This window comes from uncultured Pseudoflavonifractor sp., from assembly GCA_904419835.1.
In the GTDB taxonomy this organism is placed as follows: domain Bacteria; phylum Bacillota; class Clostridia; order Oscillospirales; family Oscillospiraceae; genus Pseudoflavonifractor.
The window spans coordinates 1-56195 of record CAJFTA010000001.1 but is presented as its reverse complement, the minus strand read 5'-3'; the positions used below and the strand labels follow the sequence as shown (position 1 = coordinate 56195).

Genomic DNA, 56195 nt, shown 5'->3' with positions numbered 1-56195 from the left:
CGGAAGTCCGGGTTTACGTCCAGCATGTGGCCGCACTCCCGGAGGATCTGGGCGCAGAAGGCGTGGACCGTGGAGATCTGGGCCTTGTAGACCAGGGTCTGCTGCCGGCGGAGGTGGCGGTCGGCGGGATTGCGGGAGAGCCGCTGGGACAGCTCCTCCACAATGCGGGAGCGCAGCTCGGCGGCGGCGGCCTTGGTGTAGGTGATGACCAGGAAGCGGTCGATGTCCAGCCCCTCGTCCTCCACCCGGCCCAGCAGCCGCTCCACCAGCACCCGGGTCTTGCCCGAGCCGGCGGCGGCGGACACCAGCAGGGCCCCGCCCCGGTTGTGCACCACGGCGGCCTGCTGCTCCGTCAGCTGAAAGGCCATGAAGATTCCCCCTTTTACGTTTTCTCGGTCTGTCCGCCGCCCTCCTGCTCCTCCACTCTGGCCCAGAACGCCCCGGCGCTCACCGTGGGCAGCCAGCGGCGGCGGTCGGCGCCCCTGCCCTCCTCAAAGTGGCAGGCCGCGGCGTAGTCGCAGTATTGGCAGGCGTTTTTCTCCGGCCCCTTCCAGAAGGGGTCGGCGGCAATGTTTCCGGCGGCAATCTCCCCGCCGATGTCCCGGAGCACTCGCTGGATGTGCCGTTCCAGGCGGCCCAGCCGCTCGGCGGACACCAGGGCATCCCCGGTGATGGCCCCCGTGCGGGCGGACACCTTTACGGGCAGGAAGCGGATGCCCTCCGGGCCAGGGTGCTCCATGGCCTCCAGCACCTCCGGGTCGTCCAGCACCAGGCCCCGGCGGCGCAGCTCCCGGTCCACCGCCTGGCGGCGGGCCGCCTCGGTCATGGTGCGGCTGCCGGCGATGACCGCGTCCCGGGCGGGCAGGTAGAGCACGCCCGCCGGGTCGATCTCATGTCCGCCGAACAGGTCCTTCCCCTCCTTCCGGAGGGTGAAGAGGTAGAGCAGCATTTGAAGGCCCATGCCGTTCCACACGTCGGTCAGGTCAAAGGACTTGCGGCCGGTCTTGTAGTCCACCACCCGCAGATTGAGCCGGCCGTCCTTCACCCAGCCGTCCACCCGGTCCACAAAGCCGGAGATGCTGATGGTGACGCCGTCCACCTCCAGCTCCACCGGGGGCAGGTCCTTCCCTGAGCCAAAGCCCAGCTCAAAGGCGATGGGCCTGAAGTCGGAGGCGGACAGCTCCTCGGCCACGTTGCGCACCACCGCCCGCACCGGCCGGAGCAGCCGGTGGAACAGGTAGCGGAACCGGGGCGTCTCCTCGGCCAGGCCGCCCAGCTCCTCTCTGATATAGCGCGCCACAATCTCATCGGTGAGGGCGTCCAGCTTGTCGCCGTCCACGCCTCCCTCTTCATCCCGCCACTCCTCGCTCTGGAACACGTGCTCCAGCACGTAGTGGACGAAGGTGCCGTACTCGGGCGCCTGGAAGCCCGCCTTCTTCCGGGGCTCCGCCTTCAGGCCGTACTGCATGAAATAGGAGAAGTGGCAGGACTTGTACTTGTCCATCCGGGAGGCGGACATGGGCACCCGGTTGCCGTAGAGGGCGTCCACGGCGGCGCGGGACAATTTGCCCCGGGTGAGCCCGGCGGCCTGCTCCATCCGCTCCACCAGGGGGGCGTATTCCGGCATGGCCCGCAGAGCCTCCGCCGCCTCGGGGTACCGCCCCGCCAGCTCCAGCGCGGGCCGTGGGGCGGACAGCCGGAAGGCCCCATCCAGCTCGGCCTCGGTGACCGGCCGCAGAGCCGGGAACAGCCCCCGCAGCCGGGGAATCAGGAAGGCGGGCCGCTGCTCCTCCCCGCCGCTGCCCATGGCTGCCCAGCTCACCGACAGCCGCTCCCCCGCCAGGGCGCAGGTCTCGTAGACGATGGTCAGCTCACGGTTCAGCTTCTCGGTGAGAGTGGGGGCCAGCTCCAGGCCGTAGGAGGCCAGCAGGGAGCGGTCGTCGTCGTTGAGCAGGCCGGGGGACGGGGCGGCCTGAGGGATGGCCCCGTCGTCCGCCCCCAGGAGGAACACCGCTCTGCAGTGCTTGTGGGCCAGGCGGGGCATCTCACCGGCGGTAACCCGGTCCAGGGACACGGGGATGGCGCCCACGTCGTACTGGGAGAGCACCAGGGAGAAGAGCCGAGCGAATTCGTCGGCCTCCATGGGGGTGTCCCCTACAATCTGGGCGCACTGCTCCAGGGCGCTGCACAGGATGTCCCACAGCTGGCTGTACTCCTGAGCCAGAGCGGGCTCTCCCCGCTCCTGAAGGGCGGCGGTCCGCTCCTCCAGCCGCTCAGGCAGGCCGATGCGCTCCAGGAAGGCGTACAGGGCCTTGGTGTGGCCCAGACCGGTGTGGTCAGGGTTCTTCCGCAGCTCCTCCAGGGGTGCGACGACCTGCCGCCGGACGGCGTTGAGCCGTGCCAGCAGGGCCTCGTCCTCCGGCCTGACGGGCAGACCGTACCCCTTGGGGTGCATGGTCCAGTCCCCCTTCTGGGTCCAGCGGCTCCCCCGCAGGTCCCACTTGAGGGCGTAGTTCTCCAGCAGGTCCCGGTCCTCCTCGGCCAGGCCGGTGAGGCCGGTCTTGAGGTAGCGGAACAGATCGTCGTACTGGTAGTCCCCCGCGGCGGCGGCCAGGGCGGAAGTGATGAGGGCCAGGATGGGCTTCTGGAGAATGTCGCTCATCCTGGCCAGGAACACGGGTACGCCGTACCGGGCGAAGATGGTCTCGATGAGTTCGCCGTACCCCTCCATGCTGCGGGCGGTGACGGCGATGTCCCGGAACCGGTACCCCTCCTCCCGCACCAGCCGGAGAATCTCCCCGGCGGTGTACTCCACCTCGGCGTAGGGGCTGTTGGCTTTAAAGAGCGAGAGGCAGGCCGGTTTGTCCGTCCAAGGTACCTCCGGCGGGTCAAAGAGGTGGGCCTCCAGAAAGGCCAGCTCCTCCGGGCCCTCCTTGGCACGGTTCTCCTGCACCTCCGTCCGGGCGGGGACGCCGTTCTCACGGGCCAGACGCAGCAGGCTGCGGGCCGTGTGGCGGGCGGGCGCGAAGATACCCGCGCTGTCCCGTTCATCGTCCAGGCTGTCGCAGGTCAGGGCCACGGTCACCGAATTGGCCTGCTTGAGCAGGGCCTTGATGACCAGACTTTCCTGGGGCGTGAAGTCGGTGAAGCCGTCCAGGTACACGTCCATTCCCCTTGCCCAGCCGCTCTTCTCCAGCCCCTCGGCCAGACGGGTCACCCGGTCCCTGGGGTCGGCGGCACGGCGGGCGGTGAGGGCCTCATAGGCGCCGTAGATGAGGGACAGGTCCAGCAGCTTGTCCCCCTCGGGGCCGCCGGCCTCCTCCCCCGCCGTCCACAGGTGCTTGGGCGTGACGCAGCAGCTCTTCAGCTCGTCCACCGTGGCGATTAGCCCGGAGAGAAACTCCGGCTTCCGGGAGGGGCGGCCGTACACCTTCAGCTCCCCCGCCACGCCCTGAAGGGCGGCGTACATCAGCAGCAGCCGCCCCCCCGCGTCCAGGGTGGGCGCGGCCAGCCCGCCGGTGACCGCAAAGACCCGGCCCGCCATGCGGGTGAAGGAGAGCACCTCGGCGTACCGGGACACCCGGTTCCCTCCGATGGCGCACAGGCGGCGCTCCATGTCGTGGGAGTGCTGCTCCGGCACCACCAGCACCTGGGGCCGGACGCCTCCGCTCTCTCCGATGCGCCGGAGCATGGCCGTGGTCTTACCGCTCCCCGAGCGGCCCAGCAGCAGATTCAGCATATATCCCTCTCCTCTCGTCTCCGCTTGCGGAGATGATTATACCATTGTCCGCCCCCGCCCGCCAGTGACAGAACGCGGAAAATGCCGGCCAACAGTTCGGACTGCGTTAAATTTGGACATTCGTATGTTTTTGTCCCTTCTCACCGGAGCGTATCGATATTATGATAAAAGTAAGTATGACACATCTGTGCGGCTCAGGCCGCACGCAGAGGGAGGCGCTCTAATTGAAGCGCGAAGCAATCACCAGAACCATTCTGGACACCATTGTGGACCATGCGATCCGGGACATTGCGAAGGACCCCCAGCGCAGCCTGCGCAAGCTGGTGGATATGGGCCAGACCTTCGCCAAGGGCCCTTTTCAAAAGCGCTATATCGGCATAATCCAGCGGATGCTGGAAAACGGCGGCAGCCCCTATTATGACCTGGTGCAGGACACGGTACGGAACACCGACCGCGAAAATCTGCGGACCTTCGGCGTCAACATCGGCTGGCAGTGCTGGACCCTGGGCGCCAGGCAGATTCGGGATACGGAGGCCCGGGAAAACTTTGATATCCCCTGGTGTATCACCCTGCAGCTGGAGGGCGCCTCCCCCTCCGCCCGCACGGACTGCCTCCGCCTGCTGGACGAGGGGCGGGCACTGGGCATTTACGCCTATTTTCTCCACTGCGGCGCATCCGCCGAGGCCATAGGCCTGGCGCTGGAGCTGGCCCGGAAGGCCCCGGAGTGCGCGTTCCCTCTCTTTCTCTCCCCCGAGCTGGTGGAGCACTGGGTGGGCGAGCTCTCCTCCTGTCCCAACCTGCTGATACTGCTGGACTCCGGCAGTCCGGGCTGGCAGGCGGCGGCCGCCCTGCTGCGGGACGCGCGCCGCTTTTTCGGCTACTTTATCCGCTGCAGCAGTGAGGCCTGCGGCAGCGAGGTGCTCTCAGGCGCGTGGGTCCAGGCCCTGCTGGGCCATGGCGGCTCCATGGCCTTCTGCCTGCCGGAGGAGCACTGTCCGGCCGGTCTGGCCCTCCAGCTCTACAGCTATGTGGAGCAGGCCAGAAACAACCAGCAGTATCCGCTGCTCCTGATGGACTACTACCGGGACGTGCTGCTGGTGGACGAGGTTATCTCCGACAGCCCCCGTTATCTGGAGTTCCTGGCCGACGGACGGGCCGTCACATATGAAGACGGCAGAAAGCAGCCTCTGCCCGACGCTCTCCCCAACCTGTCTCTGGCGGCGTTTTTCCGCACCCGATTTTGCCGCAGACAAAAAAACAGCGCGGCCTGCGCCCGTGGGCGCAGGCCGCGTTTTCTGTTCAGCCGCCCTACTTCAGGTCCAGCCGGCTGAGTCCCTGCACCAGGTTTCTCAGCCTGGACTCATACTCCTCCGCCGGCATAGGCGTGCCCTTTGTGAGCCAGCGGACAATGGAGGCCAGAATCGCGTCGCTGAAAAAGATGGTAAAAAACTCCTCGTCCTCCCGGTCGGAGAACAGCTCCCGGGCGACGGAGTACATCAGCGGAGTAATGACCTCGGTAAAGTGGTCCCGGAAGGAATTCTGCCCCTCAATCTCCAGCGCGGAGCGGTAAAAGGCCTTCTCCTCATAGAAGTACCGGCACATGCCGCTCAAAATGGAGATGCCGCTGTCAAAGCCGCACTTCTGGATGCCCTCGAGAAACTCTGTATCAAAAATCCAGTTAACCAAATCATATTTGTCGCGGAAATGATAGTAGAAGCTCTTGCGGCTCATACCGCAGGCCTCACAGATCTCTCCCACGCTGATTTTGGAGAAGGGCTCCCTGGCCATCAGCCCCTTCATGGTCTGGGCCAGCGCCCGTTTGGTAAGACTGGAGTCCGGCATGTATTCTCCCTCCCAATGGCTCCCACGCATCCCCCAAAACAGAACATTTTAGAGAAACTATATCACTTTACTCGGGAAAATGCAAGTGTGGCCAGCAGCGGTGAAATATGAACTTTTTCCACCCATTTCCTGTGTAAAGCGCCCTCAACCAGGAAAATAGTATGGAAAAAGGAGCCCAAAAGGCTCCTTTTTCCATACGTCTCCGCCGCAGGGGCGGCAACCTGCGCCAGACGGCCTCTCCTCCGGCGTTTTCCTTTGCTTCACCTTACTCCAGGCCCAGGGGAATGATTTTGCAGTAGTCCTGAATGGTGCCCCGCTTCTTGAAGCACTCCAGGATCTCCTTGCCCACCGGGTGCAGCTCCTCCACGTCGTACACGGCCAGCTCCTTCTCGAAGAACTTATAGAGGATCTCGGCGCCTTTGTCGTAGGCCTCCTCGCCCAGCAGCTCCTGAGTCTCGGGCCGGAGGAACTTGCTGGAGATGCGCTGGCCGTCCACCTTCATCTCCTTCAGGTCATAGCCCAGGAGGGGACACCGGGCGGCCACCAGGCGGTCCATCTTCATGTTCACGCCGCCGCGGCGGGCCAGGTACTCACGGGCGATCCACTCGGCGGCAAAGCCGACCTTGTACACGCCGATGTGCTGGTTGGGGATAAGGACGTAGCGGGTGGCGCTGCAGGCCAGGATCTGCTCCAGCAGCAGGTTTGCCTGCCGCACCCGCAGGCCGGTGGCAAAGGGCCAGTAGGATCCCACACCCTCGCTGGCCAGGCCGGATCCGCTGGAGGCGATGCTGGGATTGTTGAAGCCCCGGGGCGCCACCAGACGCCACAGCCAGGCCAGGGCGGGCGGGATGATATGCATCAGGCCCATGATGCCGTAGGTGGGCTTCTTTGCGGTGCAGGGGGGCATGCGCACGCCGAAGGAGCGCACGTCTACCTCCACGGGGGACCAGACAATGTTGGGGATCATCCGGCGGGGGATGATGACCCGGGGATTGGGGCAGGTCTTGCCGTCGGAGTCCAGAGTGTGCTCCCACAGCAGGCAGGTGGCCCGGGGCACGCCGGCGATGTTGAAGAACACCAGGGGCTCCTTGCTGTGGATGGAGATCCCCTCATAGAGGGGGTCGCTGCCGTACTTGGTGATACCGTCCACCCGGACGAACCAGCCGTCCTCGCCGTCGGCCACGGCCAGCTTGCCGTTGCTCTTCTGGAACGAGGGGTGGCAGATGGCCATATCGTCGGTGACAGGCTCAATGGTACAGGTGTCGCTCATGCTGATGTACCGCTCGTCGCCGGTAATGGTGCTCACGCCCAGCAGCACGCGGCCGTCGGAGCCCCGCTGCACGTCCTGGAGCAGCTCGCTCTTGCCGCCGCCGGAGGCGCCCTCGTGCATCATGACCATCTCGTTCTCGTAGGGGGTGATGATGCGGGCGGTGCTGGCGTGGGCGGTGACCCAGCCCTCGCGCTCGCCGATGTCCAGCAGGACGCTGTAAATGCCCTTCTTGGCGGAGGGTCCGGGATAGAGGTTGTAGGAGAAGATCTCGTGCAGGTCCTCGTGGCGGCTGTGAACCACCACCTGCTTGCCCTTGAAGTGGGTGTGACGGAAGGGGGGTGCCACGTACACCACGGAGCGGGGCTTGAAGTGATCCACGTTCTTGATCTCCACAAAGGCCTGCAGCTGGGCCAGGGTAAAGGCGAAGAAGGCCGCGTTCCGGGGGCAGAGCAGCACGGAGTCATAGCCGTACTGGTAGCCGCCGGCCTTGAAGGGCACCAGGATCAGCTCCTGCCGGGTGAGCCAGCGGAAGGTCTCGGTGCGCAGCTCGGAAAAGTCATAGCCGTAGACGTCGGCAAAGCGGGGCTTGTCGGTGGGGCCATCATCCGCGATTCGCATGCAGTCCGGGTCACGGCGGCGCATATAGTCCTCCGTGAAGTTGACGGAAGCGCCGTTTTTGCAGCGCACAACTTCCGCTTCCTTCACGCTCTTGCCGTTGACGTCATAGAGCACCTCGATCTTGTCGGTGTACTCATTGCCGAAAATCAGCTCGAACAGTACTTCCTTGCTCTCCGGGATGATAACGCTGGGGCTGTTGTAAATAATACTCTGCAGCTCCTGCGGAAGCGTGAATTTCTCAAACAAAACGTTCATTAAGGGCTCCTCACTTTCTCCCGCCCGGCCCACCGGCCACGCGACGCGTATATGAATTACTTTACCGTGAAACAAGCGCTTTGTCAATATGCAAAATTGCGATAGTAAGAAAACTAACTTGCATTTTCCGCTCTGTAACCCCGGTCTTAACCTTTTGCCCGCATTCTCCGGTTTTTCCCCGTATCCAGCTGGAGGACAGAGGGCCGCGCCTCCGTCCTCCGCCGCGGTCCGGGCGGCCAACTCCCCTCTGTTCTTGCAGGGCAGAGCAGCTGAAATTTCAAAATTTTCTTGTTTCCAGGGGCTCCCGCCCCGCTCTTGCAGTTTCCTCCCCTTTCGTCTATAATAATATTCCGAAAGAGGCCGCAGCTCTATTGCAGCTTTGTTTCGCATGCTCTATAATAATAAATAATATACGCACTATCCTGTACGCAGAAAAATCCTCGTCAAACGTTTTCTGTCCGGTCCAGCCCGGGCAGCACAGAAAGGAAAGAACATGGACGATCTCAAACGCCGGCTCCTCAACGACGCTGAGGTTGGGGAGGGCAATATCATCCGGGTGGATATGTTCCTCAATCACTGCATGGACATGGACCTGATTGAGCACGTGGGCAACGCCCTGGCCAAGCGCTTTCGCGGCGAGAAGGTCACCAAGGTGCTCACCGCCGAGAGCTCCGGCATTGCGGTGGCCTGCTTTGTAGGCCGTGCGCTGGATGTGCCGGTTATCTACGCCAAGAAGTTTCAGACCGGGTATATCAACCCGGAGGTCTACTCCGCCGAAACCCACTCCTTCTCTCTGGATAAGTCCTACACCCTGCGGGTCTCCAGGCGCTACCTGGAGGAGGACGACCGGGTGCTGCTGGTGGACGATATTCTGGCCAACGGCCAGTCTCTCCTGGGCCTGGCGGAGATTGTCTCCAAGGCCCGGGCCGACGTGGCCGGCGTGGCGGTGGCCATTGAGAAGGCCATGCAGGACGGCGGCAAGGTTCTGCGCCGCATGGGCTTCCGGGTGGAGGCCCTGGCCTGCGTGGAGCGGGTGGAGAACGGCAGAATCATCCTGGCCGACGACTGAGCGCTCAATATATGTGAAAAACGGAGGACGCGCCTCGGCGCGTCCTCCGTTTTCTGTCTGTACAATGGGGTGCAGGGCAGCTTCCTTCAGTTCGCCGGGAACTGCTCCAGCAGCTCCTCCATGGCGCGGCAGAAGGTATCCATGTCCTCATCCGTGCCGATGGACACCCGCAGGCAGTTGGAGATGCGGGGCTTGTCCCACCAGCGCACCAGGATTCCCCGCTCCCGCAGCCCGTCCAGCAGGGCCTTGGCGGGGGCCCGCTCATGGGAGATGAAGAGGAAGTTGGCGGCCGAGTCGCAGACCCGGAAGCCCATCTGCTTCAGGCGGCCGGCGGTGACCTCCCTGGTGTTGCGCACCTTGGCCACCACACAGCGGAAGTAGGCGTCATCCCGGATGGCGGCCGCCGCCCCCGCCTGGGCCAGCCTGTCCACGGTGTAGGAGTTAAAGGAGTTCTTCACGCAGTTGAGGGCGGCCATCAGGTCGGCGCTGCCCATGGCGTAGCCCACCCGCAGGCCGGCCAGGGACCTGGACTTTGACATGGTGCGCACCACCACCAGGTTGGGGCAGCCGTCCAGCAGGGCCACCGCGGAGTGGGCGCCGAAGTCCACATAGGCCTCGTCCACCATCACCACCGCCTCCGGGTTGGCTTCTGCAATCTCCCGGATGGCGTGGAGGGGCAGGTCCCGGCCGGTGGGGGCGTTGGGGTTGGCGATGACCACGCCGCCGTTGCCCCCCAAAAACTGCTCCACCGGCACACCGAAATTCTCGTCCAGGGGAATCTCCCGGTAGTCCAGGCCGAAGAGCCGGGCGTAGACGGGGTAAAAGCTGTATGTAATGTCGGGGAACACCACAGCCTTCCCCGGGGTAAAGAAGGCGTAGAAGCACATGGCCAGCACCTCGTCGGAGCCGTTGCCCACAAAGATCTGCTCCGGGCTCAGGCCGTGGTAGGAGGCGATGGTCTCCCGCAGTTCGGTGCACTCCGGGTCGGGATAGAGCCGCAGGGGGCTGCCCGCCTCCTGCCGGATGGCCTCCGTCACCATGGCGGAGGGGGGGTAGGGGTTTTCATTGGTGTTCAGCTTGATAAACTTCCGGTCCCTGGGCTGCTCCCCCGGCGTATAGGGCACCAGTCCCCGGATCCGTTCGCTCCAGAGTTCCTTCATGTCTCTTCCTCCCCGGTACGCAGAATCTTTCTGATGTTTTTCTCCGCCTTGCTGCGGGGCAGCATGAGCTCATGGCCGCAGCCCTGACAGCGCAGCTTGAAGTCCATGCCCACCCGCAGCACCTGCCAGCGCCTGCTGCCGCAGGGGTGCTCCTTTTTCAGCTCCAGCACGTCGCCTACCCGCACATCCATGGAAATTCCTCCCCTCCGGCGCCACACCGCGCATCAAATACGGTTGATCATATTATAAGTTTCTTTCCCTTTCTCTGTCAATTCGCTCAGCCAAACCGCATATAGTGGTCTATCGGGAAAAATCTCCGCTGCGGCCGAAAGGATTTGGTGAAATTGACGACTCTGTTTCCGCCTGAAGGGCGGCTGCTGCATACCGAGGAGAATCAGGCCCTCTGCGCCACAAAGACAGGGCTTATCCGGGCCATGGAGGGCCGGCGGGTGCTGGAGGGAAAGGCCGTCCTGTGCGACGCCGGACATAACCTGACTGTATCGTTAGGCCCCTTTACAGGGTATATCCCGCGGGAGGAGGCGGCCCTGGGCATTGCCGAGGGGACGACCCGGGAGATTGCCATTCTCTCCCGAGTCGGAAAGCCGGTTTCCTTTACAGTAGAGGCTGTGGAACAGGAGGAGGGCCTGTTCCGCCCCCGGCTCTCCCGCCGGGCCGCCCAGGCCATGGCGCTGGAGCGGCTGATGGACACCCTGGAGCCCGGCATGGTCCTCCCCGCCACCGTGTCCCATCTGGAGCCCTTTGGGGCCTTTGTGGACATCGGCTGCGGGGTGCCGTCCATGATCAGCATTGAGCGCATCTCGGTCTCCCGAATCCCCCACCCGGACCGGCGCTTCACCGTGGGCCAGGAGATTTTCGCCGTGGTGCTGGAGACCTGCCCGGAGCTGGGACGGGTCATTCTCTCCCACCGGGAGCTGCTGGGCACCTGGCGGGAAAACGCCGCTCGGTTCTCCGCCGGCATGACCGTCCCCGGCTATGTGCGGGGCGTCAAGGACTACGGCGTCTTTGTGGAGCTCTCCCCCAACCTCTCCGGCCTGGCCGAGCCCAGAGGGGACCTGCGCGAGGGGGACCGGGTGTCGGTGTACATCAAGGCCATTTTCCCCGATCGGATGAAGATTAAGCTGCTGGTCATTGATAAGCTGCCGCCGGAGGGGCCCCAGCCCCTGACCTACTTCCTGCCTCCCAGCGGGCGGCTGGACCGCTGGCACTACGCGCCGGCGGGCTGCTGCAAGGCGGGGACCGAGACTGTGTTCCGATAAGAGCGAAAGGGAGGATGCCGCGGCATCCTCCCCTTCAGCGTGTCGAAAAAGCCTCGCAGAGTTCCGTCATCCGCAGATGACGGAATCAGATGAAAATCGGTCATTTCCGGGGACATGCGCCTCGGAAATGACACTTCGCATGAAATATTTCCCGACAATTTCGTCAGAAATCGAGGGGAACATTTCATGAAGCTCCCTCGAAAAAGGTGCTTCGCACCTTTTTCGACTATCTCAGATCAGCGCCAGCCGCCGCTCGGCCTGGTTGGGCAGGGCGCCCATCCGGTAGAGCACCGGGACCAGCGCCCCGAAGAGCACCACCAGCATGAGGGTCTGAACGGGGAGCATCAGGGTATTCTTGATCATGCTGTTGGTCATATAGTAGAGATAGCCCTTGCCGTACAGAATCGCGCTCCACAGGCTGCCCAGGAACACGTTCATTACGTTGGTGCACAGCTTGGCCAGGAAAATCCGCAGCACGGTCACTCGGGTACGGTAGAGAAACAGGGCGTAGATAAAGGTGCCCAGCATGGTGGTGAGCATATAGCCCGGGAAATAGGGGTCGCCGCTGGAGGAGAGGAAGAAGGACAGGGTGTCCTCCGCCGCGCCGAACACCAGGGCGGTCACCGGGCCGCACACCAGGGCGCACAGGGCCCGGGCCAGGAAGCCGAAGCTGATTTTCAGCCCCGCGTAGATGGGGATGGAGAACTTGGAGAGGACAATGCAGGCGGCGATCATCAGCGCGGCAAACACCAGGCTGCGCAGGCTGCGGAAGTCCTCCGCAGCGCAGCGCCAATAGGCGGCGGAGAAGGGCGTTTTGAACATGGTGCGTTTCTGGATAATGGGCATAAAAAAGCCTCCTTCTGTATTCGGCAGCCCGCACGGGGCGGGAATGCCGCACAGAGGAGGGCCGCGGTCTCCCGCGGCGCGCCAGATATGCGGCAGCGGGATGCGGAGAGCGCACTGCAAGCCTGCGGCTTTTCGTCCGGCGGACAACTCCCCGTCCCGCCGGCACTGGACCCCTTGCGGGGTGCTGCACACGCGCTCCTACTCTGCCTGATAGAGGCCATTATAGCCCTGCGGCGCAAAAAATGCAAGGAAAATTCCACTGGCCCGGGGAACGGCGGCGCACAGCTTTACGGCGCTGCGCCGCCGTTCCCTTTGCTGCATATTTCTCTGTCCGTCTCACATCCTTGCGCCGCCGGAGGGTTCTGGGGCGGAATCACTCCATCTGCAGCGCTCCGCAATGCCGTGTTTCTCCAGGTTGCGGAAGCACAGACGGGACACAGGCACCGTAAAAATCAGCAGGATGGGGGTGCCAGCGGCAGAGAGGTGAAGCGGAAGATTAAATCCGCCCTGCCATGTACTCGTTGGGCGTGATGGACAATTTCTCCGCCCCCACCCGCCGCAGGATCGTCACCCGCTGATTGGCAACGCCGTCCTTCTTGACCGCAGGATAAACCTCGATGTACTTGAATACGGCATACGCCGATTTTACCACCTGCAGTCCTTTTGCTGCCATGATTAAAGAATACAGAAGGACAGGTTTAATCTCATGAAGATAAGTTAGTATTTGAAAAACCGGATGAGGAAAGTCGCATATTTCGGCAAAGTTTCCTATTTTACAAACTCTTACGAAGCGCACTCATAATCGCTTTAAAGTGGACTGTGCAAATAAGCAAAAGACATAGGCGCATCGGAGCGCATCCTGCCCGCTATGTTGTCCGTCCCCATCCACGGTGACGACTCCGGCGTCTGACCAGCCCTGGGTAAGAAAGGTCAAAAAACCGACTTTCAATGCCTCGCCCTTCCCGCTGTTGTGCGACAAATGAATGACTTCGCATCCCAGCGGGGTCAATGCCTCAAAATACGGCTGGCAGTCTGTCCGGCTGCCGTCATCCACCACGATGATGTGATAGAACCCGGCCGCCCGAAGATCTTCCACGGTGGAGATCAGCCGTTCATCCGGATCGTAGGACGGGATCAGCGCGCAAACATTCATTTTTTTCACTCCATTTCCTGTGTGCTCGCTTTGGATGGTTTCATCATAGGCCGCAGAAATGAGAGGCACGTGAGAGTAAAATGAGTTTTTTTCATCTGTTTCTCATTTTTGACCGCTATGATAGGCACATCTGAAACAGGAGTGTGATGAGATATGAATTCTCGCGCCGGCAGGTGGAGCGCCGCTCTGCTCCTGGGAGTGCTCATGAGCCTGCTCTGTGCCCTCCCGTGTTTTGCGGCAGGCGGCGTCAGCCAGATCAACTTACACATTGGACAAACGCCGGACACGGTCTATCTGACCTATTCCGCCCCGGATGCGGCACAAGGTGCGGTTTCCGTCACAGGGCCGGAAGGAATGAGCGCCTATACCGCCACCCCTGTCTGGTCGGACTCGGCGGGAAAATACCTCTATTCTGCCAAACTGGATGGCCTGGTTCCCGGCAGTTCCTATACCTACGAGATTGCAGGCGCCTATTCCGGTGCGTTTCAATCGCCTGCAGACTCCGGCGCCTTCACATTCGCCTTTCTGGCAGACCCGCAGATCGGATTTGCATCTGACGCCAAGGCCACAGGGGCCCTGTTCTCGCTGCTGAACAAGCGGGATGATCTGGCCTTTACCTATATTGCGGGCAATTTGACAGACTCCTCCCGCAATGAGCGGCAATGGGAACTGTCGTTCCAAAGCGGCGGTGTCAATTCCTCTGCGGGGCAATCCTTTCTGGGCAGCCACCTGCTTGCTGTCGCCCAGGGGAATCATGACAACAGCAGTTTCAGCGGCCACATCACCGCCCCCTCTGCCGGCAGAGATGTGGGCCCGGCTGTCTACTCCTTTGATTACAGCAGCGTGAAATTTGTGGTCCTGAATATGAACAGTCCGGACACATGGGTGGCACAGGCGGACTTTCTGCGCCGGGGAGATGCCGCCCGTGGGGATCTGGCCGCAACATCTGATCAGGCACCAGATGAGGTTCCCTCTGCGGGGTATGCAGACGTGCCGGAAAATGCCTGGTATGCGGGTGCGGTCAACACTGTGTCGGCCCGCGGCCTGATGGATGTCCGTTCTGAAAGTCACTTTGCGCCAGGAGAGAGCCTGACACGGGCCGAGCTGGTCACGGCGCTTTACAGGCTGGCCGGAATGCCTGCGGCAAATGCAGGGACAGCCTTTCCGGATGTTCCCCGCTCCTCGGGCTGTTATGACGCGGTCTCCTGGGCGGCCGGCGCAGGACTGGTATCCGGTATGCCGGACGGCCGCTTTGCGCCGGAATCCGGGATCACCCGCGCACAGCTGGCGACAATCCTGTACCGCTATGCGGTTCATTCCGGGACAAGTGTTGCGACAGGCAGCGGCATCGGGACTTATGCCGACTGGCGGCAGGTGGGGCCATGGTGCCGTGAGCCTATCAGCTGGGCGGTGGAAACCGGTTTGATATGCGGGAAGCCGGGAAACCGTCTGGCTCCCAATGATGTTGTGACCCGTGCGGAAGGAGCGGTATTCCTTCAGAGGCTGTTATAAAAGCCGCATGATGAGTGGGCGAGGTGATTTGCATGGGAACCGCAGGAAAGGAGTCCTTTGGGCCGGGAAAAGCGGAAAAGCTACCGCCTGCATCGGGAAAGCGATGTGTCGCTGATCCCTTTGATCGCCCAATGTGACTACAACTATACGCAGTTCTCACCGGCCCAAACGATTTTTCAAATCTATTTGAAATTAGACTTTTTCTGTACAGAGATTTGTGTGGAACGTACGCAACGAATGAAAACATAGTCCAAAAAAGACGTCCCCGGCCCATATATGAGTTGGGGGCGTCTTTTGACAAGAACTAAACGATACTCTGCCTCATTTTCTCCGGTAATGGACAAAACAATTCATCCTCTGAATTTAAGAACTGTTTATCCCAATGATACTCTGTAGTTTAAGATTGACGATTATACTGGCCTCATCCTAAATCGTTGGAGGTCCTACTATGGACAATATCGTAGAATCAAAAGACCCATGTAAAAGCTTTGGCGGAAAGCTGGCCAAACGCCTGACCATTCTCTCCATCTGCGTGGTTCTGCTGGGTGGTACAGACTGCAGCCCAGGCGATCAATACTGCAGCCGCTGCGGATCGTCCCTGAAATCTACGGAAGATTCAGAAACCACCAATGAAACCAGGCGATAACTGTGCTCTCTTTTGAATTTGCCATTCTGGATTGGATACAGGTAAATCTGCGAAATCCCATCATGGACCTGCTGATGCCGGCCATCACCACACTGGGTAACAGTGGCTTGATCTGGATCATTCTCGCCGGTATCCTCATTATAATGCCAAAGTACCGAAAGGTCGGGGTGGCCGTGATGACCGGCCTTGTGCTGGAGGTCATCTGCTGTAATCTGGTTCTGAAGCCTCTGGTTGCGCGCATTCGTCCCTGTGATGTGAATACGGCTGTCCAGCTTCTCATCGCCCGGCCAGATGATTTCTCATTCCCATCCGGTCACACCGGCGCATCTTTCGCCGCCGTTTCCGCTTTTTATGCAAGTAGAAGCAGGCTCTGGATACCGCTTCTGATTCTGGCTGTCTTAATTGCGTTCTCCCGGCTCTATCTGTATGTCCACTATCCCTCTGACATCTTGGCCGGCGTTGTAATCGGGATTATGGCTGGCTGGATTGGTTCCAAACTCGTGAATCTTGTATGGAGGAAACGCAATGCAACATGACGGCCCGCTATACATACAGGTAAAAAGTCCCTGGACTTTTTCGGCAGCCTGAGTGGGCTTCCGGCTTCCGCCAGAGGCCCACTCAAGCCATGAAACTTCATGCGCCATTGGCGCACCACGATCAGAGGCAAACGCATCGGCGCATGAAGTTTTTGCACATCATTTCCGGCTGCCCCGAAGGGGCGGGGAAATGGCGCATCCTAAATTCTATGTTTTTTCATAACAAAAAATGTAGTTCAGCGCTTCAACTTCCAGCGATTACTTACCCCCGCCGTCAGCAGCGCCGCCCCCGCCGCCAACAGGACAACCTGAGTTGCGGCCGCCGCCCCCGGCAGTGAGAAGGCCGGGTCCAGCGTCTCCAGGGTCAGGGGATAAGCGGTGAAGAAACTGCCATTCCACAGCCCCAGAGCCTCGGGCAGCGGCAGGGCCGCCAGCAGGAAGGGCACCGCCATCCACACATACACCAGCCAGGGCCGGATTTGGCCTGCCAGCCAGCCGCTCCCCAGCGCGAATACCAGGGCCGGCAGAAGGGTCACCAGGGCCGGGAGCAGCAGGCTCCCCCAGCTGTACCAGTTAAACATGCGGCCGTAGAACACCGCCGCCTCCGCCATGCACAGCAGGGTCAGCAGTACGCCCCCCGTCAGGGCCGCGGCGCACCGGGCCAAAGCGTACTGCTCGGTGGGCATCGGCGCAGCGTCCATGAGGATCGCCGCCCGCCGGGCCTTGGGCGAAGTATAGAAGGTCAAAAAGAACAGCATCCCGATCCACAGCAGGGGTATCATCCGGGAGAGGAAATCCCCAAAACTCCAGGGGGAGAAGGGCGCGGTGTGGGACACCCCCAGAATGGTCACGACATGCAGCACAAACGCCCCGTAGAGGAGCAGCACTGCGGCCAATCCGATAAAAAACTTGTTCCACAGCAGCCTGCGGCACTCGTATCGAAAAATCTTACCCAAGGTTCAAATCCTCCTCTATCAGCCCGCAGGCATCCAAAAATTCTTGGTAGGTCAGATAGGGATACATGGGATCCAGCTCTCGGTTGAACAGGTCGTGGAGAATCTGATCCATGGCCTCCTCGCCGCCCACCAACTGTTCCGCCTTCAGGATTTTCAGCGGCATCTCATGATACTGCCGCACCTGGGACAGGCTGTTGGAAATGGCCAGCTGCTCGTTTTCCGGCAGCATCTCCAGATACTCAGGATGACGGACATAGAAGTCCAGGTAGTAGTCGTCCACCGCCTGCTGCCACTGATCCACATAGTGCTCCCGGGCGTAGGCCTCGCCGTACAGCTCCTTGACGATGCGGTAGGTGGTGTAGACCGTCAGGCCCTCGGCGGACCAGGGGCTGGTGGAATCAGATGTGTCAAACATGTTGCCCAGACCCCACCACTGGTGAACCAGTTCGTGGATCATCACCTCGCCGGCGCCGCCGCCCTTCTCCTCACTGCCCAGATTGGCGGCGGTGAAGTCCGCCTCGTCCAGCAGGCTGGCCCCGGTGGTGGCGTAGCCGCCGCCGGCCACCCGGCTCTGAATCAGTTTCAGGGTTTCGCCGGTGCCGAAAGACAGGGTTCCATAGTGTTCGGTGCAGTAGTCCACCACTGCCTTTACCGCGTCCGCCGCCCCGGCGGCCTCCATGACGGCCTGGTGCTTGCGGCCGTAATAGAACTCTATGGTCATGCCGCCAGCTTCAATATCCTCCCGGATATAGTCCCCGGCGTAGAGGATCCCGCCGGCGCCGTTGTGTTCGTACCGCCATGTTCTGGTACCGTCCTCATTCTCTGCTATCACCTCCGCCTCGCTGGAACCGAAGGGAATGGCGATCATGGAGGCGGGCAGGGTGATCTCGATCTCAGCGGGATAGCCCGCCTCTCCGGGCATGACATTCATCACCCGGGGTGAGAGGGCCGAGTTCTCCAGGCAGAGGTATTCACCGCTCAGCTCCTTGCCGCCCTGCATGGTAGGCAGGCTCTCCTGGGGGAACCCGCTGTACTCCATGGTCAGCTCCACCTCTTCCTCGGCTGGGATGGTGACTTCCAGCAGGGCCTCATTGTACTCCTGGTAGTCGCTCACCGTGAAGGGCACGTCCGCGCCGTTGGCCTGGATATTGGAGATGGTGTAGCCCGGGTTGATGCCGAAGGAGATGCTCTGCTCCTGGCCGGAAGTGTTCTGGAACTGGTAGGATGCCCGGCCCGTCACCGTGCCCGCAGCAGCATCCGGGAACACCTGGGCGCTGCGGCTGAGGAAGGTGACGCCTTCGGCGTAAGGGATCTCATAGAAGGACATGACCGTCAGGTCCGGGTTGCTCTGGTCGATGAAGGGCTGGGCGGCGTAGGCGGTGCCGGAGCAGGCCAGCAGGACCAGTGCGACGGCCGGGCGGTAGATCCGCCGGACGCTCCGGGCCAGAGAGCCGAAGAGCCCCTTTCCGTACTGCCGGATGCAGAGATAGGAGACCGTCCACACTCCGGCCAGGGCCGAGAGCCAGGTGAGACGCATCCAGGCCACAGACCGGAAGACGCGGAAGTTGGAGAAGTCGTCGGACAGGGCCCACACGCAGGGGTTCAGCCAGCACAGCTGCCAGTCGTACGCCCAGACAGTGAGGCTCAATGCGCAGAAGGCGATAAACAGGACAATGGACAGATCCGCCCGGCGGGTGAACTGGTAAGCGGCAGCCGCCGCCAGGATGCCCAGGGGCAGGGCCAGCCCCAGAAACAGCAGATAGGCCAGTGCATAGTTCATGCCGTTGAAGACGGAGCCAATGAGCCCCGCACTGATGGGGAGCCATACCAGCATGGTGAGGGCTGCGGTCAGCACCGCGGCGGTCAGCAGGGCCAGCAGGCGCGTCAGCGCCGTGGTCAGGGGGGACACCACTGCGTCGGTAAGGATGTCCACCCGGCTGCGGCAGGCCCGGTCCAGCTCAAAGATAGCCAGCAGGCCGAAGAGGATGGCGCCGGCCACGCCCCCTGTAATGGCGGGATTGGCTAGATACATGGAGAGCATGGTGGTGGATGTGGCGGGCTTGTAGAGCACCAGCCCCAACACCGGGGAAAGGCCCGTCAGCGCCATGGTCAGCCAGGTCAGACGGCTCTGAAGCAGCCGTCTCAGTTCCAGTGGAAAGAGCCGCAACATCCTCATTGCACTGCCTCCCGGGAGATGAGATAGAGGTAGGCGTCTTCCAGCGTAGGCTCCTCCGCCTGGGCATAGGGCGGCAGTTTGTCCGCCACCGCCCGGCATCGGACGCCCTGACTGGTATTCACCCGGGCGGTGATGTGGAGCCCCTGCTCCTGTTTCTCGTCCTTCTCCCAAAAGGCACCCACATGGCCGGCGGCAGATGTAATCAGCTGCTCCGGCGTGCCGGTGAACCGGATCTGCCCGTGGTGGATGACCACGATCCGGTCGCACACCGACTGCACATCCTCAATGATATGGGTGCTGAGCAGCACCAGCCGCTCTTGGGCGGTGCGGGAGAACAGGTTGCGGAAGTGGATGCGCTCCTCCGGATCCAGGCCCACTGTGGGCTCGTCAAAGATCAGGAAGGGTGGGTCCCCCAACAGCGCCTGGGCGATGCCCACCCGCTGCCGCTGGCCGCCGGAGAGGGTGCGGATCTTGGCCTTGGCCTTCTCCTCCAGATTGACCGCCCGGATCACATCCCGGATTGCCGCCTGCGGGCTGCGCAGGCCCTTGAGGGCGGCCATGTAGTCCAGAAACTGGGTGACGGTCAGCTCATCAAAGAGGCCGAAGTCCTGGGGCAGGTAGCCGAGGCTGGCCTTCAGTTTCCCCTCAACCTTGTTCAGAGGCGCCCCGTCCACCAGAATGCTCCCCTCCGTGGGCATCAGGGCTGCCACCAGTAGTTTCATCAGGGTGGATTTGCCCGCCCCGTTGGGGCCCAGCAGGCCGATGAGACTGGGGGATTTCAGGTCCAGGTTCAGCCCCTTCAGCGCCTCTTTTCCGCTGGGATAGGTCATACTGACGTTTTGGATCTTGAGTTCCATATTGTCTGATTCCTTTCTGCTTAGGATGGAACAAGGATACCAGGGCAATATGGAGGGAAGATGGAGGAAATATGTGATTTGTGTGGAGGCTGGCGCTGCGAAGGCAAGATATCAAAAGGGCCGGCGGATCCTTTCTGGATTCGCCGGCCCCTATTTGTCTGCCGATGGGATTTTGTCACTTCTAAACCAGTTATTTTTAGAGAATGCTCCTAATTGAGAGGCTTTGCAAAGAACACATATTCCTTCTTTTCTTCAAACCCGTTTCTTTGATAGAAACCATATGCCGGCACGTCTCTTTCCGTAAGCAGGACGATATGTGTGATGCCCCTTTTTATTAACGCCTTTTCGATTTCCCGCATAAATCGTGATCCGATTCCGTTTCGCTGCATTTGGGGAAGGATGCCGAACTCTTCGATCCAGTACTCCGTTCCCTCACACCAGCTTTTCATTCTTCCCAGTGAAACACCAATTAAACTCCCATGGAGATAGATCCCATAAGACAGAGAATGATGCTCCCCCATCAGCTGGGTAATATACGCATGCAGCTGGTCTTCTTCCCATACATCATTCCAGGGTTCGCCTGAAAAAACAGCAAGCATCAGCCTTTTGACATCTTCTATTTGCTCAATCGTTATTTCTTGTATATCCATCTTATCCCTTCCGCCGCGCACTGTTCCTTTTATATCTTTCTGACGGCCAGATTATACCATATCCTCTCTGCAAAGATCAATCGGCAGGGTCAATCTATAAAATGCACCGCAGCCCGCACGCCGTCCTTCGTATTCTCAATGGTACATTCCGCCCCATGCCGGTCCAGAATCATTTTCACAAGGTAAAGCCCCAGGCCGCTGCCGCCGGTGGCCCGGTTTCGGGAGCCCTCCTCCCTGTAAAATGCCTCAAAGAGATGGGGCAGGGCCTCCTCGCTGATATGAGCCCCGGTGTTCTCCACCGTCAGAACCGGGCGGCCCTCCCGCATCCCACACCACACACGGATCTCGGCGCCATCGGGAGAGTAGAGGGCTGCGTTGGAGAGCAGGTTCCCCACGGCCTTGCCGAGGAGAGACGGGTCGCCGGTGACGGTGACTCCCGGCATCAGCGTGGACACCAGCCGCTGGTCCCGCTGCTCCAGCAATCCGGCATCCAGCGTCAGCTGCCGCTCAATAAGCGCGGACAAATCCACGCTCTCCTGCTTGACAGCCACAGACCCCGTTTCCATCCGGGAGATGGCCAGCATCTCCCGCACCAGATTCTCCATCCGTCCCGTCACCTGGAGGGAGCGCAGCAGGTATTTGTCCCGGTCCTGGTAGATGCCCACGCCCTCCAACATACCGGACAGCTGTCCCTTCAGGATGGTCACCGGAGTTTTCAGTTCATGGGAAGCGGCGTTGAAAAATGCCATCCGCTGGCGGTCCAGTTCCCGCTCCTGCTCTACCTCTCCCCGAAGGGCTTGGTTAGCGCTCTCCAGATCCGTGAGGGCTGCATCCAACCTCTGGGCCAATTTGTCCAAGCTGCGGCCCAGTTTGCCAATCTCGTCCCGACGCTTTTCCCCGCATTCCCAATGGAAATCCAGCTCCGCCATCTTCCCGGCAATGCCGCTCATGCGCACGATGGGCCGGGTGATGTACCGAGAGTAGAAGAACGCGCACAGCAGGGAAAAGGCCAGCAGCACCAGCACCAGCCAGGGCGCCATCTGCGCCAGCGCCCGCACGGCCAGGTTTTCCGCCCTAATCCGGGGTGTGACATAGAGGGTATAGCTCTCTTCCCCACCGGAAAAGCGCACCTCGGCGGCAATGGTGGCCTGCTCCGACATGGTGATGGTCGTGGCGTCCTCTGTCGGCCCAACCGCCGTCCCGTAGCTGACCACAGCGTCCCCTTCAGACGCGGCGACAACTATATTCTGCTCCCCGTACACAGCCTGAACCGTCAGCTTTGCCCCAGTGTCCACCAGCCGTCCGTCCGGCCCCACCAGCATGGCGTTGGCCCCGGAGGAGAGCACGAACTCATCCAGAAGCTCCCCACATTCTGTCGGCGTACTATCCGCCAGTTTCTCCATCAGGACATCCACTTGAGCGGTAAGATCGTCATTTACTACGGCGGTGTAGGTGCTGGGGGTGGCCCAGGCGATAAAGCCGAAAGTGACGGCCCCGGCAAAGAGCAGAATGCCGGCGGTAATGAGAAAGATGCGGGCGGTCAGGCTCTCATCAACCCACTTTGGCAGCACGGTAGCCCACCCCCCTTACGGTCTCAATGTAGTCCCGCCCCAGTTTGCGGCGGAGATTCTTGATATGGCTGTCCACCACCCGCTCGTCCCCGTAAAAATCGTAGCCCCACAGTTTTGCCAGCAGCATTTCGCGGGTGAATACTCTGCCCGGAGCGGCCAGGAAGGTGTGGAGCAGATCAAACTCCCGCGCCGTCAGCTCCAGGCGGCGCCCCTCCAGCAGGGCCTCACGGGCGTCCAGATTCAGGGACAGGTCCCTGTACTGAAGGTGATTATCCTCTTCTGCGCTTCCCCGGCGGCGGAGAATAACCCGAATCTTCTCCAGCAGCACCGGCATGGAAAATGGCTTGGTCACATAGTCGTCGATGTCCATGCCGAAGCCCCGGAGCTGCTGCTCCTCTCCCTCCAGGGCGGTAAGCATGAGAATGGGTACCTGGGACTGCCGGCGGATCAGCTCGCAGACGCCGAAGCCGTCGATTTTAGGGAGCATCAGATCCAGCAAAACCAAGTCAAAGGGCTGTGCGCCGAACAGGGCCATGGCCTCCACCCCGTCCCCAGCCGCAGCGGTCCCATATCCGGCGTCCTCCAGATAGGCCCGGAGCAGCTCCTGGATGTCCGGCTCGTCTTCCACAATCAGAATGTGTTTCATCTGTTATCACCTGCCCCAGTGTAACATGGAATTGTGAATTTATCATGGAGATTTCTCCAAAGGTCAAATGCAAACGGCCTCCGGACTTCTCCATGCAAAACGGGCCGGGAGCCTGTCTGAAGGCTTCCCGGCCCGCGCGATTGCTCTCTTCTGGGGCAGCTTCATTAATCGCCCGCTGTTCGGCGGCCTGTAAAGCCGCCGGGCCCGGACATACTGTCTCAGGGCGCAGCGGAAGCGTCCTCTCACGGCTGAAGGGCGGAGAGCTGCTTGCAGAAGTCCAGGGTGCCGAAGCCCCGCTCCAGCTGGGTGAGGAGAAAGGCCTCGCACACGTCGCTCATCTTCTTCTGGGAGGGGACATCCAGCCGGAAGGAGAAGAGCCGCTTGGGGTCGCCCATCACCACGTGGCGCATGGCGGCCAGGGCGGGGCCGTCCAGGGGCATGGACACCCCGTCCCCCACGCCGCCCCGGCAGCGGGCGCAGTGGAGCACGCCCTCCCGCAGGTGGAGCCGGGGCTCCTCCGGCTCGGGCGCGCCGCACACCGCGCAGGCGTCCAGCATGGGCTCGTACCCCGCCAGGGACAGCAGCTTGAGCTCGTAGGCCGCCTTCACCAGGGGCAGGGGCTTGCTGAGCTTGTCCAGGGCGTAGAGAGAGTTGAGAATCAGGGACAGGAGGGCCGGGTCCGCCCTCCCCTCCTCGGCCACCGCCTCCATCACCTCGGCGAAGTAGGAGCCCAGGGCCAGCTTCTCCACGTCCCGCCGCACCCCCCAGAACTGCTCCAGGGAGTCCCCCTGGTCCATGGACCAGTAGTCCCGGTACTCAAACAGGGTCAGCTCCGAGTACACCAGCAGCTGGGCCGCTGCGGAGAGCGGGCTGTTCTTCCGCCGGCAGGCCCGGGCCTTTACCGTCAGCTTCCCCAGGTCCCGGGTGAGGACGGTGAGGATTTTATCCGATTCCTTATAATTGACCTCCCGCAGGACAATCCCCTGGGTTGTCAGGTGCATATGCTTCACCACGCAGTATGTATATTCTCTCTTTCCCGGCCGAACCGGCCCGGCGAACAGGGGTTCGCCGGGCCGGGCCGAAACAGCGCGCTATGCGGTTTTGCTCTCCTCTGCCCGCTCCGCCTCTTCCCGCAGGCGGGCGTACAGGCTGTATGCCTCGGGCAGTCCGGTGGCAAGAAACAGCCGCCACATGGTCTCACAGTCCATATCCAAGCCCCCTCGCCCATAGCTTGGCCCGGAGCGCCCGGTTTATGAACGGTAAATTCTGCGGCGTTATTCGTCCCGATAACCGAAATTCTGAATCAAATTCACATTGTCGCGCCAGTTTTGTTTTACCTTCACCCAGGTCTGGAGGAACACCTTTGTACCCATAAAGCGCTCGATGTCCTGCCGGGCCAGGGTGGAGATTTTCTTGAGCATGGCGCCGCCCTTGCCGATGATGATGCCCTTGTGGGAGTCCTTTTCGCAGTAGATGGTGGCGTCCATCTCGATGACCTCGTCGTCCCGCTCGATGAACCGGGTGACCTCCACGGCGGTGCCGTGGGGGATCTCCTTGTCCAGGCAGAGGAGCAGCTTCTCCCGGACAATCTCGGCGCACACCTGCCGCTCGGGCTGGTCGGTGACCATGTCCTCGGGGAAGAGCTGGGGCCCCTCGGGCAGGAACTCCCCCAGCACCTGGAGCAGCTTCTCCAGACCCTCGCCGTTTCTGGCGGAGACGGGCAGGATGGCGTTGAAGCTGTGCTTCTCGCCGTAGGCCTGCATGACGGAGAGCAGCTCGTCCTTCTTCACGGTGTCGATTTTATTGATGACCAGCACGGAGGGCACGCTCAGGGCCTTGATGCGCTCGATAAGCTCCTCCTCCGGCCCGCCCACATGGGGGATGGGCTCCACCAGCAGCATGACCGCGTCCACGTCGGCCACGCTGTCCCGCACCACCTTCACCATGTAGTCCCCCAGACGGGTCCGGGCCCGGTGGAGGCCCGGCGTGTCCATGAACACGAACTGGCACTCCCCCCGGTTGAGCACGGCGCAGATGCGGTTGCGGGTGGTCTGGGGCTTGTTGGTGACAATGGCGATCTTCTCGCCCACCAGGGCGTTGGTCAGGGTGGACTTGCCCACATTGGGCCGCCCCACAATGGCGATCATGCCGGATTTTTTGATTTCCATAGGTTATCCTCAACTTTCTTGAGCAATTTTATTCACATGCGGCTTATTTTTTACCGGCCGCATATTTTACTGTCTGTCCTGCTTCTCCAGCAGGGCGCGAATGGCGGAGAGCTCCTCCTTCAGCTCGGAGAGCTCCGCCTCACGCTTTTCCCGCTCGGCCGCAGCCGCACCCACGATGATGCCCGGCAGGGCCATGAGGAGAAACAGCGACATCAGTTCGAGCAGGCCGCCTCCCGCACCCAGGCCGTTCAGCACCATGAGGATGGCATAAAAGATGGCAATGGAGAACAAACCTCCGCCGACAATGTATCCGTACCGCATGATTACCCCTCCTGTCCTCTGGTAATCCCCAGCTGCTCCAGGATGGCCTCTTCACGCGCCCGCATCTGGGCCTTCATGGGGCCCTCGTCCATGTGGTCGTACCCCAGCAGGTGGAGCACGGAGTGGACGGCCAGATAGGCCACCTCCCGGTGGGTGCCGTGGCCGTACTCTTCCCCCTGGGCTTTGGCCCGCTCCAGGGAGATGACCATGTCCCCCAGAGGCACCAGGCCGGTGCCCGGGTCGGCGTCCGCCTCGGTGGGGTGCTCCCCGGGCTGGAGGTCGAACATGGGGAAGGACAGCACGTCGGTGGGGCGGTCCACCTCCCGCTGCTCCAGGTTGATCTGGTGGATGCCCTCGTCATCGGTGAAGAGCACGTCCACCTCCCAGGGCACCGCCACCCCCTCCGCCTCCAGGGCGGCGGGAATGACCTGCCGCAGCAGGTCGGCATAGGGCTCGGCGCCCTCCACCTCGGTCTCAATAATCAGTTCATGGTTCACGGAGCATCCTCCTTCTTTTTCTCCGGGCTGTCCACATGCTCGTCCAGCACCCAGGGCAGGTACAGGGTGAATTCCAAATCAAAGTGGGGCTGCGGGAAGCCGGGCGCGCCCCAGGGGAGCTCCGCCTGGGCGTACCAGCGGCCGGCGGCGGGCTCGTCCACCTCCACCGTATAGCCCGTCACGGGCCTTTCCCTCCTCCCGGAATGCGCTTACCGCTTCTCCCGCTTGGCGTTGCGGCGGTTCTCGTCCTCCTCGTAGGCCTTGATGATCCGCTGGACAATGACGTGGCGCACCACGTCGGCCTGGCCCAGGCGGCAGATGGCGATGTCCTCCACGCCACCCAGCACCCGCATGGCCTCCTTCAGGCCGGAGACCTTGTCGCTGGGCAGGTCGATCTGGGTCACGTCGCCGGTGATGACAATTTTGGAGCCAAAGCCCATGCGGGTCAGGAACATCTTCATCTGCTCCCGGGAGGTATTCTGGGCCTCGTCCAGGATGATGAAGCTGTCGTCCAGGGTGCGGCCCCGCATGTAGGCCAGGGGGGCCACCTCGATGTTGCCCCGCTCCAGGTACTTCTGATAGGTCTCCGGCCCCAGCATCTCAAAGAGGGCGTCGTACAGGGGCCGCAGGTAGGGGTCCACCTTGCTCTGCAAATCGCCGGGCAGGAAGCCCAGCCGCTCCCCGGCCTCCACCGCCGGGCGGGTGAGGATGATGCGGTTGACCTGCTTGTCCCGGAAGGCGGCCACCGCCGCGGCCACCGCCAGATAGGTCTTGCCGGTGCCCGCCGGGCCGATGCCCAGGGTGACCAGGTTCTTCTTGATGGCCTCCACGTACTTCTTCTGTCCGATGGTCTTGGCCTTGATGGGCTTGCCCTTGGCGGTGACGCACAGCACGTCCCGGGCCAGGTCCCCGATCCGGTCCTCGTTGCCCGACCGGATCAGGGAGATGATATAGCGCACGTTCTGCTCGTTGATGGTCTCGCCCTTGGCGGAGAGGGACATGAGCCCCTCAATGGCCTTGACGCCGTACATCACGTTCTCCGCCTCGCCGGACACCTTCAGCTCCCCGTCCCGGCTCACCACCGTGACGCCCAGCTCCCGCTCGATGATGCGGATATTCTCGTCGAAGGAGCCGAAGATATTGACGGCCTCCTCCATTCGCTCCATGCTTATCGTCTGTTCAATCAAGCTGCTACGCTCCTCGCTGCTTCAGCCGGAAGAGCCTTGTTCCTCCGCCGGCTGTGTTTCATTTTCCTGCTGTCCCTCGTAGGGCACAAATCGTCCAATCTCCTCCCGGCACTCGGCCTGGAGCCGGACAATGAGCATGCCGCTCTGTTCCCGGGCGGCAAAATCCATGGAGACCACCTCTCCCCTCTCTCCCAGAGCAGCCAGAAGGTCCTCCTCCAGCTGCGCCCGGAGCAGCTTCTCCGCCGCGGCGGCATCCACCTGGGCGGTGACAGTCTCGTAGGCCCGGACCGTCTCTCTGGTCAGGGACAGGGGCATCTCCTGTCCGCCGGGCAGACGGGCGGTCCATACGTCGCTTATTTTATCATACCTCTCATAGGAAATTCCACTGTTTCCATAAAAATTGACCCGCCAACCCAGCAGACTCAGGGACCAGAGGGATTTCTCCTCCCCGGTATAGGACTTGACCTGGGCCGTCAGGGGGATTTCCGCCTCCAGGGTGCGCCAGGTGCGGGCGTACACCCGGCCCTGGGCCCGCACCTGCCGCCAGCCCAGGTCGATGCCGCTGTACTCCGCCCCCTCCATGTGGATGTTCCCGGTGATAAGCACCTGTCCCTCCACCACCGTGTCCCCTTCCTCCACGGCGGACTCGCCCCCCAGCACCTCCACCTGGGTCACAATGCCGGGCACCGAGGCTACCACATCCCCCAGCTCGGTCTCGTCCAGTACCTCCGGCGGCTCGATGCGCTCCCGCACCAGCACCTCGGCCACGGTGCCCCTCAGGTTGATGGCGCACCAGGACAGATCGTCCAGCTGCAGCAGCAGCTTCTGGGCCGTGGCCGCCGGGTCGATGCCCGGGCCGTACACCCCGGGGCGCACCCCCAGGCGGCGCAGCTCGGTGAGGATCTCCGCCGTGGTAACGGTCTCGTTGCCCGACACCTCCACATCCAGCACAAACTGGGACAGTATGCACACCGCCGCCAGGGAGAGCGCCAGCCCGGTCAGCAGGGCGTACCGCTTGCGGAACCGGGCCAGGAAGAAGGGGACGCCGCCGGTCTTCCGCCGCGTCACCTGGCAGGAGGCCCGCTCCCCCAGGGCCTCGGCCCGCCTGGCGTCCCGCCGGGGGACGGTGAGGGCCACCCGGCCTGTCTCCAGCCACTCCACGGCCCAGAAGGCCACGCCGTTCTGGGCGCACAGGTTGAGAAACCGCTCGGGAAAGGCCCCCTCCGCCTCCAGGCGCACGCTCCCCCGGAGAAAATTGATCACCTTCTGCATGCTCCACCTCCAGCGGCCCTAGGGCTTGTTTGAATATTGGCACTGTGCGCAGCGGCGAGGAATTTTGGCCGCTGGCAAGCAATTTTTTTGCAGGAATCCTGACGGATTTCAAGGAAAAATTGGGCCGTCCAGCGGTCAAAAGGTCCGCCAATTGGGCCTGTTGACAATGTTCAAGCAGGCCCTATGTCAGGTCCACCCCTTCAATCTCCCCTGTAATCAGCAGCTCGCTGGCGTTCATGGCCTTGAGCTCCAGCCCCCTGCCCCGGATTTTCAGAATCAGCTTGCCGCCTGAGACGTGGATCTCCTCCGTGCCGTAGGCGAGAATCCCCTTGTGGTTCTCCATCCGCAGCTCCCGGCTGCCGGTGATCTCCACCCGGGGCAGCCCGGCCACCACGTCCCCGGGCAGGTCCAGGACCTGGGCCGTACGCTCCAACAGCCCCTCCCGCTTCTGCCGCTTCTCCACCGCGCCCACCTCCTCGTCCTGTTATCCATATGACAAAATGCCGCCCCGCTTGCCTGTCCCACGCAAAAGAACCGGGACGGCCCCGTCTGGGCCGTCCCGTCAGCGTGTCGAAAAATCTCGGTTGAACAGAATCCGCCTGCGCCGGGGCGGGGGAGCGCGTGGGGGCAGCCGCCCGGCCCGGAACGGCGGCGTCTTCCGCCTCTATTCCCGCTCCCGGATGGTCACATGAACCGTGTCGCCCGGCCCCTTTCCAATCAGAGCCCGGATGTCCCGGCGCAGGCCGATGATATGCCCCGGCGTGCCCATGCGCACCAGACTGCCGTCGTACGCCGCGCCGTCAAAGGTGGCGTGAACCTTTACCCGGCCCTTTCCAAACTCGGCGCGCACGTCGTAGGGGAATTCCACATAGGCTCCGTCCATGTCGGGCACCTTCTGGATGACCGCGTCAAAGGCGTAGATTTTATCCTTCATTTCGCTTCAACAGCTCCTTCAGCCGCTCCGGCCGGTTGTCCTCCGGGTGGTCCAGCACGTGGTCCAGCAGGCGGCGCTGGGCCGCGCCGATGTCCGCGCCATGATACCCCATGGCCAGCAGATCCCCGCCGGAGAGGGCCAGCGCCCGGACGCTCCGGCACCCGCCCTCTTCCAGCATGTCCCGGAGGCCCTGGGTATATGCGCCGCCGGTCAGCGCGTCCCCCATGGAAGCGGCGGCGGCGCAGGCGTCCTCCCCCCGCTCCGCCAGGGCCCGGCGCCATCCGGCAGCGGTCTGGGGCATGGCTTTGAACAGCTCCGCACCGGCGGCGCAGGCCCGGACGGTGCGGCCGTCCAGCCGCAGGGCCTTGAGGAACCCCTCCGCGCCGGGGATGCTCCCCCCGTCCAGCAGCAGGGCGCACAGGGCCGCCCACCGCTCCAGGGGCCTGGCGGGGACGCGATGGAGGGCGGTCAGGCCGGGCCGGGCCTCCGGCCCCGCGAAGGCGGCCAGCAACCCCCAGGCAAACAGCCCCTCCCCCCGCTCCGGCCAGGGGGCGAGCAGGGTCTTTTCCAGCTCGGCGCGCACCCGCTCGGCGGACAGGCGGGCGGTCAGCCCGGCGCTCTTCCGCAGTGCTTCCGCCGTGGCCCCCTCAATGGCAAAGTCCAGCTGGGCGGAGAACCGCACCGCCCGCAGCATCCGCAGGGCGTCCTCCCCGAAGCGGCGCTCCGGCTCCCCCACGCAGCGGATGAGCCCGGCCTTCAGATCCGCCCGGCCGCCGAAGGGGTCGATAACCGCTCCGTCCGGCCCCAGGGCCATGGCGTTGATGGTGAAGTCCCGGCGGGACAGGTCCCCCGCCAGGTCGCCTCCGAAGGTCACCGCGTCCGGGTGCCGTCCGTCGGCATAGCCGCCCTCGGCGCGGAAGGTGGTGACCTCCACCCCTCCCGCCCCGGTCAGTACGGTTACGGTGCCGTGTTTGATGCCGGTGGGCACGGTGCGCTCAAACAGCGCCATGACCTCCTCCGGCCGGGCGGAGGTGGTCACGTCCCAGTCCCCGGGCGTCCGCCCCAGCAGCAGGTCCCGGACGCAGCCTCCCACCGGGTAGGCCTCCCGGCCGGCCGAGCGCAGCCGGGCGCACAGCGCCGCCACGCCGCCGGGAATTTCTCTTATCTCCACGCCTCTCGCCCTCTCTCCGGTATGTTTTTCGCTCTCCCCGTCTATAATGGTGGCATATGGAATTATCCTTGCCATTTTCTCCGGTTCATATTATAATAATGCGTACTGCCGGTGCATCTCAATGCACCGGCGGAAATACGCATTGCAGCAATGGCCGAATTCCATCAAAGCGGCTCCTTTGCACTGTTTTTATGGAATTGTGCGGCTGCCGCTGCGGGAAGAAACCGATTTGCGGTTTATCCAGCAGACATTATAATAAATTTTCTGAGCAAGGCCAAGTATTATTCTGAAAAAGGGAGTGCTCCCTGTGCCTGATTTTAATATTCAAGATTACTTTGTCCCCGGCTGCCACGCCCACCTGGTGGGCATCGGCGGCGTGTCCATGGCTCCGCTGGCCGAGGTGCTCCACGGCATGGGCATGGTCATCACCGGCTCCGACATGCACGAGAGCGCCACAGTGGAGCATCTGCGCTCCCTGGGCATGGACATTGCCATCGGCCACCGGGCCGAGAACCTGAAGGGCGCCAAGCTGGTCATCCGCACCGCCGCCGCCCACGACGACAACCCCGAGATCTCCGGCGCCCATGCCCGGGGCATCCCGGTCTTTGAGCGGGCCCAGGCCTGGGGCACCATCATGCGGGGGTACAAGAACGCCCTGTGCATCTCGGGCACCCACGGCAAGACCACCACCACCTCCATGTGCACCCACATCGCCATGGCCGCCCAGGCCGACCCCACGGTGATGATCGGCGGCACGCTGCCCCTGCTGGGGGCGGGCCACCGGGTGGGCCGGGGGGACACCATCATCCTGGAGAGCTGCGAGTACTGCAACTCCTTCCTCTCCTTCTTCCCCACGGTGGCGGTGATTCTGGATATTGAGGCCGACCACCTGGATTTCTTCAAGGACCTGGAGGACGTGGAGAAGTCCTTCCGCACCTTTGCCGACCTGGTGCCCGAGGACGGCGTCATTGTGGCCAACCGGGACGACGAGAACACCATGCACACCCTGGAGGGGGAGACCCGGCCCATGGTCACCTTCGGTCTGGAGGAGGGCGACGTACACGCCGCCAACCTGACCTGGAGCCGCGGCCTGCCCACCTTTGACATCATCTGGAAGGGCCAGCTCTTTGCCCATGTCTCCCTCCGGGTGCCCGGGGAGCACAACGTGAAGAATGCCCTGGCCGCTGCCGCGTCCGCCATTGTGCTGGGCATGCCCGCCAAGGCCGTGGAGGAGGGCCTGTCCGCCTTCCGGGGGGCCGCCCGCCGCTTTGAGCACAAGGGCAGCTACCACGGCGCCGAGATCTACGACGACTACGCCCACCACCCCGGCGAGCTGAAGGCCCTTCTCTCCGCCGTCAGCGGCCTGGGCTACGAGCGGATTATCTGCGCCTTCCAGCCCCACACCTACTCCCGCACCAAGGCCCTGTTCGACGATTTCGTCCAGGTGCTTCAGGAGCCGGACGTGACCCTGCTGGCCGAGATTTTCGCCGCCCGGGAGGACAACACCATCGGCATCTCCTCCCGGGATCTGGCGGCCCGGATTCCCGGCTCCCGGTACTTCGCCACCCTCCCCGAGCTGACCGAAGCCCTGGCGGAGCTGGCCCGCCCCGGCGACCTGATTCTCACTGTGGGCGCGGGGGATATCTACACCGTGGGCGAGGCCCTGGCCGGCCGGCAGGACTGAGAACACCCTAAAAGGCAGAAAAAGACCCTCTGCTCGGAACACAGACGTTCTGAGCAGAGGGTCTTACTGTTAAGGGTTACTTTTCCTCACCGGGCAGCGCGGTGAGCCAGCCGGTGGGGACGGCGGCGCCGTCCTGGAGGGCGTACATCCGGTAGCCCAGGGAGAAGCCGGTGACCTGCTCCGGGTCGATGGGCACGGGCAGGTACCAGGTGACGGCAAAGTGCCGCTCCTTCCCCGGCGGTGTCACGACAGTTCCGTAGTACACCCTCCCATCCTTAACAATCCGGGTCATTCTCTCATCCAGATCTGAAATCTGGCCCCAGTCCTCAATGTCAATCCGGGTTCCGTCGGCCAGGTAGACGCTCACCGGATAGTTGGCGGGGGTGCCGCCCCTGCTGGTCAGCTCCAGGCGGAGGCTGATGGCGGTCAGGTCCACGCCCGTCATGGACATGCCGCTGAGGGTCTCGGACATGGCGGCGGAGCGCTGGGGCAGGTTTTCGGGGAAGAAGGTCAGTTCCCAACTGCCCTCAATACTCTCCCCGGTGTACAGCGCAATGCCCATGTCCCCCGGCTTCAGGCGCGGCACGCTCTCTCTGGTGAACACGTCGCTGTCGGGGAAGCTGACGTCCAGATAGCGCCCGCCCTCGTAGGAGAGCTGGTTGATCCGGTAGCTGCCTGTCTCCTGGCCGTCAACGTCCATAAAGGGGGTGGGGTCTGTGACGCACTGGACCCCCTCGGCCATCTCGTAGAGGATGTGGAACACGCCGTTTTCATCAAAGCCGGAGGAGGAGATCCAGATAAGGTCGGTGCCCTCCAGCTTCACCGGGTTCTGGTCCGGCAGCAGCGCCCGGGCCTCGGTTCCATGGTTTACCACCTTCTTTGTCAGCTCCCCGTCGGTGAACAGGCGGCTGCTGCGGGCGGCGGTGCTCAGGGCCGCCTCCGGGAAGGGGATGCCCGTCAGCTCCCGGAACCCGGGCTGGAAGCTGGCAAAGGTCAGGGTCAGGCTGCCGTCCTCGTTGAAGTCCCGCTCGGTCATCATGGGCATCTCCAGCAGGGCGGTGCGGGTGGACTGGTCGTAGCTGATGCAGCTGCTGCCAAGCCTGCCGTTGTAGACCAGGTTCTCCCCCAGGCGGTCGCCGGTCAGGTCGGTGACCGCCACATACGCCCTGGTGCCGCTCTCGTCGCTGAGGGCGGCCACCACGCTGACCTTCAGCCCCTGGTCGGTGGCGGACACGCCGTCCACGGTCTGGACATAGGGGGCGAAGAGGCCCAGGTGCTCCATCAGCGCGTCCCAGTTGGTGCCCACCGCCAGGGCGGTGCCGGTGAGGGCGATGGCGGCCATCACGGCGGCCATACGGATTTTCTGTCTCATATAGATGCTCCTCTCCGAGGGGTCGGCATTGAGGGCGGCGTTCACCCTGCGCCGGATGTGGGCGGGGTTGATTTCCGGGCATGGGCCGGACAGCTCCATGTCCTTCCAAAGCCTTTCCATGCTGCTCACAGTGCTTCCCCTCCTTTCGTCAGGATCTCCCGGAGCTTTTTCCTGCCCCGGGAGAGGCGGATCCGGGCCGCGCCCGGGCTCAGGCCCAGGCCCCGTACCGCCTCGCTGAGTTTCTCGCCGTAGTAGTAGTGGCGGAGGAAGAGGGTCCGGTCCGGCTCCCCCAGGCCGTCCACCGCCTGCCAGAGCCGCTCCGCCTGGTCTTTGGCGGCGGCGGTCTCCTCCGGCCCCTCCGCCGGGGACGGCCCGTCGTCCTCCGCCAGGGGCACGGTGGGTTTTGCCCTGCGGAGGCAGTCGGTGGCCCGGTTGCGGGCCACCGTCCCCAGCCAGGGCCGCAGGCCCTGCTTGGGGTCCAGCTCGTGGGCGTGGGACCACAGGCTGAGAAACACGTCGGAGACCGCCTCCTCCGTATCCTCCCGGGTGGCGGCGGCGCCCAGGGTGCGCCAGACGATGGTGCTGACATAGGCGGTATATCGGTTGATCACCTGCTCCAGCGCCGTGCGGCTCCCCTTCTGCAGGCGGCGCACCAGCTTTTCATCCTCCATGCCGCCACTCCTCTCTTCCTGAAACCGGTTTCACCCTGATATACGGACGGACGGGGAAAAAGGTTTCACATCCCGGGAGAAATTTTTTGCTCTCTCCCCCGCAGCAGCCGGAACCGGTTTTTCTCCGCCTCCAGAATCCCCTCCCGCCGCAGGGCGGACAGCTCCCGGGACAGGGCGCTCCGGTCCGCGCAGAGGTAGTCCGCCAGGGCCTGCCGGTCAAAGGGGATGGAAAAGGCGTCGCTCCCCGCCAGAGCCGCCTGGGCGGAGAGGTAGGAGAGCAGCTTCTCCCGGATGGTCCGCCGGGACACATGTTCCAGCTTGGCGGACAGGAGGATGTTCTTCTCCGCCAGCACGGACAGAAGGTTGGTGACAAGGCGGCCGTGGAAGACGCAGGAGGAGGGGCAGACCCCCACCACCCGGGCGATATCCAGCAGCAGCACGGCGCTGTCCTCCACCGCCCACACTGACACCGGCAGGGCCGCCGTCCCGGCGCAGGCGTGGGCCTCGCCGAAGATGCCCGCCGGCGCCACCGAGGAGAGCACCGCCCTGCGGCCCTCCCGGTCCTCCCGGCACACCTGGAGCCGCCCGGACAGCACCACGCCCAGCCGGCGGGCGGGCTCCCCGGCCCGGAGCACCGCCTCCCCCCTGCTGAAGCGCCGCTCCGCCGCCCCCAGGCAGTCCAGCATGGCCTCCATGTCCTGCGCCCCGATGCCCGCGAAGAGGGGCGACTTCAGAAGCACCGGCAGAAATTTCCCCATGTTTTTTCCTCCCGTGTTGCAGCTGCAACAGAAAATTTGATACCAGTATAGTATGCTTTCCTTACAAATACAAGGAGGGTTTTCCCTATGATTCGGAAGATTATCAAGATTGACGCGGACAAGTGCAACGGCTGCGGCGCCTGCGCGGCGGCCTGCCATGAGGGGGCCATCGGCATGGTGGACGGCAAGGCCAAGCTGCTCCGCGAGGACTACTGCGACGGCCTGGGGGACTGTCTCCCCGCCTGCCCCACCGGAGCCATCACCTTTGAGGAGCGGGAGGCTCCCGCCTACGACCACGCCGCCGTCATGGCCGCCAAGGCGGCCAAGGAGAAGGCCGCCGCCCCCCTGCCCTGCGGCTGTCCGGGCAGCATGAGCCGTGCTATCCACCGTCAGGAGCGCCCCGCTGCCGCCGGTGAGATTCCCAGCGAGCTGCGGCAGTGGCCGGTTCAGATCAAGCTGGTCAACCCCATGTCCCCCTGGCTCAGTGGCGCCGACGTGCTCATCGCCGCTGACTGCACTGCCTACGCCTACGGTGCCTTCCACCGGGACTTTATCCGGGGTCGTGTGGTGCTGGTGGGCTGCCCCAAGCTGGACGAGGGCGACTACACCGACAAGCTCACCGAGATTTTCCGCCGCAACGACGTGCGCAGCGTCACGGTCGCCCGGATGGAGGTGCCCTGCTGCGGCGGCATCCAGCGGGCTGCCGAGCTGGCCGTGGCCAACTCCGGCAAGCACATTCCCCTCACCATCACCGTCATCTCCGCCGAGGGCGAGATTCTCCGCACCGTCCGGCAGTAAGAACGCCAAGAAAACGCAGAGAGCGCCCCGTCTCACAAACATGAGACGGGGCGCTCTTATTCTGCTTATTCGCCGGTAATCTGCACGGTCTCTCCGTCGGAAGAGGCGTGGAGCGTGCGGATGGGGTTGAGATAGCTCTCGATGATGCGGGTGGCGATGGGGTCCTCCAGGTCCTTCTGGATCTGGCGGCGCAGGTTGCGGGCGCCGTAGGTCAGGGAGTAGGACTTCTTCACCAGGTAGTCCAGCAGGCTGTCGTCGTAGGTGAAGGTGATGCCCTTCTCGGCCAGAGTGCCCTTCAGCTCGCCCAGCATGATGCCGGCGATGGCCTTGAAGTTCTCCTCGCTGAGCCGGTTGAAGTAGACAATCTCGTCCACCCGGTTGATGAACTCGGGCCGCAGGAAGCTCTCCAGGGCCTTCATGGCCCGCTCGCGGCCCTGCTCGGCGGCGGTGCGGCCGAAGCCCACGCTGCCCGAGCCCTTGGCTTCGCTGCCCGCATTGGAGGTCATGACGATGACGGTGTTCTCAAAGTTCACGTTCCGGCCCTGGGCGTCGGTGATGTGGCCGTCGTCCAGAATCTGGAGCAGGATGTTGAGCACGTCGGGGTGGGCCTTCTCAATCTCATCGAAGAGGATGACGCAGTAGGGCTTGCGGCGGACCTTCTCGGTGAGCTGGCCAGCCTCGTCATAGCCCACATAGCCCGGCGGGGAGCCGATGATGCGGCTGACCGCGAACTTCTCCATGAACTCGGACATATCCAGCCGGATAAGGGACTCGGGGGAGTGGAACATATCCATGGCCAGCCGCTTGACCAGCTCGGTCTTGCCCACGCCGGTGGAGCCCACAAAGATAAAGGACACAGGCTTGCGCTTGGAGGCGATGCCCACCCGGCCGCGGCGGACGGCGGCGGCCACGGCCTTTACCGCGTCGTCCTGGCCGATGATGTGCTCCTTGAGGCGGCTTTCCAGCTGGGCCAGACGCTCATACTCGGCCTCTTGGATCTGGCTGGCGGGAATCTTGGTCCACAGCTCGATGACCCGGGCCAGGTGGGCCACGGTCAGGGGCGGGGCGCTCTGGGCCTCCAGCTTGTCCAGCTCCTGCTGGAGCTGGAGCTCCCGGCTCTTGATAACGGCCAGGCGCTGGTAGTCCTCATCGCCGGTGGAGGCGTTGAGAGCGCTCCGCTCCTGGACCAGCTTCTGCAGCTCCCGCTGGAGGCGGGCCTGCTCCCGCTCGTTGTCCTTCATACCGGCCTCCTGGCCGCCGGCCGCGGACAGGGCGCTGTACTCGTCGGTGAGCTTGTTCAGCTCCCGGCGGATCTCCGCCTGGCGGCTCTCGTTGGCCTTCAGGTCGCTCTGCCGCTTGAAGTCCCGGCTGTTGGCCTCGGCCACCAGGGCCTCCCGCTCTTTGGAGATGGCCTCCAGGTCCTTCTTCAGCTGGGCCTCCCGGGCCAGGTTGGCGTTGTGGAGGTTAACGTCCGAGCAGGCCTCGTCGATGAGGTCGATGGCCTTGTCGGGCAGGTAGCGGTCGGTGATGTACCGCTCGCTCATGGTGACGGCCATGCGGGCCATCTCAGGGGAGATGGACACGAAGTGGTACTTCTCATAGTAGGACTTGATGCCCATGATGATCTTCACCGCGTCCTCAATGGAGGGCTCCTCCACGATGACGGGCTGGAACCGGCGCTCCAGGGCGGAGTCCTTCTCGATGTACTTGCGGTACTCGGTGAGGGTGGTGGCGCCGATGACCTGGATCTCGCCCCGGGACAGGGCGGGCTTGAGGATGTTGGCGGCGTTCATGCTGCCCTCGGCGTCGCCGGCGCCCACAATGTTGTGGACCTCGTCGATGACCAGGATGATATTGCCCAGCTTCTTGACCTCGTCAATCAGGCCCTTCATCCGGCTCTCGAACTGGCCCCGGAACTGGGTGCCCGCCACCAGGGCGGTCAGGTCCAGCAGGTAGACCTCCTTGTCCTGGAGCTTGTAGGGCACATTGCCGGAATAAATCCGCTGGGCCAGGCCCTCGGCGATGGCGGTCTTGCCCACGCCGGGCTCACCGATGAGGCAGGGGTTGTTCTTCTGGCGGCGGTTGAGGATCTGGATGGTGCGCTCAATCTCCTGGTCCCGGCCCACGATATTGTCCAGCTTGCCCTCGGCGGCCTTCTGGGTCAGGGAGATGCAGTAGTTCTCCAAAAACTTCCGCTTGGGGGCGCGCTCCTTGCCGTTCTTCTCCTCCCGGGGGCGGGATTCCTCCTTGGGCGGGTTGTCTCCCCCGCCCTGGGCGCCGCCGAAGAGCTTGTTGAGGAAGGGGAAGGTGGCGGTGCGGCCCTCGTCGTCCTCGCCGCTGTCGCCCTCGTCGCCCCCCTGGGGCACCAGCCCCTCCATGCCCTCGGCGCCGCCGAAGGCGGAGAGCATCTCGTTGGTCAGGCCGTCCAGGTCCTCGTCGCTGATGCCCATCTTCTGCATCATGTCCTCAACGGGCTTGATGCCCAGCTCCCGGGCGCATTTGAGGCACAGGCCCTCGCTCTTGGTCTCGCCGCCCTCAATTTTCTGGATAAAAATAACAGCCACATTCTTGTGACATCTGGAACAGAGTGTAGGTTGCATTATCGTGTTCAGCTCCTTTAAGGGGGAGATCTCCTCCCCTTGGGGCTTTGCTGTGCCCCGGAGAAAAAATTCTAGTGCGAAATTGTGAACTGGATATGAATTTCTGGTAATTTACTTGGTTTTTTATTTTCCGGCCCTCTGTGGATGGTCTCACTTCTTCTTGCCCAACACGCTCATATACAGCCACAGATAGTAGAGGAAGGCCAGAATGGTCAGAACCAGGGCGAAGGAGATCATGCCGGTGGCCCAGCTCCGGGGAATCTGGGGGAAGAGCACCAGGGCGGCGCACACCACAAAGAACACGAACGTGGAGACCTTGCCCAGCCAGTTGGAGGGGATGACGTCGTCAATCTTATGGAGCATGGACAGGGCGCCCAGGCCCATGGCGGCCTCCTTGCAGAAGAAGATGATTACCGCCCAGACGGGGATGATGCCCGCCGCTGTGATACACACGATAACCGTGAAGGTCATCAGCTTGTCCGCCAGCGGGTCCAGAATCCGCCCCAGGCGGGTGATCTGGTTGAAGTGGCGGGCGATATAGCCGTCGGCCACGTCGGTGACAAAGGCCAGGGCGTACACTCCCGCCGCCCAGTAGCGCGCCGTGGGGCTGGGCTGGAAGAATACCACCGCAAAGACCGGCACCATAGCCAGCCGGAGCAGGGAGAGAAAATTAGGCACATTCATCGTTAACACCTTCATTTGTGTGGAATGGCGGGGATGCTCCGTTACAGCCCCTGAAGCAGGGTTATGGGATTGGTGGTCATGAAGAACTTGAGCAGGTGGGTCTGCTGGACGGTCTCCTCCGGGATGAGCTTGCCGGAATACTGGATGAGCCAGGCCGCCAGGAAGAGGATGAGCACGCCCTTGATGAGCCCCATGGCGGCGCCGCCGGTCTTATTGAGGAAGTTCAGGCCGGGCAGCTTTGCCACCAGGTCCACCGCGTGGGAGAACACCTTCCACGCAATCAGAATCAGCGCAAAGGCCACGGTGAAAATCACCGTATAGGCCACCGACTGGGCGATGGCGGCGGCGACGGCCGCCGCCGCATTGGCAGCCACGGCGGTCATACCGTCCTGGACCGCCTGGTCGATGGTGTTCACCAGGTCCTCATAGAGCCCCATGTCCCTGAGCACGGACAGCACGTCCTGAAGGGGGTAGTCCTCCCCCTCTGCCAGGCCGGCGGCGTCCTCCGCCGGGCCTGACTGCTGGAACTGCTCCTCCAGCCGCTCCTCAATTGCCTGGGCGAACCTGGGCTCCAGGGCGGCGCCCACCTTGGGCGCCAGCAGGTTGGCCAGGAAGCTGGCCCCCACAAAGGCCACCACCACGGCCAGCAGGCCGCACAGGGAGAGCACAAAGCCCCTGGACGCGCCCCGCCAGGCGAAGAGAATCAGAATTACCGCAATCGCAATGTCAAATACCAAATAAGACATGGGAACCTCCATATGGAATCACAAGAAAGCGTTTTTCCCTCAGCCCGGGATGTAGAGCCGGGCTGTTTTTGCACCGATGAGCATGGCGGTGCCGTCCGGCCGCATGAGCACCTTCTGGGCGTTCTGGGTGCCGGACAGGCTGTCGTAGGGCCGGAGATCCGAGGTGTAGATGTCCAGCCGGTCGGCGGTGAGCACGGCGATATACCGCCCCGCCGCGGACAGGGAGAGCACCTGCTCCCCGATGTCCAGGGCGCCCGCCGCCTGGCCCGACGCGTCGGTCACCAGCAGCTGGGCCTGGGTACCGGCCCGGTACTTGCCCAGCAGCAGCGCGGCGTACCCCTCCCCCTCCAGCGAGAACTCCTTCAGGTACTGGTCCGGGTAGCTGTACGCCCCCGTCCGCTCCCCCAGGCTCCGCTCCTCCAGGGAGATGACAAACACCGCCGTATCCCCCAGCGCCCACAGCGCCCCGTCCTGCTCCCGCAGGTCCAAAATCACGCTGCCGTCCAGCGGGGAGGAGGCGTCCGGTTCGGTCTCCTCCTCGGTCCGGTCCAGCCGGTAGAAGTCCAGGCTGCTGGCAAAGGACCCGCCGCTCTGGCTGACGGTGACTGCGGCCAGGTACCCGCCGTCCTCCGTCACCACCGCGTCCATCACAAAGCCGCTGGACCGGTTCAGCTGGAGCACCGGCTGCTGCTGGGGGTTGTACACGGTCACAGAGCCCTTGTAGCTGGCCGCCTGGGTGACCACCGCCAGCCAGCCGCTCTCATTGACCCGGGCGGAGAGGATGGTCATGCCGTCCTCCGCGCCCAGGGAGAACACCTTCTCCCTGTCCCGGAAGAGGTAGAGGCTGCTGCCGCCGGCATCGTAGGCCAGGGACCACTCCCCCGCCGCCATGGCCACCGGCTGCTCCATCACGACCTGTTCGTTTGCATACTGGGTGCCGCTGCCGGAAAACAGCCGCACGCCGGTGGTGGAGCACACCAGCAGGTTCTCCCCCGCTGAGACGAAAATGTCCCGGGCGCCGCCCTCGTGGGCAAAGGACTCGGCCTGGCCGCTGTCGTTCCGCTCCAGGCTGCGGTAGGTGAAGTACCGCCGGATTGCGTCAAAATTCAGCCGGTCCCGGTAGACCACCAGGGTCACCGCGCCGAAAATCAGCGCCAGCGTCACCAGGAAGGCCAGCAGGCGGACCAGAATATTCGGTTTTTTCTTCTGCCCGCCCTCGGGCGCCGCCCGTCTGTCGTTCATGTGTATGCACCAAATTCCTTAAAAATTCTGCGTCTCAGAGCACGTCCTCCTCATACCACAGCTGCGTCATGTACAGGCCGCCGGGAGGCGCGGTGGGCCCTGCTGCCGTGCGGCAGCGGCCCTCCAGAATGTCGCTCACCGCCTCCGGCGGGAATTTGCCCTCCGCGGCGTACACGCAGGTGCCCACCATGGCCCGCACCATATTATAGAGGAAGCCGTTGGCGCACACCCGGCACGCAATCATGTCCCCCGAGCGGGTTATGTTGAAGTAGTGCACGGTCCGCACCGTGGACTGCACCTCCGTGCCCACCGACTGGACGGCGGCAAAGTCGTGGGTGCCCACAAACCGGTCGGCCGCCGCCTGCATCACCGTCTCGTCCAGGTGCTTGGGGTAAAACCAGGCCCGGTTGACGAAAAAGGCGTTGCGGATGCGGGAGTTGTAGATGCGGTAGGTGTACTCTTTTTTGATACAGGAGCCGATGGCGTTGAAGCCGTCGTGAACCTCAGTGGCCTTGACCACCACAATGTCCTCCGGCAGGCGGGTGTTCACCGCCAGGGGAAGCCGGTCGCAGGGGATGGTGGAGGTGGTGCGGAAATTGGCGATATAGTTTTCCGCGTGGACGCCCGCGTCGGTGCGGCCCGCGCCGGTGCACTTCACCGCATGGCCCACCACCGACGCCAGCGCCTTCTCCAGGGTCTCCTCCACGGTGACGGCGTTTTTTTGGATCTGCCACCCGTGGTAGGCCGTCCCCACATACATCAGTTTTAACGCTATATTCCGCATGACGGCCTACCTCGCCTTTCCTCTCTTCTTCTACTTTACTTCCCCTCCGCCGGCATAGCCGCCGGAGCCTACGCTGCAAACGTGCCACCGGCACGTTTGCTATACGCTGCGGTGCCACCCGTGGTAGGTCGTCCCCACATACATCAATTTTAACGCGATATTTCTCATAAAATCATAGAGCTTTCATTAGAAATTTCTTAAATTTCACAGGCCGAAGTGCCCCAGCACGCCCACGGCCACGCAGACCGCCAGCCCGCACACCAGGAACGCCACGTCGGCCCTGCGGTATTTCAGCTGGCGCAGGCGGGTGCGGCCCTCTCCGCCGTGATAGCAGCGGCACTCCATGGCAACGGCCAGCTCGTCCGCCCGGCGGAAGGCCGAGATAAACAGGGGCACCAGCAGGGGGATGAGGGCCTTGGCCTTGTCCATCAGGCCGCCGGTGTCAAAGTCGGCGCCCCGGGCCTTCTGGGCGGACATGATTTTGTCCGTCTCCTCAATGAGGGTGGGGATGAAGCGGAGGGCGATGGACATCATCATGGACAGCTCATGGACGGGCACATGGATTTTCTTCAGGGGGCCCATCAGGTTCTCCAGTCCGTCGGTGAGGAGAATGGGCGAGGTGGTGTAGGTCAGCAGGAAGGTGCACAGAATGAGCATGGAGATGCGCAGCACCATAAAGATGGCCGACCAGATGCCCTCCACCGTCAGGTTGAGGAAGCCCCACTTCCAGATGGTCTGTCCCGGCGTCCAGAACAGGTTGAGGAAGGCGGTGATGACGATAATCATCATGATGGGCTTGAGGCCCCGGAAGATGGTCTTCAGCTTCACCTTGGACACGGCAATGGCCGAGGCCAGCACCACCATCATAATGCCGTACCCCACCAGCTGCTTGGCCAGGAAGAGGGCCACGATATACATGGCGGTGAGGAGAATTTTGGTCCGGGGGTCCAGGCGGTGGAGAATGGAATTTCCGGGGAAATACTGCCCCAGGGTAATGTCCTTCAGCGCCACTTACACCGCCCCCTTCCGCGCTCTGTACGCCGCCATGACGGCCGCCTTGGCCTGCTCCATGGTGTAGGCCGTGTCGTCCACGTCCACGCCCAGCTTTCTCAGCCGGTGGAGCACCCGGGTCACCTGGGGCACGCCCAGGCCCATGGCAATCAGCTCCTCCTCGTGGGCAAAGACCTCCCGGGGCGTGCCGGCGAAGGGGATGCGCCCGTCGTTGACCACCACCAGCCGGTCCACCGTCCGGGCCACCTCCTCCATGGAGTGGGAGACAATGATGATGGTGGCGTTCTTGGCCACGTGGTAGTCGTGGATGTTGGATAGGATATTTTCAACCCCCACCGGGTCCAGCCCGGCGGTGGGCTCGTCCAGAATGAGGACGGAGGGCTCCATGGCGATGACGCCCGCGATGGCCACCCGGCGCTTCTGGCCGCCGGAGAGCTCAAAGGGGGACTGCTCCAGCATGGCGTCGGACAGGCCCACAAAGGCCGCCGCCTCCCGGACCCGGCGGTCGATCTCCCCCTCGGAGAGCTTCATGTTCCGGGGACCGAAGGCGATGTCCTTGTACACCGTCTCCTCAAAGAGCTGGTACTCCGGGTACTGGAACACCAGGCCCACGTGAAAGCGGGTCTGGTGAGTGCGCTCCTTGGTCTCCCAGATGTCCTTCCCCTCAAAGAGCACCTGGCCGGAGGTGGGCTTGAGCAGGCCGTTGAGGTGCTGAATCAGGGTGGACTTGCCCGATCCGGTGTGGCCGATGATGCCCAGGTACTCCCCCCGGTAGGCCGTGAAATCCACATCAATCAGCGCGCCGTGCTCAAAGGGGGTGCCGGCGGAATAGATGTGGCTGAGTTTTTCCGTCTGGATAATCGCTTCCAATGGCTTCAGTCCTTTTTATCAGTGGTGCATTCCTCTTATGGAGGTAACGCCCGCGGAATATACCGGTTTACCGGGTGAGCAGCTCATACAGCGCCTGGGCGCAGTCCTCGTCGCTGAGGGCGTCCAGGGGGGCGTCCAGCCCCTCCTTCCGCAGCTCCCAGCACAGCTCCACCGTCTCGGGCACCGTCAGGCCCACGGCCTTCAGCTCCTCCACCCGCTGGAACACCTGCCGGGGGGCGCCGTCGGCAATGACCCTGCCCTTGCTCATGACCACCAGCCGGTCGGCCTGGGCGGCCTCGTCCATGTGGTGGGTGATGAGCACCACGGTGATGCCCGCGCTCCGGTTGAGCTGGCGGATGGTGCGCAGCACCTCCTGCCGGCCGATGGGGTCCAGCATGGCGGTGGGCTCGTCCAGCACGATGCACCGGGGCCGCATGGCGATAACGCCCGCAATGGCCACCCGCTGCTTCTGGCCGCCCGAGAGCAGATGGGGCGCGTGCTCCCGGTAGTCGTACATGTCCACCAGCCTGAGGGCCTCGTCCACCCGGCGGCGGATCTCCTCCGGGGGCACGCCCAGATTCTCGGGGGCGAAGGCCACGTCCTCCTCCACCACGTTGGCCACAATCTGGTTGTCCGGGTTCTGGAACACCATGCCTACGGTGCGGCGGATGTCCAGCAGCTTGTCGTCGTTGCAGGTGTCCATGCCGTCCACGTACACCTTGCCGCCGGTGGGCAGCAGAATGGCGTTCATGTGCTTGGCCAGGGTGGATTTGCCCGACCCGTTGTGGCCCAGCACCGCCACAAAGCTGCCCTCTTCAATTTCCAGGTCCACCCCGTCCAGCACCACCGGGGCGAGTCCCCCCTCGGCTTCGTAGGAGAAGCGGAGGTTGTCGGTTTTTACAATGGAATTGGCCATCTCTTGCCTCCCATTCCCTGTTGTTCTTTAGCGGTCGGCCATCCAGCGGCCGGTGGCGCCGCAGGGCAGCGCCAGGCCGGTCTCGGTGACGCTCAGGCCCAGCTCGGCGCTCTCGGTGCGGCCGCCGTGCCGTCTGGACACCACGGTCTCCAGAATATAGGTCAGCACCGAGGGGGCAAGGCCCGTGGTGTAGGAGTTGATGAGGAAGAACAGGGGCTCGTCGGACAGCACCTGGGCCACCAGCTCCACAAAGGGGTAGAGGTTCTCCTCCAGCTTCCAGATCTCGCCGGAGGGGCCCCGGCCGTAGGACGGCGGGTCCATGATCACCGCGTCGTACCTCCGGCCCCGGCGGATCTCCCGCTCCACAAACTTGCCGCAGTCGTCGATGATCCAGCGGATGGGCCTGTCCTCCACGCCGGAGGACTTGGCGTTCTCCCTGGCCCAGGCCACCATGCCCTTGGCCGCGTCCACGTGGCACACGCTGGCGCCGGCGGCGGCGCAGGCCACGGTGGCCCCGCCGGTGTAGGCGAAGAGGTTGAGCACCGACACGGGCCGCCCCGCCTTTTTAATCTGCTCCCGGGCAAAGTCCCAGTTGGCGGCCTGCTCGGGGAAGAGCCCGGTGTGCTTGAAGTTCATGGGCTTGATGTTGAAGGTCAGGTCCCCGTAGGATATCTGCCAGCGCTCGGGCACGTCCTTCTTCTCCCACTGGCCGCCGCCGGTGGAGGAGCGGGCGTACCGGGCGTCGGGCCGCCGCCACAGCCGGTTCTCCCGGGGGGTGTTCCAGATGGCCTGGGGGTCGGGCCGCACCAGGGTGTACTTGCCCCAGCGCTCCAGCTTCTCCCCGCCGCCGCAGTCAATCAGCTCGTAGTCGTTCCACTTGTCAGAAATCCACATAAGCATATCCCTCAAAACATATGTGCATACAAAATCAGTATATTATATCACCCCTTCCGCCGGAACGTCAATTCATAACTCCCCCTATCCGCGGGATTTCCCGGGCGTTTTTCTCGGCACTCCGCCCATTCCGCCCCGCAAATCATTGTATCGGGCGGAGAATTATGATATACTGTCTGTGATTGCGAGCCTATTTTCGCAGAAAGACGAGGTGTCTCATTATGAGTGAGCAGCAGTTCCGCAGCGTGGCCTTCGGCGGATTTCATAAGCAGGATGTGCTGAACTATGTGGAGACCTCCTCCAGGCAGCACCGGGAGAAGGTAACCGCCCTGACCAGGGATCTGGAGGAGGCCCGCAGGACCGCTTCCGAGGCGGAGAAGAAGCTGGCCGACGCGGCCCGCCGGGAGGAGGAGCTGTCCGCCCGGGCCGAGGCCCTGGCCGCCCAGCTGAAGGAGAAGAGCGACGCGCTGGACGCCGTCCGGACCGAGCTGGAGGAGAAGGCCGCCCGGCTGGCGCGGGTGGAGGAGGAGCTCTCCGCGGCCCAGTCCCGCCTGTCCCGCTCGGAGGCGGACGCCGAGGCCTACGCCGGCGTCAAGGACCGGGTGGCCGGCATTGAGCTGGACGCCCACTACCGGGCCCAGGCCATCCAGGCCGAGGCGGAGAAAAAGGCCAGAGAGACCCGGGATCAGGTCCGGGTATGGCTGGACCGGGTGGAGGCGGGGTACGACCGCCTGCGCACCGACGTGGACGCCACCATCTCCCACGCCGCCGGCGAGCTGGACCGGGTGGCCCGCAGCCTGGAGCACATCACCGCCGAGTTCGCCGAGCACGACACCGCCCTGGAGAAGCTGCTCCAGGTCTGCCGCGAGGGGGAGCCCCCCAAGGCCCCCGAGCCCCTGACGGAGGAGTGAGCCATGGCGCAGACCGTCTCTCTCACCACGCAGCAGCTGCCCGCCGCCGCCCCCTCCCTCCGGGCCGGGGACAGGGTGCTCCTGTCGGGCGTCATCTACACCGCCCGGGACGCGGCCCACAAGCGCATCTTCGCCCTGCTGGACCAGGGTAAGGATCCGCCCTTCCCTCTGAAGGACGCAGTCATCTACTACGCCGGGCCCACCCCCGGCCAGCAGGGCATGGCGGTGGGGGCCTGCGGCCCCACCACCTCCAGCCGGATGGACCCCTACGCCCCCCGGCTGCTGGACCTGGGACTGCGGGCCATGATTGGCAAGGGCCAGCGGTCCCAGGCCGTGGTGGACGCCATCGTCCGCAGCGGCGGGGTGTACTTTGCCGCCGTGGGCGGCGCCGGTGCCCTTATTGCCAGGTGCATCAAAACGGCGGAGGTCATCGCCTTTGAGGACCTGGGCTGCGAGTCGGTCAAGCGGATGACCGTTCAGGACCTCCCCCTCACCGTGGCCATTGACGCCCGGGGCGGCAACCTCTACGAGACCGGCCGGGCCGCCTGGGCCCGGTAATGCGCTGAATATCTCTCAGCGGCGCGGAAGAGATTCCGCGCCGCTCTTTTCTGTCCCTCTTGCCAACGCCGTCCCGGGCTGATATAGTAAGCTCAATCAGTCTTGAGAGGAAGGATCCCATGAACGGAACCACCGTGGTGCTCAACGCCGCAAAAATGAACTACGATGGGAGGCTGGACCTCACTTCCCTGGCCCCCCATGTCACCATCTATGAAGACAGCACGCCCGAGCAGATTCCCCAGCGGCTCCAGGGCTGCGAGATCGCCGTGACCAAGGAGCTGCCCGTGCCCGCCGAGCTCATCGCCCGGTTCCCCGACTCGGTGAAGCTCATCTGTGAGGCGGGCACCGGCTACAACAACATCGACCTGGCCGCCGCCAGGGCCAGGGGCATCACCGTGTGCAACATTCCGGCGTACAGCTCCCAGCGGGTGGCCCACACGGCCGTCATGCTCCTCCTGTGCCTCAGCTCCTCCATGGGCGCCCAGATCAGGATGCTGGAGCGGGGCGACCGGAGCAATTTCACCCGCTGCCTGGGCCTGGACCATGTGGAGATCAACGGCAAGACCCTGGGGCTCATCGGCGCGGGCAGCATCGGCCGGGCGGTGATGAAAATCGCCCTGGCCCTGGACATGGAGGTGCTGGTCTGCAGCCGCACCCCCCGGGACTACGGCCCCGGCGTGACCTGCGTCGGCCTGGAGGAGCTGCTCCGCCGGAGCGACTACGTCTCCCTCCACTGCCCCCTCACCGCCGCCACCCGGCACCTCATCGGCCGGGACGCCCTGGCCCTCATGAAGCCCACCGCCTTTCTCATCAACACCGCCCGGGGCGCCCTGGTGGACGAGGCCGCGCTCATTGACGCCCTGCGGGCCGGAACCATCGCGGGCGCGGGCCTGGACGTGCAGGAGACCGAGCCCCCGGCGGCGGACAACCCCCTCTATGCCATGGAAAACGTCATCCTCACCCCCCACATGGGCTGGAAGGGCCTGGAGACCAGGCAGCGGCTCGTCTCCCTGCTGGCGGAGAACATCGCCGCCTATCTGGCGGGCCGCCCCGTCAACGTGGTGGGCTGAGGTCAAATCGAGGCAGATTTTTCCGCTCAACTGCAAGAAATCCATTGCAATTTCTGTATACAGCGGGTAAAATAAGAATTTAGCCGGCTGTCTCCGGGCGGCACGGCAGGAATGGAACATTTAAGGAGTGAAACAACATGACCGAAGAGCTGAACACCACCATGACCCAAAACTTCATCCATGATTTCATTGACGAGGACATCGCCCAGGGTGGTCAGTTCCAGGGCATGACCGTCCATACCCGCTTCCCCCCCGAGCCCAACGGCTACCTCCACATCGGCCACGCCAAGGCCATCTTCATCGACTTCGGCACCGCCGAGAAGTACGGCGGGCTGTGCAACCTCCGCATGGACGACACCAACCCCACCAAGGAGGATGTGGAGTATGTGGAGGCCATCCAGGAGGACATCCACTGGCTGGGCTACGACTGGGGTGACCGGTTCTACTACGCCTCCGATTACTTTGAAAAGATGTACGACTGCGCCGTGGCGCTCATTAAGAAGGGCCTGGCCTACGTCTGCGAGCTGACCCCCGAGCAGTTTAAGGAGTACCGGGGCGACGTGAACACCCCCGCCCGCTCCCCCTACCGGGACCGCCCTGTGGAGGAGTCCCTGGACCTGTTCGCCCGCATGCGCTCCGGCGAGTTTGAGAACGGCCGCATGACCCTGAGGGCCAAGATTGACCTCAGCAGCGGCAACTTCAACATGCGGGACCCCGTCATCTACCGCATCAACCACATGCACCACCACCGCCAGGGGGACAAGTGGTGCATCTACCCCATGTACGACTTCGCCCACCCCATCGAGGACGCCCTGGAGGGCATCACCCACTCCCTGTGCTCCCTGGAGTTTGAGGACCACCGCCCCCTGTACGACTGGGTCATTGCCCACTGCGACCTGCCCTCCAAGCCCCGTCAGATTGAGTTTGCCCGGCTGGGCATCAACTACACCGTCATGAGCAAGCGGAAGCTGCGCCAGCTGGTGGAGGAGGGCCGGGTCTCCGGCTGGGACGACCCCCGCATGCCCACCCTGTGCGGCCTGCGCCGCCGGGGCTATACCCCCCGGTCCATCCGCAACTTCTCCGAGCGCAACGGCGTGAGCAAGGCGGCCTCCACCGTGGAGTTCGCCTTCCTGGAGCACTGCCTCCGGGAGGACCTGAACGAGGTGGCCCTGCGCCGCATGGCGGTGCTGCGCCCCATCAAGCTCACCGTCACCAACTACCCCGAGGGCCAGAGCGAGACCTTCACCGTGGAGAACAACCCCAGCCGCCCCGAGGACGGCGTCCGCGAGGTGTCCTTCTCCCGCCACCTGTACATTGAGGCCGAGGACTTCCTGGAGACCCCGGTGCCCAAGTACAAGCGCCTCTACCCCGATGGCCCCGAGTGCCGCCTGAAGGGCGCCTATCTCATCAAGTGCACCGGCTGCGTGAAGGACGAGAACGGCAGCGTGGTGGAGGTTCTCTGCGAGTACGACCCCGACTCCCGGGGGGGAGATCCCGCCGACGGCCGCAAGGTGAAGGGCGCCACCATCCACTGGGTGGACGCCGCCACCGCCGTGGACGCGGAGATCCGTCTGTACGACAACCTGTTCTCCGACGCCGACCCCGGCGCCGGCGACAAGAACTTCCTGGACTGCCTGAACCCCAACTCCCTGGAGGTGCTCTCCGGCGCTAAGGTGGAGGCCAGCCTGGCGGATGCCGCCGCCCCCGCCTCCTTCCAGTTCCTGCGCCAGGGCTACTTCTGCGTGGACAGCAGGGACTCCTCCCCTGATCACCTGGTGTTCAACCGGTCCGTGAGCCTGAAGGACAGCTTCAAATTCTGATTCCCGGCGGCCGCAGGCCCTCCCCGGCTTCGGGGGCGGCCTGCGGCCCCTTTTTCTTCCACGAGGTGAGTGAACATGTACAATTTCCGCAACGACTACTCCGAGGGCGCCCATCCCGCCGTCCTCGCCGCCCTGGCCGCCCACAACGGCGAGCACGTCGTGGGCTACGGCGCCGACCAGTACTGCGCCAGGGCCGCCCAGCTCATCAGAGACCTGTGCCGCTGCCCCGGGGCGGACGTCCAGTTTCTCATCGGCGGCACCCAGACCAACTTCACCGCCGTCGCCGCCTTCCTCCGCCCCTGGGAGGGGGTCATCTGCGCCCACACCGGCCACGTCAACGGCCATGAGGGCGGCGCGGTGGAGGCCACCGGCCACAAGCTGCTCCAGGCCCAGGCCGGGCCGGACGGCAAGCTGACCCCGGAGCTCATCCTCCCCCTGGTGGAGGAGGGCCGCAATGAGCATGTGGTGCTGCCCAGGCTGGTCTACATCTCGGACGCCACGGAGAACGGCGCGGTGTACACCCTGGCCGAGCTGGAGGCCCTCTCCTCCTGCTGCAGGGCCAACGGCCTGCTGCTGTTCCTGGACGGCGCCCGGCTGGGGGCCGCCTTCGGCGCGGCGGGGAACGACCTGACCCTCCCCGACCTGGCCCGCCTCACCGACGCGTTCTACATCGGCGGCACCAAGAACGGCGCCCTCATGGGCGAGGCCCTGATCATCGTCAACCCCACCCTTCAGGAGGGCTTCTTCCGCATCAAGAAGCAGCGGGGCGCGGTGCTGGCCAAGGGCTGGCTGCTGGGGCTCCAGTTCCATGCCCTGCTGGAGGACGGGCTCTACTGGACCATCGCCCGCCACGCGGTGGACATGGCCCAGGCGCTCCAGACCGGCCTGGAGGCGCTGGGGCTGCCCATGGCCCCCCGCTCGGCCAGCAACATGGTGTTCCCCGTGGTGCCCGACAGCCTGCTCCCCGCGCTGGACAGACTGTGCACCTACGAGGTGTGGACCCGTCAGGACGCTGACCACACGGTGGTCCGGCTGGTGACCTCCTTCGCCACCCGGCAGGCCGACGTGGACGGCTTCCTCTCCGCGCTGAAAGAAGCGCTGTAACCCGCTATCATCCCCATCTTCCATGAGGTGACCTATGAACAGACAGCCTTCCGCCCCAGGGGCGGCCCAATTCTATGACCGGTTCGGCCCCTTCCTGCTGGCCGGGCTGGCGGCGGTCATCATGGCCCTGGTGCTCTTCTCCGGCGGCGGGGCGGGCCTGTCCAACAACGGGGACTTTGGCCGTGTGCTGAGCACCAACTCCCTGGACTATGCGGAGAGCACCGGCTCCTTTGCGTATGAGGACACCTTCCGTATGGTCTTTCAGGGGGATTCCGCCGGGGAGAAGCTGTGGAACCTCCTCTTCAATCTGGACAACACCGCCGCCTACCCCTCCATCCACCTGGTGTTCGTCCGGGCCTCCCTGGCGGGCAACCTGGCCCTCAACGTGCTCACCGGCCAGAGCCTGGACACCTACCATATCCAGGTGCTGGGCCTTATCTACCTGCTGTGCTATGCCGGGCTGCTGCTCCTGCTCTTCCGCTCCTTCAAGCTGCCCTCCCTGTGGTGCGACCTGCTGGCAAAGCTGGCCGTCCTCTTGGTCCTGTGCGACGAGGGGTACATCACCTACTTCAACTCCCTGTACAGCGAGCCGGTGCAGATGCTGGGCCTGCTGTCCATGGCGGTGTTCGGCCTGCGGCTGCTCTCCCGCCGGGGCAGCCCGGGCTGGAACGCGGGGTGGTACTTCCTCTCCTGCGTGGTGTACGGCTGGAGCAAGTTCATCAATCTGCCGGCGGCCGCCCTGTGCGCCCTGGGCATGGGGGCGGTGCTGTTCCTCCGGGCGGAGAAAAAATACCGGAAGTGGCTGTGCGGCGGCGCTGCTGCCTGCGTGGCCGTACTGGGGGCGGTGTACCTCTCCCTCCCCGGCTGGATGGACTATGAGACCAATTACAACGCCGTGTTCTACGGCGTCCTCAAGGACACCACCCCGGAGCAGACCGAACAGTACCTCTCCGACCTGGGCCTGCCGGACTATATGGCGGAGTACGCCAACTCCAACTACTATATGGACCGGGCGGCCCCCGCCCGGGAGAGCGAGCAGTTCCGGGCGGACTTCTCCCAGGTGTCCAAGTTCGACCTGCTGTTCTTCTACCTCTCCCACCCGGGCTACTACCTGGAAAAGCTGGACGTGGCCATGGCCCACACCGGCTTTATCCGGCCCTACTACCTCTCCAACCTGGACGGCACCCACCCCCGGCTCACCTTTGCCGGCCGCTTCGGCGGCTGGAGCTGGCTGAGGAGCCAGCTGCCCGTCAACACCTGGCTGGCAGCCGGGCTCATCACGGCGGCGGGCTGCTGGGCCCTGTGGCGGGCCGCGGCGGGCCGGAAGGGCGCGGGGCGGGATAAGCGCTCCGCCGCCCTCCTGGTGCTCACCCTGCTGGGCGCCATGGCCTACCAGTTTCTCATCCCAACGGTCACAAACGGCGAGGGGGACCTGGCCAAGCACATGTTCGCCTTCGCCCAGTTCATCGACCTGCTGCTGCTCCTGCTGCTGGCCTGGCTGGGGTACCGGCTGTCTGTGCCGGAGCGGGCAGGCCGTCCTGCCGCTGTGCTGGCGGGGGGAACCGCCGGGGCGCTGTGCCTGCTGCTGGCCGTGCCCGCCGGAATCTCCCTGGTGCGGGAGCGGCTGCCCCACGACAATCTGGAAGCTGGGGCCTACGTCCAGCTGGGCGTCTGGGAGGGGGAGTCCCTCCTGTGGCAGGCTGTGGAGCAGCAGGAGGACGGCAGCTGGCTGCTCCTGGCGGCGGAGGCGGTGGACAGCCGCCCCTTTGACCGGGACGGGGACCTGGGCAGCAGCCGGTGGAGCGACTCCGACCTGCGGGCGTGGCTCAACGGCGACTTCCTCACGTCCGCCTTTGACCAGTCGGAACAGGAGATGCTGGTGACGGGCAGCCATCGTGTGCTGCTGTCCATCGCGGACCGGTCGCTGGCCGACTCCGGCTTCAACGACTTCTTCGCCTTCCATGTGCCGGCCTACAGTGACCGGGGCATGGAGGAGGCGGTGGCCATGGACTGCACCGACGCCGTCCGCCTGCCCGACATCGGCCTGATGGCCTCCCTGTCCCGGGCGGGGCTGCTCTCCGGCCCCCCCTGCTGGATGGACACCCCCTACTTCAACAACGGCTCCATGGTGCGTATCCTGGGCGCCGACGGGTACTTCTACATGCGGGACGCCGCCGACACCTGGGGCGTCCGCCCGGTGGTGACCCTGGCGGCGGGGACGGAGCTCACCGGCTCGGGCAGTGTTGGAGATCCCTTTATCCCGGAACCATGATAAAACGACTGCCTGTCTCAGAGAGACAGGCAGTCGTTTTATTTCTCCAGCAGGCGCTTGTTCACCCAGGCGCGGCTGTGCCAGCGCCAGAGGAAGAGGCCGGCCCGGATGCACTCGTCCGCCGCCATGGCAATCCACAGCCCCGCCAGGCCCATTTCAAACACCACGCCCAGCAGCCAGCTGCCGCCCACGCCCACCAGCCAGGCGTCAATGACGCAGATGACGATGGGGAACCGGATGTCCCCGCAGGCCTGGAGGGCCCGGCACATGGTCATGTTCACCGCCCGGCCCAGCTCCAGGGGAATTTCGATGAGCATAATGGTTCTGGCCAGGGCCAGGACCTGGGGGTCTGTGGTGAACAGGCGGTAGGCCGGCTCGCACAGCAGGAACAGCACGACGGACATGGCCCCCGAGATGACCATGGAGCAGAGCACGGTGCGGTACACCTGCCGGTTGGTCTCCTCCACCTTCTCCGCGCCCATGAGCCGGGCGGCCACCACCTGGCAGGCCTGGCTCATGGCCGATCCGAACATGTAGGTGACGTTGGCAAAGATGTTGGCGTACACCCTGGTGTTCACCACAAAGGCGGCAAAGCGGTTGCACACAGTCTGGATGCAGATCTGGGACATGTTGTAGCTCACCGACTCGCCGCCGGCGGGCACGCCGATGCGGAGCAGCCGCCGCAGCTGCTCCCTGGGGAAGGGCCGCAGCTGGGAGAAGCGGATCACCGGGCCGAATTTTTTCCAGAAGAGCACGGCGATGATGACCATGCCCACCATCCGGCTCAGGCCGCTGGAGATGGCCGCGCCGGCAATGCCCAGGGCGGGCAGGGGCCCCACGCCGTTGATGAGGATGTAGTTGCCCGCGATGTTCAGGCAGTTCATGAGCACGGAGATAACCATGGTCTCCTTCATCATCTGGCTGGAGCGGAAGAAAGCGGTAAAGGTCAGATACACCGCCTGGAACACCATGCCCGCGCCGATGATGCGCATATAGAGGCAGGCTTTGTCAAAAATCTCCTCATGGACGCCCATCAGCCGGAAGATGGGCCCGCAGCCCAGCACCAGAATCAGGCTCACCGCCACGCCGAAGACAATGTTGGTGAAGAGGGACACGGTGTAGGTCTCGTTGATGCTTCTGGTGTCCCGGGCGCCGATGTACTGGGAGATGAGGATCATGGAGGCGGTGCACACCACGGAGAACACCAGCAGCAGCAGGTTGGTCACCTGGTTGGCGTTGCCGATGGCTCCCACACCGTTTGGGTCCACCCAGCCCACCATGATCTGGTCCGCGTTGCCCACCAGCATCTGGAGCAGCAGCTCCACAAAAATCGGCCCGGTCAGCAGGAGAATGTTGTTCTCCCGTCCGCCGGACGCTCTGGGTTTTGTCATCGTCTTTTCCATCGCACACCTGACCCTCCGGACAATGCCGCAAATACAAATGGGTGCGCCTCAGCAGAGGCACTGCCTATTATCATGCGTACTGTAACAATGGTTGAATTGCATAAAAACGGCTCAGAGCCGTTTTTATGCAATTGCGCGGCTGCCGCCGCGCGAATAAACCGATTTGCGGTTTATTCAGCAGACATTTATTATAGAGCACAGGCGCGATTTTTCAATTGTGAGATCTGACGCATTTGGGCGCCTCTCCGCCCGCCCCTTCTATTCATTCCGGCCCACTCAGCCGCTCCGCACAGTCCTCCAGCTCCGCGAAGGAATTCACCATCTGGTAGCGGGGCCGGATCCGGTCCTGAAGGTAGCTGGGCAGCTGGTCGAAATACTCCTCCGCGCCCGGCTCATGGCGGAAGAGGGCGTACATATCGTTGTATTCCCGTCTCATGCTGCATCACCTCCCCCACAGTGTGCACAGAAACGGGGCAATTGATGCGGCGTGTTCTGCCTGAGGGCAGCAAAAACCCCACAGCCTGACGGCTGTGGGGTTTTAAATTCTTAGTAGAATTTCTTGCGGTTCTTGCGCGCGGCCTCAGACTTCTTGCGGCGCTTTACGCTCGGACTCTCATAGCACTCGCGCTTACGCACCTCGGCCAGGACGCCCGACTTGGCGCAGCTGCGCTTAAAACGCTTCAGGGCGTTCTCCAGGGACTCGCCCTCTTTCACACGGACTTCCGACATTGATTTCCCCTCCCTCCGACGCGGCAGACCTGTCTGCCACGAAAGGGCCACAGGCATAGGCGGTTGCGCCTACTAGATATGGCTTTAACAGTAGTATTATATGAAAAATTCAGCGTCTTGTCAAGGGAATCTTTTAAAGGGAAAAAATTTCCCTTTCCCTGCGCCGCCCTGCCCCGGATTGGGAGCCGGTGCGGCCGGCGCCTCACTTATTTTGCGATCAGGTTGACCAGCTTGTTGGGCACCAGGATGGTCTTGACCAGGTTCTTGCCCTCGGTGAACTTCTGGACCTTGGGGTCCTTAAGGGCCTCGGCCACCACGGTGTCCTCATCGCTGTCCATGGGCACGGTGATGGTGGCGCGGAGCTTGCCGCACACCTGGACGGCCATCTGCACCTGGGCGTCGATGGTCTTGCTCTCGTCGTAGGCGGGCCAGGACTGCTGGCAGGCCATGCCGCCGGCCTGGGCGGCGTAGCCCAGGGTCTCCCACAGCTCCTCCACCATGTGGGGCGCGAAGGGGGAGAGCATGAGCAGCAGGGCGGCGTAGTCGCCCTTGGAGCAGCCGTTGGCGTAGAAGTCGTTGACCAGGGCCATGAGGGCGGCGATGGCGGTGTTGAACTTCATGGCCTCGATGTCGTCGGACACCTTCCTGATGGTCTTGTGGATGGCGCTCTCGTTGGCGGCGGAGTAGCCCTCCCCGCCGCTAAGCTGCTCGGACAGGTTCCACACCCGGTCCAGGAAGCGCTTGCAGCCCTTGACGGCGTTGTCGCTCCAGGAGGCGGCCTTCTCAAAGTCGCCGATGAACATGATATAGGTGCGCATGGTGTCCGCGCCGTACTGGGCCACCACGTCGTTGGGGTTGACCACGTTGCCCCGGCTCTTGGACATCTTCTCGCCGCCCTCGCCCAGGATCATGCCGTGGGAGGTGCGCTTCTGGTAGGGCTCCTTGGTGGGCACCACGCCGATGTCGTAG

General features: G+C 63.6%; 55 protein-coding genes and 1 riboswitch (1 of these 56 running past the window's edge). Of the genes, 14 read left to right on the top strand and 41 right to left on the bottom strand.

The features are described from left to right. Positions 1-368: the beginning of a helicase-exonuclease AddAB subunit AddA gene (gene addA / locus QZY67_RS00275; protein WP_295368016.1), read on the bottom strand. 3265 nt of this gene lie to the left of the window's left edge; only the first 368 of its 3633 coding nucleotides appear in the window; its start codon is at positions 366-368; the stop codon falls past the left edge of the window. Between the two features lie 14 nt (positions 369-382). Continuing rightward, positions 383-3739: a PD-(D/E)XK nuclease family protein gene (locus tag QZY67_RS00270; RefSeq protein ID WP_295368015.1), complete on the bottom strand. Its 3357-nt coding sequence runs from the start codon at positions 3737-3739 to the stop codon at positions 383-385. A 224-nt stretch (positions 3740-3963) separates the two neighbouring features. Here QZY67_RS00270 and QZY67_RS00265 point away from each other — a divergent pair, with 224 nt between their 5' ends. Next, a complete protein-coding gene (locus QZY67_RS00265; protein ID WP_295368014.1) occupies positions 3964-5070 on the top strand; it encodes a hypothetical protein in 1107 nt (368 codons plus the stop codon). Here QZY67_RS00265 and QZY67_RS00260 read toward each other — a convergent pair. Next, positions 5048-5581: a TetR/AcrR family transcriptional regulator C-terminal domain-containing protein gene (locus QZY67_RS00260; protein ID WP_294532066.1), complete on the bottom strand. Its 534-nt coding sequence runs from the start codon at positions 5579-5581 to the stop codon at positions 5048-5050. The genes QZY67_RS00265 and QZY67_RS00260 overlap by 23 nt on opposite strands. A 265-nt stretch (positions 5582-5846) precedes the next feature. Then, on the bottom strand, positions 5847-7724 hold the full coding sequence (locus QZY67_RS00255; RefSeq protein ID WP_295368013.1) for a DUF4914 family protein: 1878 nt from the start codon (positions 7722-7724) through the stop codon (positions 5847-5849). A gap of 493 nt (positions 7725-8217) precedes the next feature. On the opposite strand from QZY67_RS00255, the gene QZY67_RS00250 reads away from it, so the two are divergent. Beyond that, complete coding sequence (locus tag QZY67_RS00250) at positions 8218-8793, top strand: xanthine phosphoribosyltransferase (RefSeq protein ID WP_295368012.1); 576 nt, start codon at positions 8218-8220, stop codon at positions 8791-8793. A gap of 86 nt (positions 8794-8879) precedes the next feature. Here the strand turns inward: QZY67_RS00250 and hisC are convergent, their stop codons facing one another. Then, positions 8880-9953, bottom strand: coding sequence for a histidinol-phosphate transaminase (gene hisC / locus QZY67_RS00245; protein ID WP_295368011.1), 1074 nt, complete (start codon positions 9951-9953; stop codon positions 8880-8882). Next, positions 9950-10144: a DUF951 domain-containing protein gene (locus QZY67_RS00240; RefSeq protein WP_294532078.1), complete on the bottom strand. Its 195-nt coding sequence runs from the start codon at positions 10142-10144 to the stop codon at positions 9950-9952. The genes hisC and QZY67_RS00240 overlap by 4 nt, the downstream gene beginning before the upstream one ends. Positions 10145-10291: 147 nt before the next feature. Here QZY67_RS00240 and QZY67_RS00235 point away from each other — a divergent pair, with 147 nt between their 5' ends. Then, a complete protein-coding gene (locus tag QZY67_RS00235; protein ID WP_366448911.1) occupies positions 10292-11230 on the top strand; it encodes a S1 RNA-binding domain-containing protein in 939 nt (312 codons plus the stop codon). Between the two features lie 231 nt (positions 11231-11461). Here the strand turns inward: QZY67_RS00235 and QZY67_RS00230 are convergent, their stop codons facing one another. The 3 genes from QZY67_RS00230 to QZY67_RS00220 form a co-directional block, all read right to left on the bottom strand. Beyond that, positions 11462-12076: a folate family ECF transporter S component gene (locus tag QZY67_RS00230; protein WP_295368009.1), complete on the bottom strand. Its 615-nt coding sequence runs from the start codon at positions 12074-12076 to the stop codon at positions 11462-11464. A gap of 91 nt (positions 12077-12167) precedes the next feature. Next, positions 12168-12284, bottom strand: a riboswitch (THF riboswitch). Positions 12285-12572: 288 nt separating this feature from the next. Continuing rightward, a complete protein-coding gene (locus QZY67_RS00225; protein WP_294532086.1) occupies positions 12573-12728 on the bottom strand; it encodes a hypothetical protein in 156 nt (51 codons plus the stop codon). Between the two features lie 144 nt (positions 12729-12872). Then, complete coding sequence (locus QZY67_RS00220; RefSeq protein WP_295368039.1) at positions 12873-13229, bottom strand: glycosyltransferase; 357 nt, start codon at positions 13227-13229, stop codon at positions 12873-12875. A gap of 204 nt (positions 13230-13433) precedes the next feature. On the opposite strand from QZY67_RS00220, the gene QZY67_RS00215 reads away from it, so the two are divergent. From QZY67_RS00215 to QZY67_RS00205, 3 genes are all read left to right on the top strand, one after another. Then, positions 13434-14741 carry an S-layer homology domain-containing protein gene (locus QZY67_RS00215; protein ID WP_295368008.1) on the top strand — a complete coding sequence of 436 codons (1308 nt, stop codon included), beginning with the start codon at positions 13434-13436 and terminating at the stop codon, positions 14739-14741. Between the two features lie 448 nt (positions 14742-15189). Then, positions 15190-15387, top strand: coding sequence for a hypothetical protein (locus tag QZY67_RS00210; RefSeq protein WP_295368007.1), 198 nt, complete (start codon positions 15190-15192; stop codon positions 15385-15387). A 62-nt stretch (positions 15388-15449) separates the two neighbouring features. Then, the gene (locus tag QZY67_RS00205; protein ID WP_295368006.1) at positions 15450-15923 is read left to right on the top strand and encodes a phosphatase PAP2 family protein; all 474 of its coding nucleotides are present in this window, start codon (positions 15450-15452) and stop codon (positions 15921-15923) included. A 236-nt stretch (positions 15924-16159) separates the two neighbouring features. Here the strand turns inward: QZY67_RS00205 and QZY67_RS00200 are convergent, their stop codons facing one another. The 16 genes from QZY67_RS00200 to QZY67_RS00125 all read right to left on the bottom strand — a co-directional run bounded on the left by QZY67_RS00200 (position 16160) and on the right by QZY67_RS00125 (position 30329). Next, positions 16160-16879, bottom strand: coding sequence for a hypothetical protein (locus QZY67_RS00200; protein ID WP_295368005.1), 720 nt, complete (start codon positions 16877-16879; stop codon positions 16160-16162). Beyond that, positions 16872-19055, bottom strand: a complete 2184-nt coding sequence (locus QZY67_RS00195) for a hypothetical protein (RefSeq protein WP_295368004.1) — start codon at positions 19053-19055, stop codon at positions 16872-16874. The genes QZY67_RS00200 and QZY67_RS00195 overlap by 8 nt, the downstream gene beginning before the upstream one ends. Beyond that, positions 19052-19912, bottom strand: coding sequence for an ATP-binding cassette domain-containing protein (locus QZY67_RS00190; RefSeq protein ID WP_295368003.1), 861 nt, complete (start codon positions 19910-19912; stop codon positions 19052-19054). Before QZY67_RS00190 ends, QZY67_RS00195 begins: the two co-directional genes overlap by 4 nt. Positions 19913-20121: 209 nt before the next feature. Then, positions 20122-20562 (bottom strand): GNAT family N-acetyltransferase, encoded by a 441-nt coding sequence (locus tag QZY67_RS00185; RefSeq protein WP_295368002.1) that lies wholly within the window; start codon positions 20560-20562, stop codon positions 20122-20124. Positions 20563-20651: 89 nt separating this feature from the next. Next, on the bottom strand, positions 20652-22133 hold the full coding sequence (locus QZY67_RS00180) for a HAMP domain-containing sensor histidine kinase (RefSeq protein ID WP_295368001.1): 1482 nt from the start codon (positions 22131-22133) through the stop codon (positions 20652-20654). Beyond that, positions 22114-22779 carry a response regulator transcription factor gene (locus tag QZY67_RS00175; protein WP_295368000.1) on the bottom strand — a complete coding sequence of 222 codons (666 nt, stop codon included), beginning with the start codon at positions 22777-22779 and terminating at the stop codon, positions 22114-22116. Before QZY67_RS00175 ends, QZY67_RS00180 begins: the two co-directional genes overlap by 20 nt. Positions 22780-23021: 242 nt before the next feature. Next, positions 23022-23780: a DNA repair protein RecO gene (recO, locus tag QZY67_RS00170; protein ID WP_295367999.1), complete on the bottom strand. Its 759-nt coding sequence runs from the start codon at positions 23778-23780 to the stop codon at positions 23022-23024. A gap of 273 nt (positions 23781-24053) precedes the next feature. Beyond that, complete coding sequence (gene era / locus QZY67_RS00165) at positions 24054-24947, bottom strand: GTPase Era (protein WP_295367998.1); 894 nt, start codon at positions 24945-24947, stop codon at positions 24054-24056. A 66-nt stretch (positions 24948-25013) separates the two neighbouring features. Then, positions 25014-25268, bottom strand: coding sequence for a hypothetical protein (locus QZY67_RS00160; protein WP_295367997.1), 255 nt, complete (start codon positions 25266-25268; stop codon positions 25014-25016). Between the two features lie 2 nt (positions 25269-25270). Beyond that, positions 25271-25765 carry an rRNA maturation RNase YbeY gene (gene ybeY, locus QZY67_RS00155; RefSeq protein WP_295367996.1) on the bottom strand — a complete coding sequence of 165 codons (495 nt, stop codon included), beginning with the start codon at positions 25763-25765 and terminating at the stop codon, positions 25271-25273. After that, on the bottom strand, positions 25762-25947 hold the full coding sequence (locus QZY67_RS00150) for a hypothetical protein (RefSeq protein ID WP_294532121.1): 186 nt from the start codon (positions 25945-25947) through the stop codon (positions 25762-25764). The genes ybeY and QZY67_RS00150 overlap by 4 nt, the downstream gene beginning before the upstream one ends. A gap of 27 nt (positions 25948-25974) precedes the next feature. Beyond that, the gene (locus QZY67_RS00145; RefSeq protein ID WP_295368038.1) at positions 25975-26931 is read right to left on the bottom strand and encodes a PhoH family protein; all 957 of its coding nucleotides are present in this window, start codon (positions 26929-26931) and stop codon (positions 25975-25977) included. 42 nt (positions 26932-26973) lie between these two features. Beyond that, on the bottom strand, positions 26974-28224 hold the full coding sequence (locus QZY67_RS00140; protein ID WP_295367995.1) for a sporulation protein YqfD: 1251 nt from the start codon (positions 28222-28224) through the stop codon (positions 26974-26976). A 181-nt stretch (positions 28225-28405) separates the two neighbouring features. Continuing rightward, on the bottom strand, positions 28406-28687 hold the full coding sequence (locus QZY67_RS00135) for a YabP/YqfC family sporulation protein (RefSeq protein ID WP_295367994.1): 282 nt from the start codon (positions 28685-28687) through the stop codon (positions 28406-28408). 201 nt (positions 28688-28888) lie between these two features. Next, positions 28889-29158 (bottom strand): DUF1905 domain-containing protein, encoded by a 270-nt coding sequence (locus QZY67_RS00130; RefSeq protein ID WP_295367993.1) that lies wholly within the window; start codon positions 29156-29158, stop codon positions 28889-28891. Continuing rightward, positions 29148-30329, bottom strand: coding sequence for a tRNA nucleotidyltransferase (locus QZY67_RS00125; protein WP_295367992.1), 1182 nt, complete (start codon positions 30327-30329; stop codon positions 29148-29150). Before QZY67_RS00125 ends, QZY67_RS00130 begins: the two co-directional genes overlap by 11 nt. A 307-nt stretch (positions 30330-30636) precedes the next feature. Here QZY67_RS00125 and murC point away from each other — a divergent pair, with 307 nt between their 5' ends. Continuing rightward, positions 30637-32013, top strand: coding sequence for a UDP-N-acetylmuramate--L-alanine ligase (murC, locus tag QZY67_RS00120; protein ID WP_295367991.1), 1377 nt, complete (start codon positions 30637-30639; stop codon positions 32011-32013). Positions 32014-32089: 76 nt separating this feature from the next. Here murC and QZY67_RS00115 read toward each other — a convergent pair whose 3' ends face one another. The 3 genes from QZY67_RS00115 to QZY67_RS00105 form a co-directional block, all read right to left on the bottom strand. After that, complete coding sequence (locus QZY67_RS00115; RefSeq protein WP_295367990.1) at positions 32090-33514, bottom strand: hypothetical protein; 1425 nt, start codon at positions 33512-33514, stop codon at positions 32090-32092. Further along, positions 33511-34056, bottom strand: coding sequence for a sigma-70 family RNA polymerase sigma factor (locus QZY67_RS00110; protein ID WP_295367989.1), 546 nt, complete (start codon positions 34054-34056; stop codon positions 33511-33513). Before QZY67_RS00110 ends, QZY67_RS00115 begins: the two co-directional genes overlap by 4 nt. A gap of 65 nt (positions 34057-34121) precedes the next feature. Beyond that, positions 34122-34814: a Crp/Fnr family transcriptional regulator gene (locus QZY67_RS00105; protein ID WP_295367988.1), complete on the bottom strand. Its 693-nt coding sequence runs from the start codon at positions 34812-34814 to the stop codon at positions 34122-34124. Between the two features lie 87 nt (positions 34815-34901). Here QZY67_RS00105 and QZY67_RS00100 point away from each other — a divergent pair, with 87 nt between their 5' ends. Beyond that, positions 34902-35612 carry a 4Fe-4S binding protein gene (locus QZY67_RS00100; protein WP_295367987.1) on the top strand — a complete coding sequence of 237 codons (711 nt, stop codon included), beginning with the start codon at positions 34902-34904 and terminating at the stop codon, positions 35610-35612. A 65-nt stretch (positions 35613-35677) separates the two neighbouring features. Here the strand turns inward: QZY67_RS00100 and QZY67_RS00095 are convergent, their stop codons facing one another. The 9 genes from QZY67_RS00095 to QZY67_RS00055 all read right to left on the bottom strand — a co-directional run bounded on the left by QZY67_RS00095 (position 35678) and on the right by QZY67_RS00055 (position 45359). Beyond that, on the bottom strand, positions 35678-38176 hold the full coding sequence (locus tag QZY67_RS00095) for an ATP-dependent Clp protease ATP-binding subunit (RefSeq protein ID WP_295367986.1): 2499 nt from the start codon (positions 38174-38176) through the stop codon (positions 35678-35680). Between the two features lie 186 nt (positions 38177-38362). Beyond that, positions 38363-38896, bottom strand: coding sequence for a CDP-diacylglycerol--glycerol-3-phosphate 3-phosphatidyltransferase (gene pgsA, locus QZY67_RS00090; protein ID WP_295367985.1), 534 nt, complete (start codon positions 38894-38896; stop codon positions 38363-38365). A 41-nt stretch (positions 38897-38937) separates the two neighbouring features. After that, on the bottom strand, positions 38938-39642 hold the full coding sequence (locus tag QZY67_RS00085; RefSeq protein ID WP_295367984.1) for a CvpA family protein: 705 nt from the start codon (positions 39640-39642) through the stop codon (positions 38938-38940). A 39-nt stretch (positions 39643-39681) separates the two neighbouring features. Then, positions 39682-40884: a DUF5711 family protein gene (locus QZY67_RS00080; protein WP_294535164.1), complete on the bottom strand. Its 1203-nt coding sequence runs from the start codon at positions 40882-40884 to the stop codon at positions 39682-39684. Between the two features lie 34 nt (positions 40885-40918). Further along, positions 40919-41668 (bottom strand): tRNA pseudouridine(38-40) synthase TruA, encoded by a 750-nt coding sequence (gene truA / locus QZY67_RS00075; protein WP_295367983.1) that lies wholly within the window; start codon positions 41666-41668, stop codon positions 40919-40921. 204 nt (positions 41669-41872) lie between these two features. Beyond that, a complete protein-coding gene (locus QZY67_RS00070) occupies positions 41873-42679 on the bottom strand; it encodes an energy-coupling factor transporter transmembrane component T (protein WP_295367982.1) in 807 nt (268 codons plus the stop codon). Continuing rightward, on the bottom strand, positions 42680-43549 hold the full coding sequence (locus tag QZY67_RS00065) for an energy-coupling factor transporter ATPase (RefSeq protein ID WP_295367981.1): 870 nt from the start codon (positions 43547-43549) through the stop codon (positions 42680-42682). Between the two features lie 67 nt (positions 43550-43616). Beyond that, positions 43617-44465 carry an energy-coupling factor transporter ATPase gene (locus tag QZY67_RS00060; protein ID WP_295367980.1) on the bottom strand — a complete coding sequence of 283 codons (849 nt, stop codon included), beginning with the start codon at positions 44463-44465 and terminating at the stop codon, positions 43617-43619. A gap of 27 nt (positions 44466-44492) precedes the next feature. Continuing rightward, complete coding sequence (locus QZY67_RS00055; protein WP_294535177.1) at positions 44493-45359, bottom strand: class I SAM-dependent methyltransferase; 867 nt, start codon at positions 45357-45359, stop codon at positions 44493-44495. Between the two features lie 221 nt (positions 45360-45580). On the opposite strand from QZY67_RS00055, the gene QZY67_RS00050 reads away from it, so the two are divergent. From QZY67_RS00050 to QZY67_RS00025, 6 genes are all read left to right on the top strand, one after another. Beyond that, a complete protein-coding gene (locus tag QZY67_RS00050) occupies positions 45581-46270 on the top strand; it encodes a hypothetical protein (protein ID WP_295367978.1) in 690 nt (229 codons plus the stop codon). A 3-nt stretch (positions 46271-46273) separates the two neighbouring features. Next, the gene (locus QZY67_RS00045; protein ID WP_295367977.1) at positions 46274-46828 is read left to right on the top strand and encodes a Fe-S-containing hydro-lyase; all 555 of its coding nucleotides are present in this window, start codon (positions 46274-46276) and stop codon (positions 46826-46828) included. 119 nt (positions 46829-46947) lie between these two features. Further along, entirely contained in the window at positions 46948-47898 is a 951-nt protein-coding gene (locus QZY67_RS00040; protein ID WP_295367976.1) for an NAD(P)-dependent oxidoreductase, read from the top strand. Between the two features lie 137 nt (positions 47899-48035). Next, the gene (locus tag QZY67_RS00035) at positions 48036-49718 is read left to right on the top strand and encodes a glutamine--tRNA ligase/YqeY domain fusion protein (RefSeq protein ID WP_295367975.1); all 1683 of its coding nucleotides are present in this window, start codon (positions 48036-48038) and stop codon (positions 49716-49718) included. Positions 49719-49793: 75 nt separating this feature from the next. Then, positions 49794-50822, top strand: coding sequence for a beta-eliminating lyase-related protein (locus QZY67_RS00030; protein ID WP_295367974.1), 1029 nt, complete (start codon positions 49794-49796; stop codon positions 50820-50822). Between the two features lie 34 nt (positions 50823-50856). Further along, a complete protein-coding gene (locus QZY67_RS00025) occupies positions 50857-53094 on the top strand; it encodes a DUF6273 domain-containing protein (RefSeq protein WP_295367973.1) in 2238 nt (745 codons plus the stop codon). A gap of 38 nt (positions 53095-53132) precedes the next feature. On the opposite strand, the gene QZY67_RS00020 is transcribed toward QZY67_RS00025, so the two are convergent. From QZY67_RS00020 to QZY67_RS00005, 4 genes are all read right to left on the bottom strand, one after another. After that, positions 53133-54485 carry an MATE family efflux transporter gene (locus tag QZY67_RS00020; protein ID WP_295367972.1) on the bottom strand — a complete coding sequence of 451 codons (1353 nt, stop codon included), beginning with the start codon at positions 54483-54485 and terminating at the stop codon, positions 53133-53135. Positions 54486-54759: 274 nt separating this feature from the next. Next, on the bottom strand, positions 54760-54933 hold the full coding sequence (locus QZY67_RS00015; protein WP_294535199.1) for a hypothetical protein: 174 nt from the start codon (positions 54931-54933) through the stop codon (positions 54760-54762). Between the two features lie 110 nt (positions 54934-55043). Continuing rightward, positions 55044-55226, bottom strand: coding sequence for a 30S ribosomal protein S21 (gene rpsU, locus QZY67_RS00010; protein ID WP_294520882.1), 183 nt, complete (start codon positions 55224-55226; stop codon positions 55044-55046). Between the two features lie 206 nt (positions 55227-55432). Further along, on the bottom strand, positions 55433-56195 hold a 763-nt coding region (locus QZY67_RS00005), incomplete at its 5' end, for a class I tRNA ligase family protein (RefSeq protein ID WP_295367970.1).

What these genes read in the sequence shown, in the direction of transcription:
- QZY67_RS00205 (WP_295368006.1), top strand. Translation starts at nt 15,450, where the DNA reads ATGGACCTGCTGATGCCGGCCATCACCACACTGGGTAACAGTGGCTTG.
- QZY67_RS00230 (WP_295368009.1), bottom strand. Translation starts at nt 12,076, where the DNA reads ATGCCCATTATCCAGAAACGCACCATGTTCAAAACGCCCTTCTCCGCC.
- QZY67_RS00015 (WP_294535199.1), bottom strand. Translation starts at nt 54,933, where the DNA reads ATGAGACGGGAATACAACGATATGTACGCCCTCTTCCGCCATGAGCCG.
- QZY67_RS00145 (WP_295368038.1), bottom strand. Translation starts at nt 26,931, where the DNA reads ATGGAGCGAATGGAGGAGGCCGTCAATATCTTCGGCTCCTTCGACGAG.
- QZY67_RS00110 (WP_295367989.1), bottom strand. Translation starts at nt 34,056, where the DNA reads ATGGAGGATGAAAAGCTGGTGCGCCGCCTGCAGAAGGGGAGCCGCACG.
- QZY67_RS00040 (WP_295367976.1), top strand. Translation starts at nt 46,948, where the DNA reads ATGAACGGAACCACCGTGGTGCTCAACGCCGCAAAAATGAACTACGAT.
- QZY67_RS00045 (WP_295367977.1), top strand. Translation starts at nt 46,274, where the DNA reads ATGGCGCAGACCGTCTCTCTCACCACGCAGCAGCTGCCCGCCGCCGCC.
- QZY67_RS00190 (WP_295368003.1), bottom strand. Translation starts at nt 19,912, where the DNA reads ATGGAACTCAAGATCCAAAACGTCAGTATGACCTATCCCAGCGGAAAA.
- recO (WP_295367999.1), bottom strand. Translation starts at nt 23,780, where the DNA reads ATGCACCTGACAACCCAGGGGATTGTCCTGCGGGAGGTCAATTATAAG.
- QZY67_RS00175 (WP_295368000.1), bottom strand. Translation starts at nt 22,779, where the DNA reads ATGAAACACATTCTGATTGTGGAAGACGAGCCGGACATCCAGGAGCTG.
- QZY67_RS00105 (WP_295367988.1), bottom strand. Translation starts at nt 34,814, where the DNA reads ATGGGGAAATTTCTGCCGGTGCTTCTGAAGTCGCCCCTCTTCGCGGGC.
- QZY67_RS00260 (WP_294532066.1), bottom strand. Translation starts at nt 5,581, where the DNA reads ATGCCGGACTCCAGTCTTACCAAACGGGCGCTGGCCCAGACCATGAAG.
- truA (WP_295367983.1), bottom strand. Translation starts at nt 41,668, where the DNA reads ATGCGGAATATAGCGTTAAAACTGATGTATGTGGGGACGGCCTACCAC.
- QZY67_RS00210 (WP_295368007.1), top strand. Translation starts at nt 15,190, where the DNA reads ATGGACAATATCGTAGAATCAAAAGACCCATGTAAAAGCTTTGGCGGA.
- QZY67_RS00215 (WP_295368008.1), top strand. Translation starts at nt 13,434, where the DNA reads ATGAGCCTGCTCTGTGCCCTCCCGTGTTTTGCGGCAGGCGGCGTCAGC.
- QZY67_RS00250 (WP_295368012.1), top strand. Translation starts at nt 8,218, where the DNA reads ATGGACGATCTCAAACGCCGGCTCCTCAACGACGCTGAGGTTGGGGAG.
- QZY67_RS00185 (WP_295368002.1), bottom strand. Translation starts at nt 20,562, where the DNA reads ATGGATATACAAGAAATAACGATTGAGCAAATAGAAGATGTCAAAAGG.
- QZY67_RS00035 (WP_295367975.1), top strand. Translation starts at nt 48,036, where the DNA reads ATGACCGAAGAGCTGAACACCACCATGACCCAAAACTTCATCCATGAT.
- QZY67_RS00240 (WP_294532078.1), bottom strand. Translation starts at nt 10,144, where the DNA reads ATGGATGTGCGGGTAGGCGACGTGCTGGAGCTGAAAAAGGAGCACCCC.
- rpsU (WP_294520882.1), bottom strand. Translation starts at nt 55,226, where the DNA reads ATGTCGGAAGTCCGTGTGAAAGAGGGCGAGTCCCTGGAGAACGCCCTG.
- QZY67_RS00270 (WP_295368015.1), bottom strand. Translation starts at nt 3,739, where the DNA reads ATGCTGAATCTGCTGCTGGGCCGCTCGGGGAGCGGTAAGACCACGGCC.
- QZY67_RS00060 (WP_295367980.1), bottom strand. Translation starts at nt 44,465, where the DNA reads ATGGCCAATTCCATTGTAAAAACCGACAACCTCCGCTTCTCCTACGAA.
- QZY67_RS00030 (WP_295367974.1), top strand. Translation starts at nt 49,794, where the DNA reads ATGTACAATTTCCGCAACGACTACTCCGAGGGCGCCCATCCCGCCGTC.
- pgsA (WP_295367985.1), bottom strand. Translation starts at nt 38,896, where the DNA reads ATGAATGTGCCTAATTTTCTCTCCCTGCTCCGGCTGGCTATGGTGCCG.
- QZY67_RS00020 (WP_295367972.1), bottom strand. Translation starts at nt 54,485, where the DNA reads ATGACAAAACCCAGAGCGTCCGGCGGACGGGAGAACAACATTCTCCTG.
- QZY67_RS00160 (WP_295367997.1), bottom strand. Translation starts at nt 25,268, where the DNA reads ATGCGGTACGGATACATTGTCGGCGGAGGTTTGTTCTCCATTGCCATC.
- QZY67_RS00130 (WP_295367993.1), bottom strand. Translation starts at nt 29,158, where the DNA reads ATGAAGGATAAAATCTACGCCTTTGACGCGGTCATCCAGAAGGTGCCC.
- QZY67_RS00220 (WP_295368039.1), bottom strand. Translation starts at nt 13,229, where the DNA reads ATGAATGTTTGCGCGCTGATCCCGTCCTACGATCCGGATGAACGGCTG.
- QZY67_RS00100 (WP_295367987.1), top strand. Translation starts at nt 34,902, where the DNA reads ATGATTCGGAAGATTATCAAGATTGACGCGGACAAGTGCAACGGCTGC.
- era (WP_295367998.1), bottom strand. Translation starts at nt 24,947, where the DNA reads ATGGAAATCAAAAAATCCGGCATGATCGCCATTGTGGGGCGGCCCAAT.
- QZY67_RS00025 (WP_295367973.1), top strand. Translation starts at nt 50,857, where the DNA reads ATGAACAGACAGCCTTCCGCCCCAGGGGCGGCCCAATTCTATGACCGG.
- QZY67_RS00195 (WP_295368004.1), bottom strand. Translation starts at nt 19,055, where the DNA reads ATGAGGATGTTGCGGCTCTTTCCACTGGAACTGAGACGGCTGCTTCAG.
- QZY67_RS00085 (WP_295367984.1), bottom strand. Translation starts at nt 39,642, where the DNA reads ATGTCTTATTTGGTATTTGACATTGCGATTGCGGTAATTCTGATTCTC.
- QZY67_RS00140 (WP_295367995.1), bottom strand. Translation starts at nt 28,224, where the DNA reads ATGCAGAAGGTGATCAATTTTCTCCGGGGGAGCGTGCGCCTGGAGGCG.
- QZY67_RS00050 (WP_295367978.1), top strand. Translation starts at nt 45,581, where the DNA reads ATGAGTGAGCAGCAGTTCCGCAGCGTGGCCTTCGGCGGATTTCATAAG.
- QZY67_RS00080 (WP_294535164.1), bottom strand. Translation starts at nt 40,884, where the DNA reads ATGAACGACAGACGGGCGGCGCCCGAGGGCGGGCAGAAGAAAAAACCG.
- QZY67_RS00255 (WP_295368013.1), bottom strand. Translation starts at nt 7,724, where the DNA reads ATGAACGTTTTGTTTGAGAAATTCACGCTTCCGCAGGAGCTGCAGAGT.
- hisC (WP_295368011.1), bottom strand. Translation starts at nt 9,953, where the DNA reads ATGAAGGAACTCTGGAGCGAACGGATCCGGGGACTGGTGCCCTATACG.
- QZY67_RS00055 (WP_294535177.1), bottom strand. Translation starts at nt 45,359, where the DNA reads ATGTGGATTTCTGACAAGTGGAACGACTACGAGCTGATTGACTGCGGC.